The organism is Cohnella thailandensis (genome assembly GCF_014212135.1).
Taxonomy (GTDB): Bacteria; Bacillota; Bacilli; order Paenibacillales; family Paenibacillaceae; genus Cohnella; species Cohnella thailandensis.
In genome coordinates, this window is record NZ_JACJVQ010000013.1 from 283,847 (window position 1) to 341,517 (window position 57,671).

Sequence of the window (57,671 nt, forward strand, 5' to 3'; positions counted from 1 at the left end):
GTTCCCTTCGCCTCGGGCAAGGTTCAGCTGAAAGACGTGGCGCATGCCTTCACGAGCTGGACAGGCTGGGTCGCCCTCATCGGAGGAGCCGCCGCCACCTACATGAACGGCAAAGGGCTGGAGCTGCTGAAGGTGGACCCTCAGCTTATCGTCGGCCTCGTGATCGGCTCTATCATCGGCATCGTCATGCTTCGCGGAATTCCGGTCGGCCCCCTGATGGCCGCGGGAATTACCGCCTTTATCTTAAAGGTGCTGCAGCTGTTTACGGATAAGTGAATCTTGCCCGGCGTCCGTCAGGACATGGTGATGACGATCTTCCCCGCCTTCTGCTGCCACTCCACCTTCGCCCCGAGAGTTTCGCTGATGAAACGAAGCGGCAGATAGGAGGTTCCGCTCGCGCCGAACGGATCGTTCTGAAGCTTGACGGTCTCTCCGTTCAAGGTGGTCGTTCCGTCCTTTAAGTTAATCTTCATCGCGACGGCTGCGGTCTGACCGGTCGCTTCCCGTTCGAGAGTCGCGATCTTGCTCTCCGCTTCCCAGGAGATCCTCGCGCCAAGCTTCTCGAAGATCGAGCGCAGCGGAACGAAGGCTTGCCCGTTGCGCGTTATAACCCCGTTCGTAAGCGCGATCGATTCTCCGTTCAGGACGACCTCGATCGGCGTTTGCAATTGGACGGGAGTTCGAATCTCGACCTCTTTATCCTCGCCGATGCCAAGGCTCCCGTATTTATTGAGTCCCCATCCCCATAAAGTGCCGTCGGTCTTCTGCATAAGAAGATGCTTCGATGCCGGCTTCATGTTGACGACATCCGATGCAAGCAGCTTAAACTCGGCGTTGGCCGGCATATCTCTCAACTCGATGGAAGCTTCGTAGACTTTGCCCGATTGGGTTAGCGCGAACAAGGAACGCCCCGCCACATAAGCCTCCTTAACGTCCTGAACTCCCGTTAAGCGAATGGGCGCGGGCTGCGAGTTCATCGTAGTTCCGTCCGACCATCCCGTGATCGTCGCGCCCCAGAACCAAAGCCGGCGCTGTTCGTCTATCGCCACGTTGGAAGTGCCGTTTCTCCAAGCGAAAATCAAGCGTTCCGGTAGCCCCTTGACCGGAATGGAGGACGTGCTCGCCCAATCGCCTTTGACTTTGTCATACCCTGCGACATTATAACTGCTCGGCCACTCCCTTATGGTACCGTCCTTCAGGTAGACGCCATCGGCTTGGACGCGTTCGGCTCCGACGATCTCCTGCGCCTGCACGAAGGTCGAATACGTCGCATCGGTCCGCCACACGGTCCCGTCTTTTTTGAGAAAGACGAATATCGTCTTCTGGGCAAGAGAATCGCCGTATAGAGAGACCTCCTTGACGTTGTCGATTCCGGCCAGCTTCGTATAAGGGCCGGGAATATAATCGGGATAGGATTGGCTTCCTTTATACACGTCTCCCTTGGCGTCAATGACTATCGCATTATCGCCGTAAACGAAAGGAACGTCGACCGGATCCTGGATTCCCTCGATCTTGTAAAGATTCATTCCCGTCGATTGGGTCGCCTTCGACCAGTACCAGAGTGATCCGTCCGTCTTCTTCAGAAAATTGTCGCCGAACGTCGCCGTCACATCCGTCAAGCCTTGAAGCTGGGTAGGGACCGACGGCAAATTGGCCATGCCCCATATCCAGTACGTGCCGTCCGATTTGACCAAGGAAGAATGACCATACTCCGTTTCATAGGAGGAAATAAGAGGCTCCGTCTTCGCATCCGCTCCCGACGCCGCGCTCGGCGCGAGGCTTCCCAGCAGCATGCTGGACAATAAGGCATATCCGATAGATTTCTTCATGTCGATCTCCTTCGCCGTTTCGAATGGCTATTATGACATTGCGATCTGAATCTTGCCTTCCTTCTGCTGCCAATCGACCTTAGCTCCCAGAGACTCGCTGATGAATCGAAGCGGCAGATAGGAGCTTCCCGCCGAGCTGAACAACTCGTTCTGAAGCTTGACTTCCGATCCGTTTAAGGCGGTCGTTCCTGCTTTGAAATTCAGCCGTACCGTAACGGAAGGGTTCCGTTCGGTCGCCGGCCGTTCCAAGGTCGCAATCTTGTTCGTCCCATCCCACGAAATCTTCGCGCCAAGCTTCTCGAATATGGAGCGCAATGGGACGAAAGCTTGCGAGTTGCGCGTAATGACCCCATTCTTTAGAGGGATGGATTCCCCGTTCAGCTCGACCTCGATCGGAGCCTGCATCGGAAGCGGAATATCCGTCGTGAACTCCTTGTCGTCGCCCGTTCCGAAATTTCCGTATTTGTTGTGTCCCCATACCCAAAGCGTACCGTCGTTCTTCTGTAGGATCGAATGACTTAATCCGACGGCATTCGCGGCCAGCAGCGTAAACTTGGCGTCCTTCGGCATCGTCGTCCATTCGATCGAAGCCTCGTAAACCTTGCCCTCTTGCGTCAGGACGGATATCGAACGGTCCAAGGCATATGCGGTCTTCACATTCTTCGCATTCGTAAGAAGAACGGGAGCAGACTGCTCATGGCGGGCTGTACCATCGGAAAAGCCTGTGACCGTGGCTCCCCAGAACCACAGGCGCAGCTCGCTGTCGATTCCCAAATTCGCCTTGCCGTTCGACGATACGGACTTGAGGGCTGGCAAGCCTTCGACGCGCTTCGCGGTTTCCGTCTTCCAACTCTCTTGCGAATAGTCCGGATCGTATTCGACCGACCATTCGCGGACGGAGCCGTCCTTCAGCAAGACGACTTCTTGTTGGATATGGACCGCATCGCGAATCTCCGCGGAAGGTAAGATCGACGTCAGCGAGATATCGGAACGCCATACGCTTCCGTCCTTCTTCAAGAAGACGATGATCATTCCCGTTGGATATTTATAGTAATAGGTTAGTTCCGCCACGCCGCCGATTCCTTCCAATGGGGCATAATGATAACGGCTTGGGTCTTCTTCCAAGCGCGATCCTCTATAAACGCGGCCCTCTTCGTCCAAGATAAGAGCGTATTCGTTGGAGAACGCCAGAACGTCGATCGGTTTCGATATCTCTTCGACTTTATGGAGATCATAGCCCGTCGTCGTCTTCTTATTCTCTTCCCACCTCCACAAGGAACCGTCCGTCTTCCGGACATATTGGCCGTCGAACGATTTCTCCACATCCGTCAAGCCTTGAATCTGCGTCGGCACCGTCTGCTTCTGGAAACCGCCCCAGACCCAATACGTGCCGTCTGTCTTAATAAGAGAGTGCCCGTCATAGTCGGCGATGAATCCGTTCTTCGTCGCCGAATCAGCCCCTGACGCCGCGCTCGGCCATAGACTCCCAAGCAGCAAGCCGGATAAAATAGCGTACGTTAGCGTTTTTTTCAATGCGCCAATCTCCTCTTTTTCTATCGTTTTCAAAACCGGAGCGTACTCATGCCTTCCATCCATGAAGCTGAGTCGGCACCGACGGCATCCCGTATCCGCCCCCAGATCCAAAGTGCTCGTCATTTATGTATCCGAATAGTAGACGTACGTTCGCAAGGCAAGGTTTCGGGGCTTAGGAAAATTGAGGTTTTCTTTAACTTCGTGCCATGGCGGCTTAAATATGACTATCTTTAGACGATTCATGGGAATCCATGCCGCTCCAGAGGCAGCTTCCGAGTATCCTGAGCGAATGGGAGAAGAGACATAATCCTATAATTCTTAAATAGTCACAATCGGTGCTCCCGTCTAACCGACCCAAAAATCCACGCAAAAAAACAAACAAGCCCGGCTGCATAGCCAGGCTTGTCGAGATGCAACAATCTATTAGCGGCGATCCTGAGGTCCGCCGACGAAAGCCGCATCGGCCGTATCCAGGCCGTAAGCGGTGTGCAGCGCGCGCACGACGTCGTGAAGCGGCTCGGCCGCGATGACGCAGGAGCACTTGATCTCCGACGTGCTCACCATCTTGATGCTGACGTCCAGCTTCGAGATGACGTCGAACATCTTGGCGGCCACTCCAGGGTTGGACACCATGCCCGCTCCGACGATGGATACCTTCACGAGGCCTTCCTCGAAGGTAGCTTCGCGGTAAGAGACGACGCTGCGGATGTTCTCGATAACGCCGAGAGCCTTGGCGCGGTCCGTCAGCGATACCGTGAAGGAGAAGTCCGCCTTACCGTTCTGGACTCCGCTCTGCACGATAATATCGACGTCGATCCCCTCCGCCGCGAGCGCTCCGAATACGTTCGCCAGCACTCCCGGAACGTCTTCTACCCCTAGAATGCTGATGCGGGCGACGTTCTTGTCGAACGCGATTCCGCTGACGACGACTCCTTGTTCCATTGCTGCTTCCTCCCTTACGAGCGTACCTTCATTCTGAGTGAAACTCGACCGTACCACGAGATGAACCTTGTTATGCTTGGCGTATTCGACGGCGCGCGGATGAAGGACGGCCGCTCCGAGATGGGCAAGCTCCAGCATCTCGTCGTAAGAAATGACGTCGAGCTTGCGCGCGTTCTTCACGACGCGGGGGTCGGTGGAATAAACGCCGTCGACGTCCGTATAAATCTCGCACACGTCCGCGCGGATGGCGGCGGCAAGAGCGACCGCCGTCGTATCGGAGCCTCCGCGGCCCAGCGTCGTAATCTCTCCGTCTTCCGTCATGCCTTGGAAGCCGGCCACGATCGCGATATTGCCGTCGTCCAACGCCTTGAACAGCCGCGCGGGAGCGATATCGGAGATGCGAGCCTTGCCGTGCACCGCTTCGGTTACGATGCCGGCTTGCCAGCCGGTAAACGATTTGGCTTCATGACCTAGCTTGTGTATCGTCATGGCCAGAAGGGCGACGGAGATCTGCTCTCCGGTCGTCAGCAGCATATCCATCTCCCTGGCCGGCGGTTTGTCGTTGAGCTCCTGGGATTTATCGATCAAATCGTCCGTCGTGTCTCCCATCGCGGAGACGACAACGACGACGCGGTGGCCTTGCAGCTTCTTGTCGATGATTCTCTGAGCCACGCGCTGCATCCGTTCCGCCGTTCCGACGGAACTGCCGCCGAACTTCATTACGATTAAGGACAACGCAGTTTCACTCCTTGATCATGCATCTGGTTCAATCTTCGGGATTATATATCTGCATACAGCAGTATATTATAGCACAACTATTTGGGCCCAGAAATACAAAAAATCCTTGCCCCGCACATTTCTGTGCTTGGGGCAAGGACTTGGAGACGGCTCTTACGCGCGGGAGACGTATTTGCCTTCGCGGGTATCGATCGTCAGAACGTCGCCTTCGTTGATGAAGAGAGGCACTTGAACGTTCAGCCCCGTCTCCAGCTTGGCGTTCTTCGTCGCGCCGGTAGCGGTGTTGCCTTTGATGCCCGGCTCGGTCTCGACGACCTTCAGGTCGACGCTGTTCGGAATGTTGATCCCGATGATTTCGCCCTGGTAGCTCTGAATGTTAACGTTCATGTTCTCGAGAAGGAAGTTGATTTCCCATTCGAGCTGCTTCTTGTCCAGCGTGAACTGGTCGAAGGTTTCGTTATCCATGAAGGTATACTCGCTGCCGGAATTGTACAGGTATTGCACCTGGCGGTTCTCGACATGCGCGCGTACGACGTTCTCGCCGGCGCGGAACGTCTTCTCGATGGCGTTCCCGTTGCGGAGGTTCTTCAGCTTGGTGCGGACGAACGCCGCGCCCTTGCCCGGTTTAACGTGCTGGAAGTCAACAACGGAGCAGAGGTCTCCGTCCACTTCGATGGTAAGGCCTGTCTTTAAATCGTTAACGGAAATCACTTTAAAAATTCCCTCCTGTGGAAACGTGGTTCTCCGATACGGCAGCTAGTCCAGAACGATAAGCTCCTTCGGCGAACGAGTAAGTATTTTAATCCCGTCATCCGTCACGACGACATCGTCTTCGATCCGCACGCCCCCGAAGCCGGGGAGATAAATGCCGGGTTCGACCGTGATGATCATGCCGGGGGTTAAAATCGTGTCCGAATTTCGAGCCAGGCGAGGCGCTTCGTGCACCTCCATACCGATGCCATGTCCGGTACTGTGGCCGAAATATTCACCATAACCATACCTTGTAATGATATCTCTCGTCAAGGCGTCTCCTTCATGTCCCGTCATTCCGGGACGAAGATGCTTCAGCGCGTTCAGCTGGGACTCCAGCACGATATCGTAGATTTCCCGATGGCGGTCGGTCGGCCGGCCGACGACGACGGTGCGCGTGATGTCCGAGACATATCCTTTGTAGGAGGCTCCGAAATCGAGCGTAACGAAGTCTCCTCGCTCGATCAGCTTATCGCTCGCTTTGCCGTGCGGCAGGGAGGAGCGTTCGCCGGACGCGACGATCGTCTCGAAGGAGACTCCGGACGCGCCTTCTTTTCTCATGAAGAATTCAAGCTCCAGCGAGACCGATGCTTCCGTTACTCCCGGCTTGATGAAGCCGAGAATATGCTCGAACGCCCGGTCCGCGAGGTCCGCCGCTTCCTGGACGACGGCGATCTCTTGCTCGTCCTTCACGACGCGAAGCTTCTCGACGGCCCCTTGCGAGAGGACGAGCTCGATGGGATCCAGCTTCTCTTGAACGGACAGGAAAGTCGCGTAACTCATATCCTGTTCTTCGATTAGAAGCCTCTTAACTCCCCATTTGCTTAGCAACGCGGCGACGTCGCCGTAGATGCCGGGGCCGTGCTCGACGATCTCGAAGCCCTTCGCTTGCCGAGGCGCCTGTTCGCGGTAGCGGAAGTCGGTCAGCAGGACGGCTTGCTCCGCCGATATCAGAACGACGCCGGAGCTGCCGGTGAACCCCGTCAAATACCGGCGGTTGATCTCGTTCGTAATAAGGATGGCATCTCCGCCAAGCTCCTGAACCAAAGTCCTTAATTTGCTTACTCTCTCGTTAGGCACTTGTCATCATCCCTTTCTTATCGGTCCGTCTTGACGCCGAGGTGATCGCACAGCGCGAGCAGCCCCATCTCGTAGCCGTAAGAGCCGAAGCCCGAGATCTGGCCGACGCAGACCGCCGCCGTCATCGATACATGGCGGAACGGCTCCCGCTTATGAATGTTGGACAGGTGCACCTCGACGGTCGGAAGTCCGACGGAAGCGATTCCGTCGCGAAGCGCGATGCTCGTGTGAGTATACGCTCCGGGATTGATGACGATTCCATCCTGTTTGCCGAAGGCCGAATGGATCTTATCGAGCAGATCGCCTTCGTGGTTGGATTGGTAAAATTCCAATTCGACGCCCAGGCGTTCGGCCGCCGCAAGCAAATCCGCCTCGATCTGCTTCAACGTCTTCGAGCCGTAAATTCCGGGCTCCCGAATGCCCAGCATGTTCAAATTCGGTCCGTTCAACACCAAAATACGGGTCATGATTCGCGCTCCTCAATGATTCCGGTTGATCTGCGGGAGCCGCAAGCTTGCCGGCCGTCGCCGCAGCGTTAGACTAACACTCGGAAATTATTGTATCATAGCGCGATCCCGATCTACCAGACCGGCGAACTCTTCACCCCCGTCAGGAGGCCGGCTGCGCCTTTCTGCCGCCGTTCGCTTTGCCGGCAGGTTCTCGAGACGCTTCGTCATGAAATTCGAAAGCGATGCTGTACCCGATAAACAGCCCCCAGCATAAATAAATGCCAAGCTCGCACGCAATGCTGTTCCATCCGATGGTCCGAACCGGCTCCGTCATCCCGGTCAGCGGCCCGATCCAAAGAAACAGCAGCGCCCACCAGGCGCCTCCGAAGAGAATACCCGGCCATGGCCCCCGTAGATTTCCCAGAACGAGCAAGTAGACCAGCGCCGCGACCAGCGACATGCCGATAAACAAAGCCAAACCCGTTACGTGCCAGACTATGCTGTTCAGAGCCTCCCTTCGCACCCAAGGGTCCGCCAGGAACGCTTGCGGAACTCGAGTCAAATTAAGGCTTACGGCCAGCCAACGCATCAATCCCCAGATCACGCCCGCAAAGAAGCCTATCTGCAAGGCGTATAGAACGGCCCTTCCTATCGAAGGCCTATCCCGTTCCGCCGAAGGTTTATCCCGTTCTTCGTTCTTATCCGCCATGGCTTACCCTCCCATTCATGGACATCGCCTGACTAGTATGGGCCGCGGAACGTCGCCCTACTCGGCCGCCTTCCTTATTGGAACGCCGAGCAGCCGTTCCCTGTGGCATTGTAAGCCGGATTCCTGTAAAATAAACGTAGATCGGAAGCTTCGGCTTCCTTAGTTCTAGACAGAGAAGGTGATCGCTTGGCTCAGCAGCCGAACACAGCATACGGAGGACAGGCCGTCATTGAAGGAGTCATGTTCGCGGGGCGCCACGTCAATGTCACGGCCGTAAGACGCAAGAACCAAGAAATCGCTTTTTACGAGGTACCCAGGGGATCGACCCCGAATATCGTAAAATGGTTAAAAAAGATCCCGTTCATACGCGGACTGGTCGGCATCGTCGAGTCTTCAGCGAAGGGCTCCCAGCATCTCAACTTCTCGGCGGAGGCGTATGCGGAGGACGAATCGACTCCGGAAGAAGCGGCGAAGGCCAAGGAGAAGGAGAAATGGAGCCTCTCCATGATACTCGGCGTCGCGGTCGTCGGCGTTCTGTCCTTCGTTTTCGGCAAAGTCATTTTCGCGGCCGTTCCCGCTTTCCTTGAAAGCGAAATTTTCGGAAGAGCCTTCGACAATAAGTTCCTGCATAACATTCTGGAAGGCGTTATCAAGATCGCCCTGTTGCTTTTCTATCTCTGGATGATCTCCAAGACGCCGATCATCAAGCGCCTGTTCCAATACCATGGCGCGGAGCATAAGGTGATCAGCGCCTACGAAGCCGGCGACGAATTGACGGTCGAGAACGTTCAGCGCGCCAGCCGTCTGCATTATCGTTGCGGAAGCAGCTTCATCATCTTCACCGTCATCGTAGGCGTTATCCTGTATTCCTTCCCTATCTTCCATTGGGATTCCGTATGGGAGAGAATCTGGATCCGGATCGCCTTGCTGCCCGTCGTGATCGGCATTTCCTACGAGGTTCTGAAGTGGACGAACGCCGTTCGGGATATTCCGGTGCTTCGTTTCCTAGGCTACCCGGGCTTGTGGCTTCAGCTCTTGACGACCAAGGAACCGAACGACGAGCAAGTCGCCGTCTCGATCGCTTCCTTTAACCGAATGATGGAGCTGGATCGCGAATACAGCCATCAGCCCGCAGCCGCGACCGTCTCCGCTTGATTCCGGCGCATTCCTGTAGGCGCCCGCTATACACCTTGTAACCCAGAGGGGGACAACGCCATGCGCAGACGTTTCGGACCCGTGGCCATCCTTATGATCGCCTTGATCGCCGTCGGGATCGTCGGCCAAATTATTAGAGGCGCAACCACGCTGTTGATCCCTATCATCCTGGTTGCGATCGTGTTCTTGCTCTACAAGTTCCCGCCGACCCGTTGGGGAAGAAGCTCCTCTGCCGAGAAGTCCAAGTACCGGCAGGCGGCCATCAAGAGCCAGCGCCGCAACCTGGCCAAGGAACGCGAGGATAAGAACGCCAAGCGTCGAACCGCCAACTTTCGAGTGATCGAAGGAAGCAAGAAGCGCGACGAAGAACCGCCAAGGTATCATTGACGCGAATAACAGACCAACCCCCGACAAGCCGCGGCCTGTCGGGGGTTTCTTTTGCTAAGCATCATTGCTTCGGTTGGCCGATTGTATCCGTACGGACACCCCTTCTCCTCCCGAAGGCTTCGTCTCTATCAATCCGGTCCTGCGGTCGCAGTGCTTGAAGTACTTCTCCCCGGCTTCGAGACCCGACCGGTATAAGCTTTCGCTTTTTTCCGCGGTTAAGTTGAAGTCGGTCGTCCGAACCCCCAGGGTAGGAATCTTGATCGTGCGAATCCGGTTATTCTGTTCGATATAACGTTCGTCGTGGGCGCTGAGCATCGTTTCGAACATCGCTTGGAACATCGAGATCGGCCCGACGATCCGATGAGCCTTCATGTCGTTGCGGCCGACCATCTGGAAGCCGATGACCGGAACGGGCCCTCCCGGTTCTTCTTGGTCGCCTTCGAAGATCCATAACGGAAAATTGCTCAAAACTCCGCCGTCGACGATATAAGAAGAGCGGCCTGCCGCGATCTTGCGCCTGCGTTGCCCTTGCTTTGCCTTAGGCATCGGAATGAGCACCGGATCGAAAAAGTAAGGGATGCTTATGCTCATCCGGATCGCTTTGGCGACTTCCAAGCTCAGCGGATCGATTCCATACTCGGCGATATCGTCGGGAAGGACGAGCAGCCTGCCGTTCGTAATATCCGAGGCGGTAATCTTCAGCTTGCCGAGAGGCAAATCCGCGAACGTCTTCACTCCCCTAGCCGCGAGCAGCTCGCGAATCCACGCTTCCAGGGCGTCTCCCGAATACAGGCCTTTCTTCAGAAACAATCGAATCGCCGGACCGACGACCTTCACGTTGTAGAACGGGGACCTCCGCAGGAACCGGGAGAACGGAGCCGACTCGATTATGACCTTCATCTCCGACGCCGTATAGCCGGTCGCCAGCAGCGCGGCTACGATGCTGCCCGACGAGGTGCCCGCCACTTTATGGAATTGCACGTCGTTCCTCTCCGCCGCGCGCACGGCGCCGACCAGGGAGATGCCTTTGACGCCGCCGCCCTCGAACACGCCGTTCACCTTCATCGGACTCCCCCGTTCTCGTCTTGCGGGTTTCGGTGAATCCTCCGATGACAGCTTATGCGGCGCCGCTTGCGGGCAGTACATAAAGCAAGAAAGCTACCCGCGGATCCAATGGATCCTCCGGATAGCCTTCGCTTGGCTTAGTCCTTATCCAATTCAGCACGAACGCCTTGAAGTTCTTCGATCCTCTTGGGATCTTGGTTGAAGTACTCGACTAGCGTCTCGATGCAAGTAATCGAATCCCAGCTAAGGTGATGCTCGATGCCTTCCACGTCGCGGTAGATGTTCTCTTCCTGTACGCCGATCGTCTTCAGGAACATCTCCAGCAGATGATGCCGGTCAACGAGTCTTTTGCCGACTTTCTTGCCCTTAGTCGTTAATACGAGTCCGCGATACTTCTCATAGATGAGGTAATTGTCCTTGTCCAACTTCTGTATCATCTTGGTTACGGAAGAAGGATGCACCTCCAGCCCTTCGGCGATATCCGAAACGCGAGCATAGCCCTTCTCATCGATAAGGCGATAGATCCGTTCCAGATAATCTTCCATACTTGGGGTCGGCAATGCGGCTCCCCCTTTCCCGGCAGTCACTAACTCTTAGTATCATACACCAGCGCAAACTTCAGGAGCAAGTCTCCCCTCGCGAAAATCGTCCGAATTCCAAGCCCGCGCCTGCGCACAATAAAGACATTCCGAAGGAGGCTTCGCCGATGACAACCCCGATCGCAGAACGCCCTCGCCAGACGAGGGAAACGCCATTGTTCGTGCCCGAGCTCGTCTACTTCGAGCCTGCTTCCCTGGATTATCCGAAGGGCCGAAGAATCTTGGATTGGGTTCAAGAAAGAGGAATTCCTTACCGAACGACGACCTCCCACAATCGGATCACCGGCTTGCCCGGGGAGACCGAGCTGGAGCGATACAAGGCGGCCAAGCGAACGCTCGTGGTCGGCATCCGCAAGACGCTCAAGTTCGACACCTCCAAGCCTTCCGCCGAATACGCGCTTCCGCTGTCGACCGGCTGCATGGGGCATTGCCATTATTGCTACCTTCAAACGACGCTGGGTGCCAAGCCCTACGTCCGGGTTTACGTGAATACGGAAGACATCCTGGGCGCCGCCAAAACATACATCGAGGAGAGAGCGCCGGAGATTACCCGCTTCGAAGCGGCATGCACGTCCGATCCGGTCGGTCTGGAGCACTTGACCGGCTCTTTGGCGGATGCTATCACGTTCATGGCGAACGAGCCCCTCGGCAGGCTTCGGTTCGTGACCAAATATCACCATGTCGAACCCTTGCTGCATCTTAAGCACAACGGGAACACGCGCATCCGGTTCAGCGTCAATTCCGACTACGTCATCAAGAACTTCGAGCCCGCCACCTCTCGTTTCGCGGAGCGGATAGAGGCGGCCGGCAAAATCGCCAAGGTCGGCTACCCGCTCGGGTTCATCATCGCGCCGATCATCTGGTATGACGGCTGGGAGGACGGCTACGGCGAGCTGCTCGCGAAGCTGGGCGCCGCTCTTCCGAAGGAGGCGACGTCGGACCTCACGTTCGAGCTCATTCAGCATCGCTTCACGAAGACGGCGAAGAGCACGATCGAGAAGCGTTACCCGAAGACCAAGCTGGAGATGGACGAAGCGATCCGCAAGAAGAAATGGGGACGTTGGGGTCAACACAAATACGTCTACCCGGACGAGCAGGCAGACGCATTGAGAATGTTCTTGACCGAGAGAATCTTCGGGGAGTTCCCGATGGCCAAGATCGAATATTTCACATAAATAGGCCGAGCCGACGGTACCGTCAGAACTTCAGCCACTCCGGCGTGATGGAATTCAGCCAGATCGTGATGGAAGTCATCTTGTCCGTAAACAGGAGAATCCCCATCACGATCATGAGGGCTCCCCCGATCTTCATGAGACGATTGGAGTACTTCAGGATCCATCTCGTCGATCCGATGAAGAACGCCAGCACGAAGAACGGAACGCCGAAGCCCAGCGAATAGGCGGCCGTCATGCTTGCCCAAGTACCGGGTTCGCTGGCGGCGAGAGCGAGAATCGAAGACAGGATCGGTCCCACGCACGGGGACCAGCCCGCCGAGAAGCCGACGCCGAAGATGAACGAGCCTAAGTAGCCCGCGGGCCTCCAGCTCATGTTCATTTTCCGCTCCTTCATCAGAAGCTGCGGCTGGAAAACCCCGAGCAGGAACAGACCCATCAGGATGATCAGGAGCGCCGAAATCTGACGGATCGGGTCCTGGTATTCCCGAAACGTCGAAGCGAACGCGTTCGCCGTGTAGCTAAGCGTAAAGAAAACGAACGAGAAGCCCAGGATAAAGAAGAACGTGTGGGCCATCGTTTTCGTTCGCACGCTTCGGCTCGTATCGGTCTTCAGCTGGGTGACGGTCATTCCGGTTATGTAAGATAAATAGGACGGATATAAAGGCAGACAGCACGGGGAGATAAAGGAAGCCAGTCCCCCCGCGAATGCAATGCCGATATTGACTTCATTCAATGTGGGCCACGCTCCCGCTTTATACTCGGGCTCTCCTCGTCATGACCAAGGAGGCCAGCAAAATGGCGATCAACAGCAAAACGACGGTGCCTCCCGGAGCCAGGTTCCAGATGCCGGCCATCCATAAGCCGCATACCACCGCTACTTCGCCAATAAGGATGACAAGAATGATGGATTGGCGGAAGCTCTTGGACAGCACCAGGCTGCAGGCGGCCGGGATCATCAGCAGCGCGGACACGAGCAAAGCCCCGACGATCTTGATCGAGGCGCTGATGACAAGCGCGGTCATGATGCTGATCAGAATGTTGAAGTAACGAACCGGAAGCCCGCTGACCGAAGCGGCATCCTCGTCGAACGTCAGAAGGAACAATTCCTTCCTAAGGGCAATAACGACGGCGAGAACGATAACGGTAATAATCGCGATAATCAAGATGTCCGCATTGTTCAGCGTGTAGATGCTCCCGAACAAATAAGAGTTTACATCTAAGTTATACCCTTTGCCAACCGTAAACAAGAGGGAAGCGAGTCCGATGCCGCCCGACATGATGATCGCGATGGACAGCTCAGCGAAGGAACGATACCTCCTCCGAAGGACTTCGATCCCGAACGAGGCCAGAATCGCGAACGCCAGTCCTACAGCAACCGGATACACATTAATAAGAAAACCGAGAGCCACACCTGCGATGCTGACGTGGGCGAGCGTGTCGCCGATCATGGCCAATCTTCTTAGAACGAGGAAAAGCCCCAGCAACGGGGACGTAATGGCAATGAGGGCGCCGCCGATAAGCGCCCGTTGGAAAAACTCGGCCGATAAAAGTTCCAAGCGCCGTTTACCCTTCTTTCCGCAAGGAGTGCAGCAGATCCGTCTCCCCGCAATCCTCTAAATCGTGAGAATGCCGGACGTGGAACGACAGCTTGCCGCTCTTGGCTCTAGGGATCTCTCCCAGATAAGAGCGAACCATCTCCATGTCGTGCGACACCATCAGAAAAGTAATATTGTGTTTCTTGTGCATATGAAGCAGCAGATTAAAGAAGTTGTTCTGCGTCTCGGTATCGATTCCCGACATCGGTTCGTCGAGAATGAGCAGCTTCGGATTGTTGATCAGAGCTCTCGCCAGGAACACCCTCTGCTGCTGTCCGCCCGACAGCTCCCCGATCCTCTTTTCCGCCAGCTCGCGGATCTTGAGGGTATTCAGGGCATCCTCCGCCCGCAGATGGTCTTCCTTCGTTATTCTCTTCAGCAGCTTGCGCCGTCCGTAGAGACCGGAGAGCACCACTTCCCTGACCGTTGCCGGAAAAAGGGGATTGAAGTGGTTCCGCTGGGGGACGTAGCCGATGAGCTGCCAATCCTTGAACTTCGACATCGGGGTTCCGAACAGCTTGATCTCGCCGGAGGTCGGCTTGAGCAAGCCTACTATCATCCGCAGCAGAGTCGTTTTGCCGGCGCCGTTGGAACCGATCAGCCCGATAAAATCCCGCTCCCGCACGACGAAGCTTACCTTGTCCAGTACCTGCTGCGCTCCGTAGGAATAAGAGACATCCTCCAGCGAGACGATCTCCCGATGGCAGGAGGATGAAGCCAAGACGCCTGTCTCGATCGGCGCGTCCGTCGCGGTTGGGGCAGTGCTTATCATGGATATTGCTCCTTCCGTTGAGCCCGGTTCATGCTTCTCTATTGTAATGCCTTCACCAGGTTTTGCAAATTTCTCTCCATTAGAGAGATGTAGGTCTCCCCGTCCTTCTCCTGCTTGGAGGTCAAGCCTTCGATCGGATTCAGAACGTCGATGTCCGCTCCCGTCTCGCCCGAGATCGTCTTGGCCATCTGGTTGGATACGAGCTCCTCGAAGAAAATCGTCCGAACGCCGTTGTCCTTCACGAACTTCGCGACATCGAGCAGATCCTGAGCGCGGGGTTCCGCTTCCGGGGACAGCCCCATGATCGCGACTTGATTCAGTCCGTAATCTCTCGCCAAATAGCCGAACGCTTGATGGGTCACGACGATGTCTTTGTTAGGCACCGCCTGAAGCTGCTCCGTAAATTGTTCGTCGAGCGTCTTAAGGCGATTTTGAAGGTCTTCGTAGCGGGACTCGTAAGCCGCTTCGTTCGCCGGATCCGAATCGACGAAAGCCTTGAGTATGTTATCGGCCATGACGAGCGCGGATTTCGGGCTGACCCACGTGTGCGGATCGACATCGGAAGCGTGCTCGTGTCCTTCTTCTCCCTCATGCTCGTGTTCCTCTTCCTCCGGATTGCCGGAGATGAGCGCGATTCCCGAGCTCGCCTCCACGGTCTTCAAGCTGCCGTTGGAGCCGGCCCCGTGCAGAAAATCGTCGGCCCAGCCTTCCAGCCCCGCTCCGTTGTAGATAAACAGCTGCGCTTTGGAAGCCGTCTGCAGGTCCTTGCTCTTCGGCGTCCAATCGTGGGGTTCGACCCCCGCGGGGATCAGGTTCACCACGTTGGCGTCCTCCCCGCCGATCTCGCTTGCTAGGTAATAGAGAGGATAGAAGGTCGTCACGACGTTGACCTTGCCCTCCGCGAATGTGTTCTTGTCGTTGCCGCAAGCCGATAGAACCGTGGCTGCCAAGAAAATAACCGCCAGTAAAAGTCCGCTTCTCCGTTGCATTCCCGTTTCCCAACTTTCTCTTCCAGACTCTTAATCGTATAATTTACGCTTTAAGGAGTATACTTCGAGACGTTCGCCCCTGTCAACACAATGGCCCAAAACCAAGGATAATAACCTCCTTTTTACTCGCTAATGGAATTGACACCCATGTTTTTCCTAGTAGAATCTTGAAATAGAGGATCGAATACATGAAATGAGGGAAACGCTTTGCACAGCTGTCATCCGCTTCCGATTGAAGTCACGAATTACGGCGAAAAGCAGGTCATCACGCCAGTCCTATTAAGCAACGGCCATGAACGAATTCTCGTCGATTGCGGGTATCCCGGATTTATTCCGCAGCTTCGACAAGCCTTACTCAAAGAAGGTTTCGAGCTTGAATCCATTACGCATATTATCGCAACGCATCATGACATGGACCATATCGGATCGCTTGCGGCTTTGAAACGGATGCTTCCGGGGGCGACCCTAATCGCGCATGAAATCGAAGCTCCGTATCTCGACGGGAGCCGAAAATCGCAAAGATTGGAGCAAGCCGAATCTACGCTGCATTTGCTGCCGCAGGAGGCAATCACGGGCGCCAAACAGTTCATGGAATTGCTGGCGTCCATTGAACCGGCAAGCGTAGATCAAAAAGTCCGTCACGGCGACATCCTGCCGTGGTGCGGCGGAATCGAGATCATCCATACGCCGGGGCATATGGCCGGGCATATCTCTCTTTACCTGCGCGACAGCCAAACGTTGATCGCCGGCGACGCCGTCGTTGTCGAAGATGGCGAGCTGGACATCGCAAACCCCCAATATGCGTTGGATTTGGAGGAGGCCGTCGCATCCGTTCGGCGGCTGATGTCTTATGAGATCGAAACTTTGATCTGCTATCATGGCGGACGATTTCAAGGCGACATACGCGGCGCTTTGGATAAATTGGTTAAGCGATACTGAAGTCAAAATAGAAGAAACGCCCCGCAAGGTCGATTCCTTGCGGGGCGTTCTATTATTTCACGATTGCGCCGTTCGGCATGCCTTCCGGAACGGTCGCGAGCGTGAGCTGGTCGCCATGCGAGGCGGCCAGGATCATGCCGTGGGACCATTCGCCGCGCAGCTTGACGGGCTTCAGGTTCGCGACGCAGATCACCTTGCGGCCGACGAGCTCCTCCGGCTTGTAGAACTTCGCGATGCCGGAGACGACCTGTCTCGTCTCGAAGCCGAGGTCGAGCTGCAGCTTAAGCAGCTTATCCGCCTTCGGAACCGGCTCGCAGGCGACGACTTGGCCGACGCGAAGCTCGACCTTGGAGAAGTCGTCGATCCCGATCTCTTCCTTCCGATCGACCGCTTCCTCCGAAGGAGCGGCCGCCGCTTCGGCAGGCTTCGCCGCGGACTCGGCAGGTGCCGCCTTGCTTCCGCCCATCATGTCGACGATCCAGGCGATTTCTTCCGCCATGTCGAGTCTTGGGAAGATCGGCTCTCCCTTTGCGACCTTCGTGCCTTCCGGAATGCCGCGGAAGGCGCGGATGCTCTCCCATTCGGTTGCCGTTCCCTTGGAGAGGCCGAGCTGCTCCCAGATCTTGCTTGGCGTATGCGTCAAGAACGGCTGCAGCAGGATCGACGCGATGCGCAGCGAATCGGCGAGATGGCCCATGACCGACGCGAGCTGCTCCCGGTTCGCCTCGTCCTTCGCGAGCGCCCAAGGCTTCGTCTCGTCGATGTATTTGTTCGTGCGGCTGACCAGCTGCCAGATGGCGGTCAGGGCAACGGAGAACTCCATCGTCTCGAGCGCCGCTTCCGTCTTCTCGATGACGGACGAAGCGACGGCCTCCAGATCCGCGTCGAACTCGGTCGCTCCGGAGCTATACGCCGGAACGACGCCGTCGAAATACTTCTCGATCATCGCCACGGTACGGTTCAGCAGGTTGCCGAGGTCGTTCGCGAGATCGTAATTGATCCGCTCGACGAAGTTATCCGGCGTGAACGTGCCGTCGGCGCCGAACGGGACCTCGCGAAGCAGATAGTAGCGAAGCGCGTCCAGGCCGTAGCGGTCGATCAGCTTCACCGGATCGACGACGTTGCCCTTCGACTTGGACATCTTGCCGTCCTTCATCAGCAGCCAGCCGTGTGCGAATACCTTCTTCGGCAGAGGAAGATCGAGCGCCATCAGCATGATCGGCCAATAGATCGTGTGGAAGCGGACGATCTCCTTGCCGACCAGGTGTACGTCGGCCGGCCAGAACTTCTCGTACAGCGAGGCGTCTTCCGAATCGTAGCCGAGAGCCGTGATGTAGTTGGAGAGCGCGTCGATCCATACGTAGATGACATGCTTAGGGTCGCCCGGAACCGGAACGCCCCAGTCGAACGTCGTGCGCGACACCGCCAGATCCTCGAGACCCGGCTTGATGAAGTTGTTGATCATCTCGTTGCGGCGAGACTCGGGAAGAATGAACTCCGGATTCTCCTCGTAATAAGCGAGCAGCCGATCCGCGTACTTGCTCATGCGGAAGAAGTAGCTCTCCTCCTTGACCAACTCGACCGGATGGCCGCTGTCCGGGCTTTTGCCGCCGATGATCTCGCCCTTGTCGTTCTTGATCGGATCCGCCAGCTGCGTCTCGGTGTAATACGTCTCGTCCGGAATGCTGTACCAGCCTTCGTATTCGCCCTTATAAATGTCGCCGGTCGCCAGCAGCTTGTCGAAGATCTTCTGGACGACCTTCTTATGGCGCTCCTCCGTCGTGCGAATGAAGTCGTCGTTGGAGATCTCCAGCTTGCGCCACAGATCCTGAATGCCGACCACGATGTCGTCCACGAATTGCTGAGGAGTTTTGCCCGCCTCCTCCGCCTTGCGTTGGATTTTCTGCCCATGCTCGTCGGTGCCCGTGAGGTAACGGACCTCGAAGCCTCTAAGGCGCTTGTAGCGAGCCATCGCGTCGCCCGCGACCGTCGTGTAGGCATGACCGATGTGCAGCTTGTCGCTTGGGTAGTAGATCGGTGTCGTTAGGTAAAAAGTTTTCTTCTCCGCCATCTGTCCGTCCGCCCTTCTTCATTGTGAATTTGCTCGATAGAACGCAAAAAGCTCCCGCCCGTATGGGACGAGAGCATCGCTCACGTGGTACCACCCAATTTCCCTTCCGCCAGCTTGCCGCGAAAGGCTCCTTGAGACCGACTTCCGTCGGCCGATCCGTTATCGCCGGACGCGCGTCGTCCCTTACCCGGACCATGACGGCCCGCGGCTCGAGAGCGATTCCTCCAAGACCATGTTCCCAAGGCGCCTGTACCGGTTCGCAGCGAACACCGGCTCTCTGGGACAGACCGTCCTTCGTACTTATCTCTTCATCGGAGACTCTATTCGACTATTGGCACCATCTTACGGAAGTTCGCCGCCGCTGTCAAGCCCGACGCTTCGGCTTCTTGCGTTCGGGGACGGGATCGTAACCGCCGGGGTGAAAAGGATGGCACTTGCATATGCGCACGACCGCCAGTCCGCTCCCCTTCAGGACTCCGTGCACTTCGATGGCTTCCAGCGCGTAAGCGGAGCAAGTCGGCGCGAATCGGCACGTCGGCGGCTTGAGCGGAGAGATAAACGTGCGATAGAAGCGAATCGGCGCTTGAGCCACTCGGCGCAGCATTCTACTCATCTCCCTATGGCCTTCTCTACTCTATTCTGAACCTTGAAGAGTCGAGAGTCAAATCGGACGAATAAGGCGGACGGATATGGAGAAAACTCCCAAGAGCGATTCCAACCCGTAGGAAAAGGAGACTCTCATGCCCCGAACGCACCGCAAAAAATCCAAGTCCGCTTACTTGATCAATTTTTTCTTCGTCACCGTAGGAGCCGTCGTCATGGCGCTTGCGCTCGAGCTGTTTCTCGTTCCGAACGACATCATCGACGGTGGCATTACCGGGATCTCGATCATCTTGTCCGAGCTGACCGACTTGCCTTTAGGCATCTTCCTCTTCTTCATCAACCTTCCGTTCCTGTTCCTCGGCTATAAGCAGATCGGCAAATCCTTCACGTTCTATACTCTTTACGGCATTGCGGTCATGTCGGTCATGACCCAATTGCTGCATCACGTCCATCCGGCGACGAACGAGAAATTGCTCGCCGTCGGATTCGGGGGCGTGCTGCTGGGCGCCGGCGTCGGTCTCGTGCTTCGCTTCGGCGGCTCCCTGGACGGAACCGAGATCGTCGCCATCATCCTGTCGAAGAAGCTCCGCATGTCGGTCGGCCAGCTCATCATGATCATCAACCTGTTCATCTTCACCGCCGCCGGCTTCGTCTTCGGCTGGGACTCCGCGATGTACTCCGTGTTCGCCTACTACCTGGCGGCAAAGCTGATGGACATCGTCGTCGAAGGGATCGACGAATCGAAGTCGGTCACGATCATCTCGGTCGAGCATGCCGAGATCGCCGACGCGATCATGCAGCGGCTCGGCCGAAGCACTACGCTGCTCTATGCCAAGGTAGGGTACAGCCAGGAAGATACGCAGATGATCTACTGCATCGTCACCCGATTGGAAGTCGCCAAGCTTCGGGACATCGTCCAAGAGATCGATTCCAAGGCGCTAATCGCCATTCAAGCGGTGTCTGAGGTCATGGGCGGAGATCTTCAGAAGAAGAACGTCCATTAAAAAAGCGGCTAGCCGTATCTGCTGGGCAGATAGGCAAGCCGCTCTTGCTTTAACCTTGTTTCATCGGGATAAACAGGACGTTCATCGGCAGGTTGGAGCCCAGCGCCGTCATAAACGACAGCTCGACGAACTCTTCATAAGGTCCCGTTCGATAGAGAACGCATACGTCGCTTTGCTTCTGCAGCAAGCTCGAGTTGGAGACCATGACCGGGATGTCGTTGATCTTGAACACTCCCGACCACACTCCGCCGCGGGCATTCGCCGCAATCAGCGTATTCGGCTTCACCCGGACCGTCATCTTGTAGACGACGCCGAAGTTCCCCCAGTTGTTCTCGTAAACGCCGTTCAGCATATCGCGGCCGTCCAGGGAAGGATCGTTCACATGGTCGCCGAACAGCACGCGCTGCGGTTCATCGCCGAGAACCTCGTCAATATGGATGGTGCGATCCGCGCCATCGAACGTTCCGCGGATATGCTTGGCGTCGCGCGGCAGGTTGCCGAACGTCTTCAACGTCTCCAGAGGAGCCTTGTCGCCTTCCTTGACCGCGAACAGCGTGAACTCGACCGCCGAGCTCGCGTTCAGGTCGGCGTAAGCGGAGAAGACGTCATAAGGCTTCAGCGCCTGATTGCCGAGCTCCGGCATGATCAGCTTCGTCTCGCCCGGTTGGAGCGACGTCAAAGTCGTATTACCCGTCGCGTTCGAATCCAGGTACCGTTCCGAAGCCAGCTTCCCCGTCCACAGGCCGAAGTAGTTCGGCCCCGCCTGACCGGAAGCTCCCAAGCTGACGTTCGCCACTTCCGAGCTCTTGTTGGTCGCCGCCAGGTAAATCTTCAGCTTGTCGGTGCCGATGTTGAGGTGATAAACGAACAGGCGGAAATCTCCCGTTACCGTATCCCGGTAAAGCAGACCTTGCTTCGTCAGGTTCTCCGGGCTGTTGGAAGCGAGCAGCTTGCGGTCGGAGCTGGAGAACGTATAAGGGACCAGCGAATAATTCAGGATCGCTTGGCCGTCCGTGGTGTACATCTCGCCCGGCTCGATGAATTTCTGATTATATTCCTCTTGGGTGTACATGATCTCGTCCGAGATCGTAACCGAGAGAGAGTAATCGGAATACAACCCGTGCTTGTCGAGGACCCGCAGATTAATCATTTGTGGGCCCGACGTGAAGAACGCCGGATCGTTGTTGCTCCATACCCGTTCGACGATCGCATTCTCGTCATCCGTCGACAGGTCGGTATACGTGATCGGCTCGCCGATCTTGTAAACCGTCTTGTCGGTCGTAAACTCCGCGACCGGCGCTTGGTTCGGCGGAAGAACGTTGATCGTGACCGAATACGGCTCGCTCCATTCCCCGTTCGTATCCATGACCGTGCGCGTAATGGTATAGGAGCCCGGTTCGTTGAACGCCGGATCGTTCCCCGTCCATTCCTCTTGGACGATGAATTCCGGATTTTGCGACTTGCTCGTATACGTGACGTTCGTCTGCGTCGCGTAGATCTCCGTCTGATCGACGACGAATTCCGCCGTCGGCTTCTTGAAGGAGTTCCAAGCAAGAACGATTTGACCTTTGGAAGTCGTCAGAGTGGATCCTGTCGCAGTCGCCCAGGCGCGAACCGGAACCATCAGGCTGCCCTTCAGCACGTAGGCTTTACCCGCGAAGGTCGAGCTGACTCCGTTCAAGGTATACGTCGACGTGTTCATTTTCCAGCGCATCTCGAGATTGTTGCCGGTAACGATCGATTCCTTGGTCACGCTATTGAAGCTGATGCTGTAGCCGTAGCGGGCAACGAGCATGCTGAGCGGAGCGTAGGAAACCCCCTTGACCGCCGTCGTCGGCTGAACCGAAGGATACTCGACGCCGTTAAGCGCGACTTTGGCCTTGTCTAAGTACAGGCTGAGCGTGTTGTCGCCCGGCTTGGCCTCCGCGACGTTCGAGAAGGGAATAGAACTAAATACTAGGGATAATAGCAAGAGTGCGGCAAACCATTTTCTCATACGTGATCTCCTTTGCTTCGACAGAAATGCGATGGATGGGATCGACTGCAACTGGGCCAGACGTATAACACGATAGGAGTACGTCTTTTCGATACCTTTAATAAGACGCCCTCTATACCGATAAAGTTGCGGTGCAATTTTTAATCCGCCGGCTTAAGAGCCCGGCAAAAACGAACAGCCGCCTGGGCTCTGAACCCTGACGGCTGCTTAGGCTCCGCGCGAATCCGAAACGGCAAGCTTAATCGAACCAAGTAAGCACGACGAAGAGCATCAATCCGAAGGACAGGACCGAGCCTCCGAAGTAAAGGGTCCCCTGGCGCTTCTTGCTCTGGAAGAACTTTAGAACCCCCATGCTGAAGAGCGAGCCTACCAGCAGAATAAAGATGATCCCGATAACGAACAACCCCGCCGATACATCCGATACGTCTGTAATTTCACCCACGAGTCGAATCCTCCCTTTGAACGCCAAGAAAGTCCTATCCGGCCGATCCCGGGACAGGCTTCTTTTGCTCTTATTATAGCGGATTCACTCGGGAATGAACAATTCGACTTCTTGCCGGTCCCCCGGCCTTCTTTTGAAGCGAATAGTCAGTCGCCTGTTGTTCCAGCTCGCTCTCCCCGTTCTCGCATAGACAAGGCACGGAAACCGGACGATATGCTTGCGATTGCCGGGCAGGCCGACGATCTTCAGCCTCTCGGAGGTGGCGTGCAGCCTGAGATCCTCCGGATGTACCTGAGAAGAGAAGAGGATCGACACGTTCACGTACTTCTCCCCTCTCGCGGTTTCCGCTTTCACCACCGCTTTCTCTTCCGCTTTGGGAGCTTGGGGAGGCAGCTTCGCCTTCTGCAGAATCTTGTTCACGTATTCGTTCAGCCAAGCGCTGTCGTTCGCCTTGTCCCACTGTTCCACCAGCTTCCAGGGCAGCTCCCTGCCGAGGAATTTCTGGATCTCCTTAAAGTCGGGGAGCGGTCCGCTATCAAAGAAGGATGCCACTTTTCCTCTCCTCCGTCGCCTGTTTTCCAACATCATATGCCTATTTCCTACGTCGGGTGTACTCTCTCCGGATTAAGACCGTTAACGAACCTCTGGGCATTCGCCTTCATACACTGAAGCATGATCCTATGCCAAGGAGCTGATGCGCCCATGCCCTGCATCATCGGTGCCGTAAAAATCATTAGCGTAGGCTCCAGCGCCGTCGTCCAATTCGGGGATTCCATTCAGATCACTCCGTCCAGCACGAGCAAATCGTATGCCGGAGCCGGCTCGTTCGTCACCGGCGATCTGCCGCGGACGAACAACTTCATCAGCGCAACGAACACGAACGATCCGGATGTTCAGGATTCTTCCGAAAATACGGTAGGCAATGCCGGTGTCGTATGATCCAGTGGAACGTAAACCAGACCATCACGATAAACCAGCTTCGGGTCGATGCCGTCACCAACTCCTCGGTTCTTCAGATCGGAAGCGCGGGCAGCATCCAGTCTCTGTCTCAACTGTACAATAGCGGCGGCTTCACCGGGCCGGCGCCGCCATTGGCGCCGGCTGCGCCCGGGGCGGCAGCTCCGCCCGGGATGCCGTCGAACGTTCAACAAGAGGTTCAAGAGGAAAATCAATTGCTCTCTCTCGTGCCTCTTCCGAATCCCAGATAATTCGAGCATTCGCCGGAGGAGGGATAGACGATGAACTCCCCATGGTACGGAACGCCTCAACCCGCGGTCGATTGGCAGGCTTGGTTCCAGAAGTGTCAATATTTAGAACAGCAGCTTCAACAGGCGCTCCTCCGGATCGAAGCCATGCAGAAGGAAATCAACGATCTGAAGAGCCGCCCCCCTATTCATGTCGAATACAATTTCGACCAGCTCAAGGTCTCCAGGCTGGACGGGACGCTGAACATCGGCCTTACCCCGCAGGCGATGCAGGGGGTGGATTCGTTCGAGGTACCCGCGCCAGGCATGTGGAGCGCGCCCTCGCAGCCTGAAGACGAGGCGGCCCCGCGCATCCGGGAGCTTCAGCAAGAAGCGGCCGCGTACATGGAACGGGAGGCTCCCGCCGTTATCGCCAGGATGTCCGAGGAGATGAACGCCAACGTCGACGTCCAGCATAGCAGGATGATCATCGACGACGTCAAATCCCAATTGAACGAGAGAGTCCATTATTACGCAAGAAAGGCTCCTTATCCGGCGACGGGCACCGAGGAGGAGCGCAACAATTGGAGAACGGGGATTATGGAGAAAACGATGAAGGATGTCGGAACGGCGATCCGCCGTTACTTGGGCAACTTCGCCAATCCCCCTTCCCCGGGAGGAGGAGTCGACTAGTGACCCGTTCAATAGAGATGAACGTGAATAACGGTCCCGTCACGGTAGGCTGCATTCAAGTCCGAGGAGTCGCGAGCTCCTCGTCCATGCTTATCGGGGACACGGAATCTTACTCGCTGTATTCTTATTTCGATACGCCGGCGGAGTCCGTCATTATCGGTCCTTTCGTACCGCTTCCCGAGCTGGAAGAGGAGGAAGAATGAGCCTTGCTTGCCGATTGACAACCGCAGGCTATGTTTACCTTAACACCGTATCCTCGTCCAGCGTAACGCAGTTCGGAGACACTCGGGGTTCGACGAAACAGAAAAACCGAGTCATTGCCGTTCAGAGGGCGATTCCCGATTCCTACAAAGACGAAACCCGGTTTGCGTCTTACCCGCTATTCTTCAAGACCCTCTTGAACCCGGGCAGCGAGCCGCCGGTTCGGATGAACTCCGCGTCCGGCGGGGCTCCCATCCGGATCGGCAGCGTTTACGTGCTGGGGATTACCGCCTCCTCCGTCATGAGGTTCGGCTGCTCGGGCCCCGTCCAAGGGGAATCGCGCATCGTGAATATCCGGCAATTCAACGATCCGGAAAGGGTGCCGGAAGAGCTCTGGAACCAAAGGCGGGGCCGACCGGGATAAACGCTGAATTTAGCCCGTAGGTTAATGCAATAGGTATAAACGCACAGGAATGCATTCGCCTTCCGCATATGCTGACATTGTGATACGACATCACAATCACGGATTTCGGGAGGGTTGCACGATGGGTTATCCGGTTGCAGGCACGGGCTGCGGACCAGTCTACGGCGGCATGGGCGCCGCCGCCTTCGCTCTTGTACTCTTCATCCTGCTCGTTATCATCCTTCGCGCCGGCTGGGTCTAGGATAGAAGGAATCAGCCCCCGCATGTCGCCTTGCCGGATCGCCGGCAAGGCGGTTTTCTTGCTTGTCAGGCCGACCCGGAGGGTCCGGGAGTGATCTGCCCCAGCTTAAGCGACAACTGAAGCTGCAGCCGATCCTCCGGATCGTCGAGGGAAACGCCGAGGATGCTTTGAATCTTATCCAGACGATAGACCACCGTGTTGTAATGGGCGAACAGCTTCTCCGAGGTCAGCTTGATGTTCCCGTTGCAGCGGAAGAACATCTCCAGCGTCTCGACGAGCCGGCCCCCGCCCTTGCGGTCCGCTTGCTGCAGCGGGACGGAGAAGCGCCCCAGGAATTGCTCTCTCTCTTCGCTGTTCGGAATCAAATAGAGCAGCGAATAGACTCCCAGCCGGTCATAGGTCACCACTTCCCCCTGAAGCCCGCACACTTCCGCCACTTGCCGCGCGCGTTTCGCTTGGGACAAGCTGGCGGGAAGCTGTTCCGTGCGATCCGACACCCGCCCCGAGTAGAGCTTCAGATCGGGGTCGCCGAGCAGGGGGCGCAGCTCGGCAAGCAACCGCTGCAGCATGCCGGATGGCGATGCCTCGGCTTGCGGATCCAGCCTCATCGGCTCCGGCACGGGAAGGATCAGCGCGAGTTCGCCGCCGATAGGCGCCGCCAGAATCGCGTCGACGACGCGGAGCCGTTCGGAACGAAGCCTGCGGGCAAGCTCCCGCAGCCTATCCGCCGAAGGCTGTTGCTCCGTCAACCCGACGATAACGGCGCAGAGCGGCGTTTGCTCCGGAATCGCGCAGCCGCACACTTCGGCGCGAAGCTTCCAATCGCTCTCCGAAACGATCTTGCCTTGCAGCCAATCCTGGAGGAATTGATCCAGGTATTTGCCTTCCACCTCGCGCACCGCCTCGACGTTCGCGAGCTCCAGGCCCGCCAGCGAGGACAAGCGTTCGACGCTCAGCGCGTCGAGCGGCAAGATATCCCGATTCCGTTCGAGCAGGACGAGGCAGGCTTGCTTCGTTCTTCTGGCCGGGATCGGATGGACATAAGCGCGACAAGCGTTCTGAAGCTGCACGAAGCCGTTGCTTACTCCTCTTCCGACGTGACGATACGTAAGAGATTGCACGAGCGGCCACGCTTCGACCGGATCCGCGTTGCGAAGCCCTTCGGACAGCCATGGCTTCTCCTGCTCCCGGACAACCGCGACGGGGTTGCCGAGCATCGACTCCATGGCGTCCAGAAAAGCATATAGGCCGCTTCCGTCGAGAAGCAGTCGGGTCATGCTCTGTATGCGGTTCTGCAGATCCGCGAGAAGCGCCGTTTCCTGCGCCAGGACGCTCTCCATGACCGTTCGCACGACGTCGGAGAAGCTCGTCTCCGGAGGCAGCTCGATTAGCGGGACGCGCTGGCGGTCCGCCTCTTCCATAACCTCCTTCGGCACGTCGTCGACGAATCGCTTCGACCGGATCCCTAACGCCGCAACCCCTCTTTTGGCCAGCTCGGGAATGAGCTGCCGGAGCTTCTCGGGCTCTTCGCGGAACGGATATCCCGCCGTGACGAGCAGCTCGCCCGCGCGAACCCGGGACTCGGTATCGGGAACCTCCATGACGTTCACTCTCGTTATCGCGGCATGAATGCCTTTCTCCCCGGCCATCAGGCGCGCTTGCGAGAACAGCGGCAGACGAAGCAGGTCTTTGACCGTGAACGCGGCATCTTCGGGGCGGTTGTCGGGATTCGGTTCCTTGCGAGGTATTGCAGCCATATCCATTCCTCCTAGTCGTGCGCATTCGCATAAGCTCGCAGGTTCGGCTTCCTTGGCCTTCGCATCAGCTTTGCTTGCGTATTGGTGCTGTGAATATCCGGGTTACCGCTTAATTTGCGTTAGGTATCGTAACGACCGTCATTGAATTGCGAGACTTCGGCATACTTTGTGTTATATTTTATAACATATTTGGGCAAATGTCTTTAGAGACTTCCTCCAATAATATGAAAATTACACTGCACCCATTTAATAAAAGCCTGAATAAGACCGAATTTCATGTTATAATTAGTGACACTTGCGATTTATCCGACTTTTATAAACAACGCAAAAAAAAGAGCGACTCTTCCCCATCATCGCAAGATGACGCGAAGAATCGCTCTTTTCGTAAACCTTTAAGCATTTATGCCGTCCATCGATCAGGTCGGCAAAACTCCCTTTTTGAGGATCAAGTTCGCATACAGCGCCCCTTCCCCCGTCGCCACTATCGCATACGCTTGCTTGGCCCGTTCATAGAACGCGAACCGTTCGATCTCCTCGAAAGGCTCCGCCGGCGCTCCGCTCTCCTTCAGAATGTCTCCGTAAACCTTCCAAATCGGCGTCTCCGTTCGATCCCCGGGCATTACTTGCATAAGCGCGGCCGGCTTCTCCACGTAGGAATCCAGCGGCATAAGCTGCACGATCGCCTTTAGCAGCTCCGGCACGCCGTGCCCGTCGGCCCGAACGAGCCGACGCGCGTGGCTGGCGGACGGAAAATTGCCGTCGGCCAGCACGATCTCGTCTCCGTGCCCCATCTCCATAAGAATCTTAAGAAGCTCGGGCGAAATCAGATTCGGTATTCCTTTTAACATCGCTTTACCCTCCCACTACGGCTCGTTCATAGCCGAGATAACGCTCGTAAGCCTCCGGCCAGCCGGCCGTCTCGTCCGCCGGGTACGATTCGACGGGGAACGACACCCCGACGAGCCTGCGAGCTTCGTCCAAGTCCCGGCACTCGCCGGTCGCGATGAATTGCACGAGCAGATTGCCGATCACGCTCGCTTCGACCGGCCCCGCCCATACCGGCCTTCCGATCGCCCGGGCCGTGAACCGGCACAGAAGCTTGTTCTGGATGCCGCCGGCAACCATGTGCAAACCCTCGTATTCGCGCCCCGTCAACCGCTCCATCTGTTCCAAGGCTTGCCGATAACGCAGAGCCAAGCTCTCCAGAATGCAGCGGGCGAACTCGCCGGCTTCGCGAGGAACCGGTTGACCGGTCTCCTCGCAGAACGTCCGGATCCGCGCCAGCATGCTGCCCGGCCCGAAGAAGCGGGGATCGTCCGGATAGATCAGGCTGCGGAAAGGCTCGGCTTGCTCCGCCATCGCCGCCAGCTCCGCGAAGCCGAGCTCCTCCCCCCGCTCCTCCCACTCCCGCTTGCATTCTTGCAAAATCCACAAGCCCATGATGTTCTTAAGGAGCTGAACCGTATCGCCGACCCCGCCCTCGTTCGAGAACTCCAGCTTCCGAGCCTCCGGCGCGAGGATCGGCTCCGCAAGCTCCGTCCCAAGCAGAGACCAGGTTCCGCATACGAGATAGGCGAACGGCCCGCCATGCGCGGGCACGGCCGCGATGGCCGACTCCGTGTCATGGGTTCCGACCGCTACCGCCTGCATCGCCGGCACCCGCAGCTCTTCCGCGACCTCCGCCGTCAGCGGGCCGATAATCTCGCCCGGCCGAACGGGCCGCAGAAACATTCCCGACGGGATTCCGAGCAGCTCCATTAGCGGTTTGTTCCATTCCTTTCGGACGGGATCGTACAACGCCGTCGTCGTCGCCATCGTATACTCGCAGCTTCGGACGCCGGTAAGCATGTAGGCGAGCAAATCCGGAGTAAGCAGCAGCGTGCGGGCAATCTCGAGCTTCGGGGAAGCCGCTTTGGCCATCGCGTAAAGCTGGTAGATCGTGTTGAACGGCATGAACTGCAAGCCGCTCTCCCGAAACAGCCGTTCCTCGCCGACTCTCGCGTTCACTTCCTCGATGAGACCTTCCGTCTGGGGATCGCGATAGTGGTACGGATTGCCGATCAGCTCGCCGCTAGCGTCAAGAAGCCCGAAGTCCACTCCCCACGTATCGATGCCGAACGTCGTCGGAGCATAGCCTTGCTGCCACGCCGAGCGGATTCCCTTCTTCATCTCCCGCAGCAGCCGAAGGATGTCCCAGTGCAGGTGCGCCCCTACCTGAACCGCTTCATTGGGAAATCGATGCACCTCCGTCACGTCGAGCCGCTTGGAGCCGTCTTCCTTCTCCGACAACCGCCCCACGAACGCCCTGCCGCTACCCGCTCCCAAGTCGAAGGCCAGCGCCGTCCTCCCGTCGCCCATAGCCAAGTTCCCCCTTTCGAACGCGCGAGCTTAGCTCACTTCATCTTCTGAAGCAATTGAATGCGATACGCTTCGCTTTCGAGCGAGGCGATCTCTTCGGTTTCTTCGGCCGTCAGAACCTTCGGCTCCTTGATCGCTTTGGCGATCAGGAAGATCTTCGCGCTCTCCTCGACGACCTCCGTCCTGTAATAGGCTTCTCGCAGGTTGCGCCCCGTCGTGACGAGACCGTGATTGCCGAGAAGAATCGATGAAGAGTTCGCCTTCTCCACGACAGCATCCGCCAGCCGGTCCGTCGTCGGCAGCACGTAATCGACGTATACCGTCTTCCCGACAAGCGCGGCTTGGTCCGGGAACATGATCGGCAGCTCCTTCTCCACCAGGGTAAAAGCGATGCAATACGGCGGATGCGTATGCACCATGGCGCCGATGCCCGGGTTCTCGCGATAAGCGTACAGATGCATCAGCACCTCCGACGACGGGCGAAGCCCGATATCGGTCACTTCCCCCGTCCCGATGTCCACCTCGACCCATTGCTCCGGCTCGATCTCGTCCAGAGCGAAGCCGCTCGGGGACAAATACATCTTGCCTTCGTGCCGGGCGCTGATGTTGCCTCCCGGTCCGACGACCAGCTTGTTCGCGACGGTCTTCCTGGCATACTTGCACAATTCCTCGCGTATGGCTTGACTGCCCATCCTTTTCTCCCCGCTTTCCGGGACGGAGAACCGGCTTGCGCCGCTCCCCGCCGCCCCGATATCCGTAATCGTCAATTGTTATTTATACAGCGGTCCGAAATTCGAGCATGCGCGATAATCCGCGCCTTCCGATTCCGCCGTTCCGAACAAGCCCCACGCGCGAGGGCGGAACAGCTTGCTCTTCGGCACGTTATGCATGCTGACCGGAATGCGCAGCATCGACGCAAGCGTGATCAGATCCGCTCCGATATGGCCGTAGCTGATCGAACCGTGGTTCGCTCCCCAGTTGTCCATGACGTCGTACACGCTCGAGAACGCGCCGTCTCCCGTCAGCGTCGGAGCGAACCAAGTCGTCGGCCATGTCGGATCCGTCCGCTTGTCGAGCGTCTCGTGCACGTCCGCCGGCAGGTCGACGGAGTAGCCCTCCGCGATCTGAAGGACCGGGCCCACGCCCTTTACCATATTGAGGCGGGACATCGTCATCGGCATGCCGCCGCGCGTCAGGAAGTCCGAGGAGAAGCCGCCCCCGCGGAAATACTCGACCGAAGCCGGGCGCCAGGAGGTGGCGTCCAAGCACTTCTGCGCTTCTTCCGGCGTGATCTCCCAGAACGGCTTCATGACCGGCCGGCCGTCCTTCGTCTGTTCGCCCGTGCCGTCCAGCGTCGCCGCGCCGGAATTGATCAGATGCAGCATGCCGCCCGCGGCGGCTCCGCTCAGCTTATGTCCGGTGACGCGCTCGACGGCGTCCGGGCTCCAGTACGTGCGGACGTCCGCGAAGATCTGCGCCGTGTTCGTCAAGAGGTAGCCGAACAGCATGACGACGCCGTTCAGGCTGTCGTTCTCCGTCGCCACGATATATGGAGCGCGGATGCCGTTCCAGTCGAACGACGAATTGAGCATCGCCTCCATGAAGTCGCCGTTAGGCATATGGTCCGTCCATTGCCGCTGCCCCTGGAAGCCGGATACGATGGCGTTGTGGCCTTGCGCCTCTTCCGCGAAGCCGAGCTCGGCAAGGCGAGGATTGCCGACCATCAGGTCGCGGGCGATGATCGCCATCTTGACGACCGTCTCCCATTCGCCGTCCTTGCGTTCTCGCGAGGATTGGAGATGGGCCGGGTTATTGTCCGGACCTTCCTTGCAGTTCTCCTTCACCCAGGCAAGCGCTTTCTCGTATTCGACCGGATCGAAGATGCCTTCGTTCATGCGGCGGTTGTATTCGCTCATGTCGATGTATTCCGTTCTCATTCCCAAGTAGTCCTGGAAGAAGGAATCGCTTACAATCGAACCCGCGATGCCCATCGAGACGGAGCCCATGGACAAATAGGATTTGCCCTTCATCAGGGCGACCGCGAGACCGGCGCGCGCGAAGCCGAGCAGCTTGCCCTTCACGTCCTCCGGAATGTCGGTCGTCCCCGCGTCCTGCACGTCCTCGCCGTAGATGCCGAATGCCGGCAATCCCTTCTGAGCGTGAGCGGATAGCACCGCCGCCAGGTAAACCGCGCCCGGACGTTCCGTGCCGTTGAAGCCCCAGATCGCTTTCGGAACGCTCGGATCCATGTCCATCGTCTCGGTGCCGTAGCACCAGCACGGCGTTACGGTTATCGATACCCCTACGTTCTCGCGGGCGAACTTCGCGGCCGCCGCGGCGGATTCCGCCACGCCGCCGATCGTGCCGTCGGCGATCACGCACTCCACGGGAGAGCCGTCCGGATAGCGAAGATGGTCCTTAATCAGCTTGGCGACGCCGATCGCCATGTTCATCGTTTGCTCTTCCAGCGACTCGCGCACGCCTTTGCGCCGCCCGTCGATCGTCGGCCGGATGCCGATCTTGGGGAATTCGCCTTTCCATCGGAACGCTTGCTGTGTCATCCCTCGCACCTCCAAAAGGTTATAAAAAATGTTATCGATAACATCAAATTAGCAGGGATAATGCTTGCTGTCAATCCATAACTTCGTTAAGATAAAAACAAACAAAGACAAGTAAGGGGCTCTGCATGTGGTTACGATCTATGATATCGCCGCGCAAGCGGGCGTATCCGCGATGACCGTGTCCAGGGTTATCAATAACACTGGCAAAATCAGCGACAAAACGAGGGCGAAGGTTCGAAGGGTCATGGAGGAGCTGAATTACGTTCCCAACCATATGGCCCGCAGCCTCGTTCTTCAACAGAGCAAGCTGCTGTTCCTGCTGATCACGGATATAACGAATCCGTTCTATACGACGCTGGCCAGAGGCGCGGAGGATGCCGCCAAGAAGCAAGGCTATCGCCTGCTGTTCGGCAACTCCGACGAGAATGCCGAGAAGGAGAAGGACTACGTCGACACGATCCTGTCGACAAGGGCCGACGGCGTGCTCGTCGCTCCCGCCGGCGACGCGTCGCTGTCGCACCTGGAGAGCCTTCGCCGGCACAACGTCCCGTTCGTGCTGCTCGACCGCGAGGTACCCGGCATGGACAGCGACGTCGTGCTGGGAGACACGAAGGAAGGAGCGCGCAAGCTGGTCGACCACCTGACCTCGCTCGGGCATCGCCGGATCGCGTTGATCAACGGCCTGCCCGCGATTTCGAGCGCGCGCCTGCGGCTCGAAGGCTATCGGGAGGCGCTCAAGCTGAACGATCTCCATTACGATGAACAATACGTGCTGGAGTCCGCGTTCGAGCCGAAGAGCGATCTCTCGGATATCGAGAGCTGGCTCGATTCGATGGATCCGCCGCCGACCGCGATCGTCGCCGGCAACAACGTGCTCGCCGTCGAGGTGATCCGCACGCTGCACGGCCGCGGCATCCGCGTGCCCGACGACCTCTCGGTCGTCGGCTTCGACGATCTCGGTCCCTATTCGGAGATCGATCCGTTCCTGACCGTCATCTCGCAGCAAGCCTATCAATTCGGCTATCTCGGCATGCAGATGCTCATCGAGCGAATCGAGGAGCGGGATAGCTTGCCGCAGCCTTGGCGACGCATCGTCCTTCCGGCCGAGCTGATCGTGCGGAGATCGGCCGCTCAGCTTCCGTTCAGTTGAACTCCGGCTTCAAGGCAAGCTCGCGAAAGTCGATCCAGCCATACGGATTATAACGGTTCGTCCCCAGCAGCTTCGGATGGTAGAAGGCCGTCTGCTTCAAGTGGTAGAGATGGAGGAGAGAAGCGGAGGCTTCAAGAACCTCTTCCATCCGGCGAAGATGACCCATCCGAGCATCCGGGTCCTGTTCTCCGGACAAATCCCGGCCGAGCTTAGCCAAGATCGCCTTTGTGTCCGCGTCGAAGAATGGGGATAAGCCAATGCGAGAATCGAACAGCAAGCGAAGCAGATCCGCCTCGCGATTGGTCGTCGTAACCGCATTGAAGAGCAGCAAATCCGCCTCGGCGGCAAGACCGGCGAAGTCGTCCCACCTCTCGTCCGGCACGACCCGCACCTCCACCGGGATGCCCGAAGCCGCGCATTCCTTCCGGATCCAACCGGCCGTCCGTTCAAGCGAATGGTTAAGCACGGGGTGGGTCAGCAGCAGGAGAGGCTTTGTCCATTCCTCCGATGACGCTTCTTCCTCCGCGCAATCGCAGCCGAAGTTCCCGATACCTCTTGCGTCCTTCGACCATTCCGGAAAAAAGCTGCGGGACGCGCCGATCCGGCTCCCTCCCAGCTCCTCCACGCATTTGCCGGGATCGATCGCCCGAGCCAGCAACCGGCGCCGATCCGCTCGGCCGAGCTCCCTTCCCCCGCTCCCGTTCATGCAAAGTACCGTACTGCCCCCCTCGACGATTTCGCTTCCTTTGCGAACCGCCTGCCTTCTCCCATGAATCTGAAAAGGGTGCTCATACAAAATAGGCTGTCCCTCCAAGGAGTCGTCGCCGATCCGATCCGCGATAAGCTCCTTGAGAATCCATATCTCGACCGAATCGAGCTGCGCCCTCTCCCGGTAGTAGTCCTCGAACGCTTCCATGACGAGAACCTCCGAATCGTTGCGCGCCAGCTTAAACGGCCCAGTCCCGATCGGCGGCTTGGAGCCGCTCTCCCTCGAGCCGTCGGGTACGACGGACGCTTGCGGGGAAGCCAAGAGATGGAGCAGCACATGGCACGGAGTTCCCGTTCGGACGACGAGCACGTTCGGATCCGGCGCTTCCGCGCCGATAATCCCGGCCCATTCCGCCATCGGAGCCAGCCGTTGAATCGTATATCGGGCATCCGCCGAAGTGAATTCCCTCTTATCGTGAAATTTCACCCCTTTGCGCAGAATGAACCTCCATTCCGTCCCCTTCCTTTCCCAATGGATCGCCAATGCGGGAAGGAACGTTCTTCTTTCCCCCTCCCATCGAACCAGGTTATCGTACAGCTGCCCCGCCATATGAAGCTCCGTTCGCCTTGACGCGTGCAAGGGATCCAAATTCGGCAGCTCCCGATAAAACGGCAGCACCAGCGAATCCGAGCGTCCTCCCGCTTCGGAGCGGCTTCGGAGATCGGGCACCAGACGACGCCCCAGCAGCTCCGCCAGCTCCGTCCGCAGTCCCGAATCCGAGGGCAGGCTGCCCAGAAGCCCGATAGCCGAGCTAAACCCTCTTGCCCCTTCCTTCTCCTTCAACGCCGAAGACACGACCGCAGACAGCTCGGCCAGCAGGGTTATCTTCGAATAATGGCCTCTGCCTTTGCCCGGCTTCCATTCCACCCACCCTAGCCCGGCAAGCTGTTTGACGATGAGCCTCACGTTCCTCGCGGAGCAGCTAAGAACGTCCGACAGCTCCTCCAGAGTCACCTCTCGGTCGCGCTGAGGGAACCGATCCAACAATCGCACATAATGATAGGCCGCCTGCATGAAGCGATTCTCCCTCCGCCCCTTTTTTAATAAAAGAGGAAGTCTTCTTCCTAGAACCTACCCTTTTTGTCCTCTTTTAGCAACCTTAAACTAGTTCTATTGGAAAATGAAGATGACGAGAAAGGCGGAACGAAAGTGGACATTACATTGGGTACGTGGAATCCCGGAAAGGTCGAATGGATGTCGCGGGGCTTGGCCGGAACGGGCTTGCCGATACGCCGTTTGAAGGAAGGCCAGGTTCCGGAAGCGGAGGAGACCGGAAGCAGCTGCGAGGAGAATGCTTTGATCAAAGCTCTTGCGGTCGCCAAGCATGCGGACGGGCCAACCATCGTCGCGGCGGAGGATTCCGGCTTGTTTATCGAAGCTCTGGACGGATTTCCGGGAGTCCGAACGGCAAGGTTCGCCCCGGGGAGCGATGACGATCGCAGCCGCCTTCTGCTGGAACGGCTGAAGGGAGTTCCGATGGAGCGCAGGCATGCCGTCTTCGTCAGCGCGGTAGCCTTGAAGATGCCGGGAGGATTCGGCAAGGTCTTCCGCGGCGAGCTTCGCGGACGAATCGCCATGGAGCCCGTCGGCGATAAGAGCGAGGGGTACGACCGGATCTTTCTGCTGCCGACGGGAATATCTCTCGCTTCTCTTCCTCTCGAGGCCGGTGAAGTCAGGGATCACCGCCGCAAGGCGTTAGCGCTCGCCTCGGAAGGAATCCTCTCCTGGCTGGATGAACGACGAGGCCTCATATGATTTCGGATCGGGCGCTTGCGACGTCGGCGGCCATTTTCGTCACGTTGCTATGGGCTTCCTCCTACATTCTGAACCAATACGCGTTCTCCTCCGGCATCGGACCGTTTACGCTCGCCGGCCTTCGTTACGGGGTCGCGGCATTGGCCTCGGCCGGCGTCGCCGCGCTGCGGCCGCCTCCCTCCGGCGGCGTTCAGGACCGTAAGCTCTCCTGGAAGCTGGCCGCCGTTCTCGGGCTGACCGGCTTTCTGGCCGCGCAAGGCCTGCAATACGCCGGCCAATCGTACGTGTCCCCTACCCAAGCCAGCATGACGCTTGCCATCGGCAACACGTTGATGCTGCTCGCGGCGGACGCGATCTGGCTTCGAGAGCTGAAGAGCCGCCTTGCGCTCGTCGGCGTCTTCGCCGCCCTGGTCGGCATCGCCCTCTTCTATTATCCTTGGCGATTCGATTCCGACAGCCGGGCGGGCCTTCTCTTCCTCTTGTTCTCGTGCGTCGGCTATGCGGTTCACTTGACCTTAAGCCGCTACTTGCTGACCAGAACGCGTCTCCCCGCATCCGCCCTGGTGACGAAACCGATGATTCTGGGCGCCGCCGGAATGCTCGCGGTGGGACTGGCGCTGGAGCCACTCCCCTCTTTTTCGCTCCGTCTTTGCCTGCTCGTCCTGTGGCTGGGGGCGATAAACGGTTCGCTAGCGTTTACCCTTTGGGCATGGTCGCAGCGTCGCTTGCGCGCCTACGAGAGCAGCCTGATCAACAACCTGATGCTGCCCGAGGTTACGGCGATGGACATGGCCGCCTTCGGCAGAAGCCTGTCCTTCCTGCAAGCCATCTCTCTCGGACTCGCAACCGTCGCGATCGCGTTCGTTCAGCTTATTCCGGGGCTGAAGCGGCGCTCGCCGCGGGAGAGACCATAACGGAAGCCGCCGGCTAGCGGTTCTTCCCGCATATGCCATTCGGCTCTATCTCCCAGCCAATTGACCGGGTCCTCCGGAATATTGCCGTTGCCGTACGTCAAGCTGCGCCTTCACCCCTTTCCGGAATTGATTTCTTTGACTCAAGTAAAATAATTTCGGGACTTTCTCGGCGTTCGCCGTCTAGGAGATTGCGTCCATATTTTTGATCGTGTTTATTAAGATGAATCGATCGTAGGGGGGGATCGTTCCTGAGCAAATGGGAGAAGCGGCATAACACGAAGAGGCGACTGATGCTTCAAATCGACATATTGCTTGTAACGGAACTGAGAGCCGTTATTGCGCCTAAAATACGCGTTTTCAAATTCTAACGGAACTGAGAGCCGTTATTCCGAGAAATTACCCCTAAACTAGCCTATTGGATCAAAATAAGGCCCCCCATTTCCGTTAGATTATAAAATAGCCGTTTCGCCCCCTAATAACGTCCGTTAGTTCCGTTAAAACCGGTACGACGCAACAAATGGGGAACGCATATAAAAACAAAGGATCGACGGACCCCAGTCCGCCGACCCAACGTAACCAATATCCTCCTAAAACCCAACCGAATGCCCGGTCAGTCCTGAGCCGGAGTGCCGCAGCTCGGGCAGAACTTCGCGCCCGGAGCGAGCTCCGCGCCGCAGTTGCTGCAGAACGCCGTTGCCGTCTCGGCTTCCGGTTCCGTATCGAGGTCCGGCGCGCCGACGGTTTCTTCCGCGTCCACGACCTCGGACTCCGCCGGGATGTTGTCTACGGGCACCGCAGGGACCGGCACCGGATCGAACTTGTGTCCGCACGACGGGCAGAACTTCGTGTCGTAGGAGACCGTGTTGCCGCAGACGCATTCCTTCTCGTTGCGAAGCTCGCGGATTCGATCCTCCAGCGCTTCGATATCCTTGCGGATGCCGCTGATCGCTTCGCACTCCGGAATGATCTGGCTCTCCGCCTGGGACAGGTCCTTGGCCAAATATGCGTTATATACAGCCTCGCCGATATGCGCGAATCGCTTGTCGATATCCTTGCGCTTGCCGGAGATCTGGGTGTGCAGCTTCGTGATCTCGACCGTCTGCTGCGCCTTCTCCGTGGCGGTCGATACGCCCTTGCTGACCGTCTCCGTAAACTTCTTCAGAAAACTCATCTTCATCCGCCTCCAATTCGTTACTATTATCCCATACGCAGCCGGCCCCGTCACGGTTCCGGAAGTCTCCATTGTTCAGGGATTCAAGGTTCTCGCGGGATCCTCCCGCTTCCCCGTCCTGCCGGATGAGACATACCTCAAGCTTATGATCGACAGGTATACGATAAGAATAAGCAGAGCGAACAAGATTGTAAAGATAAAGCCTCGATAATTCAGCCCGTCCTTTACGCCTTCGATCAACCGGAACGGAGAGAACAGAACGTCCCAGCTGTTCAAGCGAATGACCCTTCCCAGGTATACTCCGAAGCCGCCGAGGACGGAGACGACGAGGATGAACAGCCAGCCCGCCGCCGCTCCCAGATAGCTTTTGACAAGCTCATGGAATTGGTACATCGATAAATACCCGAGCATCAAGCCGCACCAGGAGAAAAGGAAGTACGTGATCAGGTCGAACCACAAGATCAACGAGCGCGAATCCCAACCAAGAGAATGCTCGATAAAGACATGAATAAGGTCCGTGACCAGGTAGGGCGCGTTCGGATAGAACAGCATCCAAGCGATTCCGATCGCAACCAGCGAGGGAATCTTGACTTTCTCGCTCAGGACCTTATTGGAGCCGATCAAGACGGCCGTCATGGAAGCGATCAACGGCAGCCAGGCCAGAAACAAGTTCCAGAGCAGGAACCCATGGCGGAATACCTCCGTTTGGTAGCCGCGAACGACGAGAAGAGCAACGCAGAGAACCGTCGTTCCGCATAAGGCGAAGAAGGCGGGGACGAACGGCGTGGAATCCGACTGGGCATAAGATCGTTTCAAGCTCATCTATTGTACCTCCTATTGATCCGGCTAGAATGGAACGATTTGATTTTCGTTGGCCTAACCTTCGATTCGTTTATCTCTTATTAAGTTCTTCGTCAATCGGGCTCCACCTTCTTATGCACGCTGATAGAATGAGAAGAAGCTAGATAACGATCACGAGGAGGTAGAGCGAACTTGTCCCGATTCAAGCTATCCGTATTCACTGTTTCTACTCCGGAACTTACCCACGCGCAGACATGCGAAGCGGCCAAGGAGGCCGGCGTTGAAGGCATCGAGTGGAGATGCAAGGAGACGCCCGCAGCCGCCCTTAGCGAATCCCCTTCGTTCTGGGGCAACAACCGCTCGACCCTTGCGCCGTCCGCAACCGCGGAAGAGTTGACTTCCGTTCGGGAGTCGATCGCGAAGAACGGCCTTCGATCCATCGCGCTCGTGCCGTATCTGACTTGCGGTGACCTCGAAGGGACGGAAGCGCTGTTCCGGCTGGCGAAGTCCATCGGGGCATCCATGATCCGGGTCGGAGTTCCGGGCTATCAACCCGAGATCGGACACGGCAAGCTGTTCGAGAGCGCCGTCCGCTACCTGGACAAGGTCGAAGGCATGGCCGGCGAGTTCGGAATCAAAGCCTTGATCGAGATTCATCACGGCACGATTCTCCCGAGCGCGTCCGCGGCCTATCGGCTCGCCTCGCGGTACTCCCCGGAACGCATCGGCGTCCTGCTCGATCCTGGCAACATGATCTATGAAGGCATGGAGAACTTCCGGATGGGGATGGAGATTCTCGGCCCTTATCTTGCTCACGTGCACGTGAAGAACGCGGGCTGGGAGCCGAAGAGGCTGCTTCCGGACGGAAGCGAGCACCCCAACGCCGCCAAGGCGTTCGGCGCGCCCGGACCGGATGGCGACCCGCTCGCTCCGGTCGAATGGACGTGCGGCTGGCGCTCTATCGCCAGCGGAGCGGTCCCATGGAAGCAAATTCTGCGCGACCTGGACGCGGTCGGCTATGACGGCTGGCTCGGCGTCGAGGACTTCAGCAATACCTACTCCTCGCCCGAAATGCTGCGCACCTTCGTTAAGCAGATTCGGACCTGGGAGGACGAGCTCGGCCTTAAGAGCTCGTAACGCAAGAACCGGCCGGGCGCCAATCGCGCCGGCCGGTTCTTCGTTTCTCCCGAGGGTATTTCCGAGCTTAAGAGATGGCGCCTTTACGCTCCCAATCCAGCGAAGACGCCGTGGATACGAGCTGCTCCCGTTTGCGCAAGTACTTGCAAACCGAGCTGATATAGGTGGCGTGGGACCAAGTGAGCGGCGCGACGGACAGCGGGGTGCCGTCGAGCGGGTGCAGCTGCTCGGGAAGATTGCCTCCCTGCAGCGTTCCCCCGCACACCTTCTCCAGCGTCGCCCGGGGAGCTTCGAGATCCTCCAGCCTCTTCGCCGTCTCGATCTGGAAGTTAGCCACCCAGAGCGTGCAGATGATCCACGGATTGCCGGGAACGTGCTCCACGTCGTCGCTCTGCTGGAAGTAATAATCGTCCGTATACCTCGCGATGCCTCCGATGTCCGTCTGAATGGCGAGCCCCGAAGCGATGGCGTTCATCGTCTTGGCGACGCGCTCGTCATCGGCTGGAAGCACCCCGAATTCGAAGAGGCCGAACAAGCTGCTCTCCAGCGTCATATCCTTGACCCAGACGCCGTCCCGCTGCACCAGCCCTCGGGCGAAACGCCCCTTCTCCTCGTCCCACAGATGGGTGATCATCCCCATCTTCATCCGTTCCGCCACGTTCCGATAACGGTCGCTCCGTTCGTAGTCGCCGAACAAGTCCGCGAAGTACGCGGCGGCCATCAGCCCGCCGTAGACCGATGCCGTCGTATACGTCCAGATGCCGTAGCGCTCCTCCCACAGGTCGTAGCTCGGAAGCGGCAGCCCGAGCGACGGCTCGATGAAGTCGCACAGGAAGGACGCCGCCTTGCGCACCAGCGTCGGATACAGCGCCTGGGACAGCTCGATCTCCCCTTGCCGCTCGTAATCCTTCCACAAGGCGAACAAGACGAGAGCCGTCTCGTCCTCTTGGATCGGCAGCCGCGGACTGCCCTGAACCACGTACGGGTGCCAGCTCGAGCCGACCGTTCCGTCCGGATTGTACTTGTGATACAGATAGCCTTCCGGCGATAGGGCGCGGTTGCAGAAATCGAAGAACGGAGCGATCGTGCCGTGGTAGCCCGCCAGGCTCATCGCGTCGGCGATCAACGCGCCGTCCCGCGGCCACATGTAGCTGTAATGGTCGCGATTGTATTGGAGAATGTCGGTATCGTTCGCGGCCAGGATCGCCCCTCTCTCGTCGATCTGGGTCCGCACGATGAGGAGACTGTGCTTGAACAAGCGAACGACGGATGGCGGCAGATCCCCGAAGTCATCGCCCACCTTGGACAGCCAATTGTTCCAATAAATGACGATGCGGCTGAGCAGCTTCTCCGGATGGCTCTCCTGCACGTATTGGTCGAGACGCTTCACTTCCTCCAGGTCGCTGCCGACCGACATCCAATAATAGAAGGTGCTCTCGCTGCCTCCCGGCACGTCCGCCCGGAAGCTGATCGTGCTGTCCACCGAGCCTTGCGCGATGGCGTTGCCCATCAATTCCCCGTCCTCCGCGTCCCGCCACGTGCCTTCGGCCGATTGGAATCGTTTGATCCCCGTGGAGAATTGGAAGATTCCGCCGCCTTGGGAGCGGCCGTTGAACATGAAATAGGAAGAGCGCTTGTAGTGGAAAAGCGTCCGGTTCGCCGGATAATAGGCCGCCGTATCGCCAACCTCGTTGCCGTCGATCATCAGGTCGTGGTGGTAGAACACCCGGACTTCTTTGGCCTCCGCCGTCAGGTTGCGGACGACCACCCTCTTGATATAGATGCATTCCCGTTGGTGGATGCCGTCGTTGATGTGCAGCTCCAGCCCAAGTCCCTCGTGCCTTGCCGTCACGTTCGTCACGAGCGAATTGTCGATGTAGCCCAGCTCGATCTTCCAGCCCGCATCGTCGAGCCAGACGAACTTGCCGTTGCACCAAACCCCGAACCGGCATGTCTGGCCTCCGATATGATTAAGCTGGCCTACAAAGGGGAAATACAAATCCCTCATGTATCCGTTTCTGTCCAGATTGATCAACATTTTCCCGTTCCCGATAACCAGATGGCGTGCCATGTCGTAAGACCCCTTCCTTAGTTAGCAAGTTCGCGATAGAGTCGGTTGTATTCCTTGGCCGAACGTTCCCAGCCGTAATCCTTCTTCGCGCCGTTCGCGACGATCTTCTCCCACTCCTCGGGACGCCGGTAGAACGACAGCGCGCGCCGCACCGTATAGATCAAGTCGTGCGCCGAAGCCGGGCCGAAGCTGAAGCCGTTGCCCGTTCCGGCAAATTCATTATATGCCTCGATCGTATCCCGGAGCCCGCCGGTTTCCCGGACGATAGGGACGGTACGGTAGCGCAGGGAGATTAATTGGCTGAGCCCGCAAGGCTCGAACCGCGAAGGCATCAGGAACATGTCCGAGCCCGCGTAGATCCTTCTCGCGAAGCCTTCGTTGAAGCCGAACCAGACGTACAGACGGCCCGGATACCGGTCGATGGCCCGGCGGAACAGCTGCTCGAATTTGGGATCCCCCGACCCGAGAATGACGAGCGCCAGGTCTTCTTCCATCAAGGCGGGCAGCGCCTCCGCGATCAGATCGAAGCCTTTCTGGTCGACCATGCGGGACACGATTCCGATAAGCGGCCGATCCGCGTTCTCCTCGAAGCCGATCTCCCGCTGCAGGGCCAGCTTGTTTTGCCGCTTCTTCGCAAGAGAATGGCGATAGTGCGTCTTGACGTTCGGATCGGTCATCGGGTCGTAGCTCTCGGTATCGATCCCGTTCACGATGCCCCATAAATCCCACGACCTCATTCGCAGCACTCCGTCCAGCTTTTCCCCGTATTCCCAGGTCTGAATCTCGCGCGCGTACGTCGGGCTGACCGTCGTCAGCTTATCCGCGTATCGCAGGCCCGCTTTCATGCAGTTGCCGTCGCCGTAGAACTCGATTCCGTCCTCGGTGAACAAATCGTCGCCGGCCGATAGCACGTCCTTCAGCTTCTCGCGGGAGAACACGCCTTGGTATTGCAGGTTGTGAATCGTAAAAACCGTGCGAATGTGCCGAAGCGCCGGATAATGGGAATACCGGGTGCGAAGCAGCATCGGAATGAGACCCGTCTGCCAATCGTGGCAATGCAGGATGTCGGGAAGCTTGTCCTTCGCCGAACGCGCGAGCACCTCCAGGACGGCGAAGTTGAAGAAGGCGTAACGCTCGATCTCCTCTTCGCCGTATCCGTACAGATAATGCCGGTGGAAAAAGTACTCGTTGTCGATCAACAGGAACCTCACCCCGTCCAGGGTCACCTCGAACAAGCCGCAGTATTGAAGCCGCCAGCCGAGCGAGACGTTAAAATGCTCCAGGAACGTCGCTTGGTCCGCGATCTCCTTCGGGATCGCTCCGTACTTGGGCAGCAGCACCGTCACTTCCGCTCCCAGCTTGCCTAACGCCTTGGGAAGCGCTCCGACGACGTCCGCAAGGCCTCCCGATTTAACGAGAGGCACCGCTTCGGACGCCGCGAACCAGACTTTCATGGAATTCCCCCTTGAATTAAATAACGTTGCGTTTCAAGGCCAGAAACGGCATCTCCGACGTTCCTTTCAGCTGCTGCAGAGGGCGAATCTCCACTTCCTTGTCGAGAATGCAATTCTCCAGGGATCCGTTCTCCCCGATGACGCCGTTCTGCATCACGATGCTGTTGCGGACGACCGCGCCCCTGCGAACCTTCACCCCGCGGAACAGGATGCTGTTCTCGACCGTTCCTTCGATCTCGCAGCCGTTCGCCACCAGCGAATGGATGGCGTTCGAGCCGGAGCGGTAACGGCTCGGCGGCTCATCCTTGACCTTCGTATAGATCGGACCCGGACGGAAGAACAGCTCGTTCCAGACGTCCGGATTCAGCAGCTCCATGTTGTGGCGATAGTAGGCCGGAATCGTGTTGACGACCCCAAGGTAACCGTCGTGCAGATAGGCGTTCACCTTCAGCTCGGTCAGCCTCGGAAGAATCGCATGCCGGACGAGATGATCCTTCCCCTGCGCCAGCGAGGTCGCGACCAGGTCGATGAGAAGATCCTTGCGCATGACGTACATCTCCATCGAAACGAGGTCGCTGGTCAGCCGTCCGAAATGATCCTGCATCTCCACGACTCGGCCGCTTGCGTCTAGCTTCACCTTGCGGGTCAACCCCGTCTGCGCGTGCGGCCATTTTTTGCACACGACCGTGATATCCGCATCGCGCTCCCGGTGCTGCTCCAGAATCGCCGCGAAATCCACGTTGCAGGCCATGTGGCTGCGGGCGATGACGACGTATTCCAGCGAGCTGCGCGCGAAGTAGTCGCGATTGCGGTAGAACTGGTAGAGATCGCCCTTGCCGAAGTCGGTCATGTCCTCCATGGCGGGAGGCAGCACGAACAGCCCGCTCTGCTTGCGATGAAGATCCCAGTTGCCGCCCGAGCCCAGATGATCCATCAAGGAGCGGAATTTCGTATGGGCGAAGACGGCCACCCGGGGCACCCCGGAATTGACCATCGAAGAGAGAACGAAGTCGATCAGCCGGTAACGGCCGGCGAACGGAACCGTCGCCAGGCAGCGGTTCGCCGTCAAGGAGCCCATCTCCTCCGTCTCGTGAATCAGGTTGATGACGCCCATCATCGGGAGCTTCATATCGGATTCGCCTCCTCTAGCGGCTTCTCGGCATTCACGACGGCTCCGCTTCCGACCACGGCGATCTCTTCGGAATCGACGCTGCCCACCTGGCAGCCTTCGCCGACGACGGCCCCTTCCCCGACGATCGCGCGGATCACCTTCGCCCCCCGCCCGACGATCGCGTTCGGCATGATGACGGAGTCCTCGACCACGCTTCCTTCTCCGATTTTGACGCCGTGGAACAAGACGGACCGGTTCACCGAGCCTTCCACGACGCTTCCTTCGTTGATCATCGAGCTTAGAACGGTCGCTTCCGGGGACAAGTACTGCGCCGGTCGGTTCGGGTTCACCGAATAAATGCGCCAGTCCCGGTCGTACAGGTCCAGCGACGGCTCATCCTCCAGCAGATCCATGTTGGCCTCCCACAGGCTCTCGATCGTCCCGACGTCCTTCCAATACCCTTCGAATCGATAGGAATGCAGCCTCGATTGATCCGCGAGCAGCTTCGGAATGATGTCCTTGCCGAAATCGTGGGACGAATGCGAATCCGCCTCATCCTGAATAAGAGACTCTCTCAACACTTTCCACGAGAAAATATAGACGCCCATCGATGCTAGATTGCTCTTCGGCTGCTTCGGCTTCTCGGCGAATTCGACGACTCTGCCTTCCTCGTCGACGCTCAGGATGCCGAAGCGGCTCGCATCCGCCCAAGGGACCGTAATGACCGCGATCGTCGCGTCCGCGCAGGTTTTTTTGTGCTGCTCCAGCATGAGTCCGTAATCCATCTTGTAGATATGGTCGCCCGAAATGATCAAGACGTACTCCGGTTCGTATCTCTCTATGAAACCGATATTCTGATAAATGGCGTTCGCCGTTCCTTTATACCAGACGCCGCCCTTCTGGCGAACGTAAGGGGGAAGGACGTGCATGCCCCCCTCGCGGCGATCGAGCCCCCACGGACTTCCGATTCCGAGATAGCGATTCAAGACGAGCGGCTGGTACTGGGTCAGCACCCCCACGGTCTCGATGCCGGAATTGACGCAATTGCTAAGGGTAAAGTCGATAATGCGGTATTTGCCTCCGAAATGCACGGCCGGTTTGGCCAAATCTTTCGTGAGCACGCCCAGTCGACGTCCTTCCCCTCCGGCTAGAAGCATGGCGATGCATTCATTGCGGCTCATAGGCACAACTCCTCTCTGTTCGATGGCTCCTTGCCTGCTCACGGGCTGTTACTCTGCCGCGATTCGATCCGGCTCAAGCAATAGGAATGACAACGAAGGCAATGGAAGCTCTATGCTGAACGGCTGCCCGTGCGAAGCCTTGCGAGTTGCCCTGATCCTTCTAGGCATTCGGGTTCCCGATCCTCCGTAGCTGGCGACATCGCTGTTCATGATGATTCGGTAGGTAGTACCGGCAGGCACTCCGATCCGAAACGAAGGATGGGCTTGACGGGAAAAATTGCATACGACGATCAAATGATTTCTTGCGTCGAAGCCTCGGCGAATGAAGGCGAGCACGCTCTGTCCGGCATTGTCCGCGTCGATCCATTGGAAGCCCTCGTAGCCGTGATCCCTCTCCCACAAGGCTTTCTCTTCCAGATAGAGCGCGTTGAGATCGCGGGAATAGCGTTGCATGCCCGCGTGAAGGGGATAGTCCAACAGGAGCCAATCCAGCCCTTCCGCGTCTTTCCATTCGTCGTATTGGCCGAACTCGCCGCCCATGAAGAGCAGCTTCTTGCCGGGGTGCGTCATCCAGTATCCGTAGAAAAGTCGTAGGTTGGCGAATTTCTCTTCGTAGGTTCCGGGCATCTTGTTCAGCAGGGAGCGCTTGCCGTGAACCACTTCGTCGTGCGAGAGAGGAAGTACGTAGTTCTCTGAGAAGGCGTATAGCAGCGAGAAGGTAATCAGATGATGCTTGGCGGGCCGGTCGTTCGGATCGGTCTCCATGTAGCGGAGCATATCGTTCATCCAGCCCATGTTCCACTTGTAGTTGAAGCCTAGGCCGCCCAGATAGGTCGGCGAGGTGACGGCCGGCCAAGCGGACGAATCTTCTGCGATCATCAGAGTATCCGGATGATAGCGGAACACCGTCTCGTTCAGCTTGCGGAGAAAATCGAGGGCTTCCAAGTGCTCCGTGCCCCCATGGCGGTTCAGCGTGTGCATCTCCGGCGGCTTGTCGAAGTTCAGGTCGATCATGCTGGCCACCGCGTCTACCCGGAGGCCGTCGATGTGGAAGNNCGAGATCAGGAAGCTTTGGACCTCGGCTTTGGCGAAGTCGAAGGCGAGCGTTCCCCAGAGCGGCTTCTCCGCGACGCGGGGATCCGAGTGCTCGTAGAGCGGCCCGCCGTCGAATTGCCTTAGGCCGTGGTCGTCCTTGCAGAAGTGCCCGGGCACCCAATCGAGAATGACTCCGATTCCCCGCTGATGGCATCGGTCCACGAGCTCCTGGAGTCCTTCCGGCGGCCCGTATCGGCTTGTCGCCGAATAATAGCCGGTCGCTTGATAACCCCAAGAGGCGTCCAACGGATGTTCATTCAGAGGGAGAACCTCAATGTGGGTGTAGCCCATCTTGACTACATAATCGAGCAGCTCATCCGCTAGCTGCCGATAGGTGCGGAACACCTCGCGTTCTTCCATCTTCCAAGCGCCGAGGTGAACCTCGTACATAAGGATCGGGCGCGTGTAGGGAGGGTTCTTTCTCTTGTGCTCCATCCAGGCTTGATCCTTCCATACGTGCCGGTTCAAATCCGCGACGATGGAAGCCGTGTGGGGGCGAAGCTCGGAACGGTAGGCGAACGGGTCGGATTTCAGCTGCCTGCGGCCGCTTGAATCGATGATTTCGTACTTGTAAGCCGTCCCTTCGCCGATCCCGGAGACGAATCCGGCCCACACGCCGGTCGAACCGACCAGGTGCAGCCGATGTCCCTGCCCGTTCCAGCCATTGAAATCTCCGGCGACGCGCACCTCCCTGGCTTTGGGCGCCCAGACGACGAATCGCACTCCCGCAGCCCCGTCGTACTCATGCTTATGTGCTCCAAATGTACGATAGGCGTGAAACAAGTGACCATTGTTAAACAAATACAACAATTCCGGAGCGAGAAGCGGGGCACTTACGGCCATTGCTTAGAGGCACCTCCTTAGACGGGGATCAGCCAAACGGCAGTTGACAATCGGCTAACATTTTGTCATTTTTCCTTACAAATCACACGGATATTACATTCATTATAGAGGAATAGATCACGATTTTCATCCGTATTTTCATTAATTTTTTGAGATTTCTGTCATTTCGGCAAAAAAAGAGCTCCCTCGCGGAGCCCCTTACACGGAATGGCAAATTTCATGTTAATTCTCTGTTAACTTCGACATTTTCGGAGCTTTTTTTTGCTTACTTGAAAAACGCGATTTTGCGCATCAACTCTTGCGATTCCGACAAAAGCGCTTCCGAGGAAGCGGCTATCTCCTGCATGACCGCCGTCTGTTCCTGCGTCGCCGAATTCACCTCGAGCGCCCCCGTACGGATCGAATCGGCGATCCGCGAGACTTCGTTCGCTTCCCGGAGCGTCCCGCCGGCCTGCTCCGCTTGCTCCGACATCTTGAAGGCGATATGGTCGATGATCTCGCTGACGCGGCGCGCCTCCTTCGCGATTTGGCTCAAGGATGCCGCGGAGGCTTCCCCGTTCTTCGCCTCCCGGTCGGCGACGACGTATTGGCGGTTCATATGGTCCACGACGCCGCCCACCTCGGTTTGAATCTGCGCGATCAGCTCCCGGATGTGGCGCGCCGCGCTTCCGCTCTGCCCCGCCAGCGACTTCACCGCGTCGGCGACGACCCCGAAGCCTCTTCCCTCCTCGCCCGCGCGGGCCGCTTCGATGGCCGCGTTCAACGCGAGAAGCTGCGTTTGGTCCGCGAATTCGCTCACGACGGACGAGATCGTCCCGATCTCTACCGCGTAATCGTTAAGCCGGGCGGCGATTCCGAGCGCCTCCTGGTTCATATCCGAGAGATTCCGCATCCGAACGACCATCGTGCGGAACACCTCTTCGCTGTCGCGAATAGAGTCCATCATCCGGTCCGTCAGCGCCCTTGCGTCCTCCGCTTGCTCGTCCAATTGCTTGGATGCCCGAGACAGGTCCTGCACGGAACGCGTCATCCCTTCGGCGGAAGAAGACTGGCGGACGCTGCCGTCCGAGATCCGTTCCGCTTGATGCGAGATCTGCTCGATCTGGCGAGCGGCCTCGCCGATCGCCCCCTGAAGCTCCGCGACATGGCGGCTCGCCGTCTGCGAATGGTCCTTGATGCCGCCGATGATCGAAGCGAGCCTTGTCTGCATCTCTTCGAAAGAACGTCCGAGCCTGGACAGCTCGTCGTCCGAATCGCGGACCATGACCCGCTCCGCCAGCTTGCCTTCCGCCGCTTGCTGCGTGGCGGCGGTCAGAGCCAGGAGCGGCCGAAGCAGCCATTTGGCGAACAGGTAGCCGAACAAGGACGTCCAGAGGATGCCAAGCACCAATGTGATGACGATGAACCACTCGTTGGAGATCGCGTCGAATCGTTTTTCCAATACCAATAAACAGAAAGCGCTTGTCCCATAAGTGATCATGGAGACGAGCGTGATTCCAAGCACTAATTTCTTGACGATTCCGAATCTGATAGCCATGCCGCAGCCCCCGAGTCTCTTTTGTACGTTGGAATGGCAGAGCCCGATTTCCGATGCCGAAGTCCTATCGGTTCCTCCAACTATACCCATCATAACGATCCGCGGCAGGTTTAGGTGTGATATAGATCACAGGGCTCGTTATTTTGAAAAATGGGGGATCGGCGGGTGAAAGCTCTCGTGCGTGAGGTCCGAATTGACGCCGATGGCCGCTCGGCTCCCTTCCGCCGCCGCGACGATCAATTGGGCCGGCGCGACGATCGCCGCGTCTCCCGCCGCGAACACTCCCTCGACGCTCGTGCGGCAAGCTTCGTCCGTCTCGATCCCGCCCGCTTCCGTCAGCTTGCAGCCGAGTTCGAGGTGGAGGTTGGCCGCTTGCGCCCAATCGGCGATGACGATCCCTCCCGTTCTGGCGGTTTCGGTACCGTCGGCGAACCGAATGGCTTGAAGATCGCCCTTCTCGCCTTCCAGCGACAGGATGGCGGACTCCTGGTAAGGGATATCGTTGTCCCGGAGGAAGGATCGGAGATCGGGCGAAAGGCCGTGCCCGTTGGTGCAGACAAGCACGTCTCGGCTCCACTGGGACAGCGTTTGCGCCATATGCGCCGCCTTGTACGGATCGTCCGAGATAACGGCGAGAGGCCGGTCTCTCATCTCATATCCGTCGCAATAGGGACAGCTGAACAAGCTCTTTCCATAATAGGACGCAAGTTCGGGTATGCCCGGAAGCGTCTCCGCGAGCCCGGTCGCGAGGATGATCTTGCGCGCCGAGAAGCCGCGACCCGACTTGGCGGATAGGCAAAAGCGATCGCCGTCCTTCCGGACGGAAACGACGATATCATGGCGATACTCGAGGGTCGGGTATTTGCGAAGCTCCTCATGGGCAAGCTCCCGGAACTCCGCCGGAGTAACGCCGTCGCGGGTCAAGTAACCGTGCGAATGCTTCGTCACGCGGTTGCGCGGCTTCTCGCCGTCCAAGAGGATCGTCCGCCTTCTCGCGCGGCCCAGCACGAGCGCCGCGCTCAACCCGGCAGGTCCTCCTCCTACTATCGCGCATTCGAACTCGTCATTAGTGCTCATCGTCATGGGACGGCGCTTGCCTCCTTGATGGGAAAAGAATGGGATGGAATACCTGAACCTGCGGTACCGGAACCTTTACAGTATGGACGAGTTCCGGCCGGGGTAAGCAACTCCTAGGGTTGGCGCCCGAAGCTATATTTTGTAGATGATCTCCATAATTCCGACGGGTTGCATACGAAGCTGCCTAGTTGTTTAGGGTTTGATCGGCTTACGGACATGAAAGACGCTTAAAGGCGCAAAAAAACAGGCATTCGAACCTAACGGTCATACGAGACTCTTATTTCTAGTTTTCTAGCTTAAGAGGATGGATATACGGAAATAAGGGTTTCTCATGTCCGCTAGACGTCGGCGGCCGGTTCCTTTCTCGTTTCTCCGGATACCCTCACAAACCAAACTTAGACATTAAGGCGCTATCCTGAAACAGATGAAGCCGCGCATTCGCGCGGCTTCTGCCGTTACATTGCAAGATTCCGTTTTCCGATAATGCTATGCCGCCTTTGTCGTTCTAGCCATTCTAATCATTCTTGCCCTTACCCGGTATTTTGTCTTTCTTGCCGGTATCCTTCATCACCACTTCGTACTGGTATGGCACGCTGTTGTTGGTGCCTTCGGGAGCGGCGAACGTCGTCATCATGAGAATTCGTTCGTATTTCGAGCTGCGGAGCAGGTCCGCAAGCTCGACGCGATCCGATTCCGACATGTTGATCAGGTCCCGCAAGCGGATGACTTTGACTTGGTTGTCGTTCCCTTTTCCCTTCTGCTTGTCGTAGTTCTTCATAAAGCCGATGAACTGAACCTGATAATTCACGTACTGGCCGGTCGCCTGCTCCAAGCTTACGAATCCGGAGGCGTCGGTCATCGGATCGATCACGGTTCCGTTCAGCCGCAGATCGGACAAGTACCAGCCGGCTTCGTTATAGCCCCAGTCCGTCAAGTAGCGGAACCCGAGCAGAATCTTCTTGCCGGCATAGGCGGACAGGTCGAACGTCTCCGTCTTCCAGCCTCCGGAGCTGCCCGTGAAGCCCGGCAGATTCGCCGCGATCTTCGGATAGCCTTCCTCGACCAGATCGCCGCGGGTATTCTCGTTGGCCAGCGACGTCCATGTTTGCCCTCCGTCCGCGGACACTTGCACGACGCCGAAGTCCCACTGCTCCTCGATATCGTAGCGGGTGTCGAAGCTGAGCTCGGGCGCCGTCTGTCCGGTCAGATCCAGCTCCTTGATCAGGAAGTTGTCGGCCAAGTCGCCCTGATTGCCCCACAGAACGGTACCGCGTTCGGGGTCCTCCGCCGGCGTCCAGTTCGTCTTCAGGAAGTCGAGACCTTGGAAATACAGGTGATCGATTTTCGAATTCGGGGTGATGACCTTGAAGTCGGTCCCCCATGCGGGAGTGACGTTGTCCGCAAGAATAGAGGAAGCGAAGTCGGGAGTCACGTCGATCGAGTCGAATTTGTAGGTGGAGGAATCGCCTTTATACCCGCCGTCCAGAACGACGGCCGTCATATAATCGGCGTACAGCTGGGCGAAGGATTTGCTAATGCCCGCCTGCGCAAGCGTATCCTCCACGCCGGTAATGCCGGTGGCCGGATTATGGAACAGGGACCGGATAAACGATTCGCCGAAGTGGTCGTACAGATACAGCTGGAAAAGATAAGCGTTGCCGTAATCGGCAAGGATCTGCAGATCCGACTGGTCGCCCCATAAGGTAAGGGAGTTCCGCAGGTTGGCAAGGAAGTTGTTCACGTGGTCGACGGAGTGGCCGTACCCGACCATGTATTGGGCGAAGTCCGACAAGCCTTCGTTGATGAAGTTCTCTTCGCCCGAGTCGGCATCCCGGTGCAGAAGATGCTGGAACTCGTGAGCGAATACGCCTTCGTAGAGATACGGCTTCGCCGCCGTCGGCCCCGTCCGGTTCGCCCAGTCGTACGCGTCGATCGTCATGACGTTGCGATCCGCAAAATCGCTGATCGTCGGAGAGAAATAGCCGGCGATATAGCTCGGATAAGCAGCGGTATAATAGCTTTGGTCCTTGATGTTGTCGATCAGGATGACGACGCGCCCGCTGTCGTCCTTGTACAAGCCGCCATAGCCTTCTTCCCCATTGCGCTCCGCCGGAGGCGCGAAGTACTCGATTTCTTGCGGGTAGATGCGCGTCTCGAATTCGTTAAGCAAATATCGGACCTGTTCGTCCGTAATTTGAACGGATCCGTTCCGCGGGTCTCCGTCCGGGAAGCTCAGATCGTTCGCCACCCACACTTCCCCGTTCTGCCCGACGGCTCGCAGAGTGAAGTTCGTCAGGGAATACTGGCCCGTGACGTCGTTGTTCGTCAGCCACGGCTTGACGGTGCCGACATCCGCTTCCGTCAGGCCGGCCGCGCCCAAGGCAGAGCGGGCCGCCGAAGCTCCGACGCCCGACAGGTCGAGCCGTCCTTCGGCCGCGACGCTCTCGAGAGTATCGGCCCTCAGCTTCGCGCCGACGTCCAGCACGCCGAGATTCCCGCTCCTGTCCTCCGCGGATACGGCCGGCGCCGCAACCGGCGCCAGCAAGCCGCCGACCAAAACCAGCGACGAAACCAGACCGACAAATTCGCGTTTACCCAAATCCAACTCCTCCTCTGATCGATTGGACTCGCCCTTAAAGGGCTATGTCACCAATCATAGCAAGGTGGGAATGATTAGGAAGTGCCTTCGTGACCAGAAGTCATAATTCGGCGATTACTCGAGCCGCATATCCTTTGGCCTAATCTTTGTCGGATTCGGTCGCGAAAGGATATCGGAGCGATGCCATTCGGAGTTGAATTTTCTCTCAAACAATCAAAAGCCCGCGAAAGGCGGCTCGAGAAAATCGAGACTCGACCTTTGCGGGCTAGAGTAATGAGGACTTGAGCATTCGGCCTAGAGAATCACGCGCTTGAGTATTGCGCGCTTGATTATTTCGAGCTTGAGCATTGCGGCTTGTTAACGATGCGCCCAGGCGACTTGGCCGAAGCGCAGCTCGTTCTTCAACTGGCGCGTATTCGTGTCCTTGTCGATGACGACGGCTTCGATGTTGAACAGCTCCGCCAGGTCAAGCATCTGCTCGGTCTTGACGACGAGCGAATAGACGGTGTGGTGAGCGCCGCCGGCCAGGATCCAGGCTTCGGCTCCGGCGTGAAGCGAAGGCTCCGGCTTCCACAGCACGCGCGCGACCGGCAGCTTCGGCATCTCCTTCTCGACGGCGACGCCTTGAACCTCGTTCACGATAAGGCGGAAGCGATTGCCGAGGTCGACGACGGAGACGTTGATCGCGGAGCCCGCCTTGCCGTCGAACACGATGCGGGCCGGATCGGCTTTGCCGCCGATGCCGAGCGGGTGAACCTCGATCCGGGGCTTCGTCTCCGCGAGCGTCGGGCACACCTCGAGCATGTGGGCGCCAAGCACCATCTCGTTGCCCGGTTCGAAGTGATAGGTGTAGTCTTCCATGAAGGACGTCCGCACGCCTCCCGCCACGATCTTCAGCAGGCGAGTGAGGGCAGCCGTCTTCCAGTCGCCTTCGCCCGCGAAGCCGTAGCCTTGCTCCATGAGCCGTTGGACCGCGAGACCCGGAAGCTGCTCCAGTCCGTGCAGATCCTCGAACGTCGTCGTGAATGCCGTGAAGCCGCCCTCGTCGAGGAACCGTTTGATCGCGATCTCAAGGCGAGCCTGATAGGCGATCGCGTCGCGAACCGGACCTGCCGCGCGGCCGGCTTCCGCGATCTCGTATTTCTCCGCGTATTCGCCGAGAAGCTTCTCGACTTCCGCTTCGGACACCGCGTTCACGTACTGGACGAGGTCGCCGACGCCGTACGTATTGACGGACCAGCCGAACTTGATCTCCGCCTCCACCTTGTCGCCTTCGGTGACGGCGACTTGGCGCATGTTGTCGCCGAAGCGGCAGACCTTCAGGCCGCGGCTCTCGTTATAGGCGACGGCCGTACGCTCCCATTCGCCGATGCGGGCGCGAACGGAGGAATCGCCCCAGTAGCCGACGACAACCTTGCGGGAGATGCCGAGGCGGGCGCCGATGAAGCCGTATTCGCGGTCGCCGTGAGCGGCTTGGTTCGTATTCATGAAGTCCATGTCGATCGTATCCCATGGAATGTCGCGGTTGTATTGCGTATGCAGGTGCAGCAGCGGCTTGCGAAGCTCGGTCAGCCCCGTAATCCACATCTTGGCCGGGGAGAACGTATGCATCCACGTGATGACGCCGGCGCAGTTCTCGTCGGCGTTCGCCGCGTTCAGGATGGCGCGGATCTCGGCGGGAGTCGTGACGACCGGCTTGAAGACGATAGGGAACGGAATCGCGGCATCGCCGGACAGGCTGCTCGCGATCTCGCTTGAATGCGCATTCACTTCTTCGAGCGTCTCCGGGCCGTACAGATGCTGGCTGCCGGTAATGAACCAGAACTCGTATGGTTTCAATTGAATCATCGGGATGCCTCCTGATAAATGAGTTAACTTGTACGTACATAATTTCAATCTCAGTTTACTCTGAATAGGCCGAATGATCAAGGTTTTCCGTTGTATTATTCCGAGTTTATGGACGAAACTCCGCAAAAATCGCTCAACTTGTACTTACAACACGAACAACCAAAGTCTGCAACCCGTACACGCAACGCCTGCAACCCGTACAAGCAAAACCTGCAACCCGTACAAGCAAAACCTGCAACCCGTACAAGCAAAATCGCCTCCCTCCTCGCCGCAAGGGCGATTCGAAAGGCGATTCGTTGCATTCGTCAGAAACTCGGCAGGTTATCCAGATTGTTCTCCTTGATGCCGTCGGCATTGGAGCGAAGATGCTCGTCACCGTCGCGTCCCCGGAAGACGTTCACGTTGGCGATTTGGCCTTGCTTCGCCATGGCCTGCGCTTCTTTGTAGCCGACGACGGTGCCGGATGAAAGCTGCAGCTCCACGATGTCCCCGTCCCCGTTCTTGCGGACGGCGACGACTTGTTCCGGATTCGAATCCATTGGCAACACCTCCTGTCGCAAGCTAGTATGCGACCAGGGAGGAAAAATCATGCAAACAGCGGAGAAATCGCAAACGCCGCTTCGTATCCCCGATCGGCCGGGAGCGTAAATTCCTCATGGACGGGAGCTCCCCAGCTGTCGTCGCCGCCTACTCCCATCTGTCTGCCGACTCGAACGACCGTGTGCTCCGTCTTCGGCAGCAGATGATGGTGGGTGGCGTTCTCCAGCTCGAACGGACTGTACGGCAGAGCGCTCCATTCGAACGCCGGTTCGCCGACGAACGCGAGTCCAACCCCCGCTTCGTTCCTGACCTCGGCAAACCGGACGTCCGTCTTGTTGCCGTGCTCCTGAGGCCGGAGGTAAGGCACGACCTGCCCGGCGACCGTTCCTTCGAACAAGCCGAGCCGCGCGCCGGTATGGCGATCCCGGTAGCTCTCGTGCGGACCGCGTCCATACCATCGGATCCGGTCGAAGCCGGAGCGGAGCGCCATGCGGACGCCAACCTCCGGAATCTCCGGCAGGCCGGCTCCCGGCTGCAAGCTCAGCTCGATCCGAACGGAACCGGAGGCGTCTACCTTGTAGATCATGCCGCAGTACGAGGCAAAAGGCGTCGTCGGAAGCTCGAACTGGGCGGAGACCGCAAGTTCCCCGGCCGTCTCCTTCCAATCGAACGAGACGAGCTTGCGGTTCAGGCTGGCTTCCCGCCAAGTCGCGCATCTCTCCGGATGCTTGTTGCCTATGTCGTTATCGGTGATCGCCCGCCAGAAGTTCGGTTCGACGGGCTCCGTAAGCAGCTCGGTTCCGTCGACCGAATAAGAGGCCAAAGCTCCCGACAAGCGATCGAAACGGACGGCGAAGCGGTCGGATTCCGCCGCTAGGAAGCCCGGCTCCTCCCGAACGGTCAAGTTCGCATGGCTTGCCGGAGCAGCGGCGCGATCATGACCCGCCCGAACCGGCAGAACGAATTGCCCGAAGGCGATCTCGTGTCCCGCTTCCGCCCAAGCCGTCGGTTCCCTGAGATAAACGCCGATCGTCAGCGCATACTCGATTCCGGCTTGAGCCTGCGCCGGGTAGGCTTCGCGCAAGTCGATTTCCGCCGTCTCGCCCGGAGACGCGCTCAGCTCGAACGTCCCTTCGCGGATTGTCTCGCCATTCCCCGTCAGCGTCCAGCCGAAGCGGAACTCGTTCAGGTTCGTAAACAGGAACCGGTTGATGGCCTTGAAGCGTCCTTTCTCCAGGTCGACGGAGTCGAACCGGACGTTCTGGTAACAGGCTTTGGCTTCCAGCAGCTTCGGCGAGACGGAACGATCCGCGAAGATCAATCCGTTGCCGCAGAAGTTGCCGTCGTGAGGAGACTCTCCGAAGTCGCCGCCGTAGGCCATGTGCCAGCCGCCGTCCTCATCCCGTACGCGAATCGCTTGATCGACCCAATCCCAGATAAAGCCGCCTTGCAGGATCGGGTGCTTGTCGAACAGCTCCGCGTACAGGTGCAAGCCGCCGCACGAATTGCCCATCGCGTGGCTGTATTCGCACAGGATAAACGGCTTCTTGGAGCCGGCGCCGTTCTCGGCCGCGACCGCGTACGCTTCGACGTCCGCCGGCTTCGTATACATCTGGCTCTCGATGTCGGAAGCCGCCTCCGACTTGCGGCAATGGAACACGCCCTCGTAGTGAACGACCCGGGACGGATCGCGTTCCTTGAAATAGTCGTGCATATGAAGGAAGTTGTCTCCGCCCCAGGACTCGTTGCCTAGCGACCAGATGATAATGGACGGATGGTTTTTGTCCCTCTCCAGCATCGAGGCGCTGCGATCGAGCACGTTCGCCTTCCACTCCGGCTTGCTCGCCGGCACCGTGTCGCCTTCCTCGTTCTGGTCCTGACCGTACTTCCAGCTGCCGTGCGTCTCCAGGTTCGTCTCGTCGATGACGTAGATCCCGTATTCGTCGCACAGCTCGTACCACTTCGGATGGTTAGGATAATGCGACGTGCGCACGGCGTTGATGTTGTGGCGCTTCATGAGCAGGACGTCCCGCACCATGTCCTCGTAGCCGAGCGCCCTGCCCGAATCGCAGGAGAACTCGTGGCGATTGACGCCCTTGAAGACGATCCGCTCCCCGTTGATCTTCATCAAGCCGTCCTCGATGGCGAAGCGGCGGAAGCCGATCCGGCAGCTTACCCATTGCGCTACCTCGCCGCCCGGCTCCTTGAGTCCGAGCACAAGCGTGTACAAATTCGGATTCTCCGCGCTCCACTTCAGGGGCTCCGTCACCTCGACCGCTCCGTCAAGCAGGCAGATCCCCTTTTCCCCGAATCGCCCTTGCAGCTCCAGAGGCTCCTCCAGCACGGCCGCGCCGTCCCGATACAGCTGGGCGATAAC

Annotated in this window: 53 protein-coding genes (2 of these 53 running past the window's edge); 16 read left to right on the forward strand and 37 right to left on the reverse strand. The window is 58.0% G+C overall.

The window, feature by feature from the left end; translation table 11 throughout:
• On the forward strand, nt 1-276 hold the 3' portion of the coding sequence (locus tag H7B67_RS15575; RefSeq protein ID WP_185120758.1) for a DUF441 domain-containing protein. Its footprint begins 183 nt before the window's first position; 276 of the gene's 459 nt are visible here — the last part of the coding sequence; its start codon lies beyond the left edge, outside the window; it ends in the stop codon at nt 274-276.
• Between the two features lie 17 nt (nt 277-293).
• On the opposite strand, the gene H7B67_RS15580 is transcribed toward H7B67_RS15575, so the two are convergent.
• From H7B67_RS15580 to H7B67_RS15610, 7 genes are all read right to left on the reverse strand, one after another.
• On the reverse strand, nt 294-1,829 hold the full coding sequence (locus H7B67_RS15580) for a stalk domain-containing protein (protein WP_185120759.1): 1,536 nt from the start codon (nt 1,827-1,829) through the stop codon (nt 294-296).
• Nucleotides 1,830-1,859: 30 nt separating this feature from the next.
• Nucleotides 1,860-3,362, reverse strand: coding sequence for a stalk domain-containing protein (locus H7B67_RS15585; protein WP_185120760.1), 1,503 nt, complete (start codon nt 3,360-3,362; stop codon nt 1,860-1,862).
• A 423-nt stretch (nt 3,363-3,785) separates the two neighbouring features.
• Nucleotides 3,786-5,039 (reverse strand): aspartate kinase, encoded by a 1,254-nt coding sequence (locus H7B67_RS15590; protein ID WP_185120761.1) that lies wholly within the window; start codon nt 5,037-5,039, stop codon nt 3,786-3,788.
• A gap of 156 nt (nt 5,040-5,195) precedes the next feature.
• Nucleotides 5,196-5,753, reverse strand: coding sequence for an elongation factor P (efp, locus tag H7B67_RS15595; RefSeq protein WP_185120762.1), 558 nt, complete (start codon nt 5,751-5,753; stop codon nt 5,196-5,198).
• A 45-nt stretch (nt 5,754-5,798) separates the two neighbouring features.
• Nucleotides 5,799-6,872 carry a M24 family metallopeptidase gene (locus H7B67_RS15600; RefSeq protein WP_185120763.1) on the reverse strand — a complete coding sequence of 358 codons (1,074 nt, stop codon included), beginning with the start codon at nt 6,870-6,872 and terminating at the stop codon, nt 5,799-5,801.
• 17 nt (nt 6,873-6,889) lie between these two features.
• Nucleotides 6,890-7,339, reverse strand: a complete 450-nt coding sequence (aroQ, locus tag H7B67_RS15605; protein WP_185120764.1) for a type II 3-dehydroquinate dehydratase — start codon at nt 7,337-7,339, stop codon at nt 6,890-6,892.
• 142 nt (nt 7,340-7,481) lie between these two features.
• Complete coding sequence (locus H7B67_RS15610) at nt 7,482-8,030, reverse strand: YqhR family membrane protein (protein WP_185120765.1); 549 nt, start codon at nt 8,028-8,030, stop codon at nt 7,482-7,484.
• Between the two features lie 186 nt (nt 8,031-8,216).
• On the opposite strand from H7B67_RS15610, the gene H7B67_RS15615 reads away from it, so the two are divergent.
• Both H7B67_RS15615 and H7B67_RS15620 read left to right on the forward strand, forming a co-directional pair.
• Nucleotides 8,217-9,185, forward strand: a complete 969-nt coding sequence (locus tag H7B67_RS15615) for a DUF1385 domain-containing protein (RefSeq protein WP_245363643.1) — start codon at nt 8,217-8,219, stop codon at nt 9,183-9,185.
• A 60-nt stretch (nt 9,186-9,245) separates the two neighbouring features.
• Nucleotides 9,246-9,572, forward strand: a complete 327-nt coding sequence (locus H7B67_RS15620) for a hypothetical protein (RefSeq protein ID WP_185120766.1) — start codon at nt 9,246-9,248, stop codon at nt 9,570-9,572.
• Between the two features lie 54 nt (nt 9,573-9,626).
• Here H7B67_RS15620 and H7B67_RS15625 read toward each other — a convergent pair whose 3' ends face one another.
• Complete coding sequence (locus tag H7B67_RS15625; RefSeq protein WP_185120767.1) at nt 9,627-10,637, reverse strand: patatin-like phospholipase family protein; 1,011 nt, start codon at nt 10,635-10,637, stop codon at nt 9,627-9,629.
• A gap of 137 nt (nt 10,638-10,774) precedes the next feature.
• The gene (gene mntR / locus H7B67_RS15630; protein WP_185120768.1) at nt 10,775-11,197 is read right to left on the reverse strand and encodes a transcriptional regulator MntR; all 423 of its coding nucleotides are present in this window, start codon (nt 11,195-11,197) and stop codon (nt 10,775-10,777) included.
• A 146-nt stretch (nt 11,198-11,343) separates the two neighbouring features.
• Here mntR and splB point away from each other — a divergent pair, with 146 nt between their 5' ends.
• A complete protein-coding gene (splB, locus tag H7B67_RS15635) occupies nt 11,344-12,411 on the forward strand; it encodes a spore photoproduct lyase (protein ID WP_185120769.1) in 1,068 nt (355 codons plus the stop codon).
• A gap of 22 nt (nt 12,412-12,433) precedes the next feature.
• On the opposite strand, the gene H7B67_RS15640 is transcribed toward splB, so the two are convergent.
• The 4 genes from H7B67_RS15640 to H7B67_RS15655 are packed head-to-tail and all read right to left on the reverse strand — an operon-like array spanning nt 12,434 to nt 15,767.
• Nucleotides 12,434-13,144, reverse strand: a complete 711-nt coding sequence (locus tag H7B67_RS15640) for a cytochrome c biogenesis CcdA family protein (protein WP_185120770.1) — start codon at nt 13,142-13,144, stop codon at nt 12,434-12,436.
• 19 nt (nt 13,145-13,163) lie between these two features.
• Nucleotides 13,164-13,967 (reverse strand): metal ABC transporter permease, encoded by an 804-nt coding sequence (locus tag H7B67_RS15645; protein WP_185120771.1) that lies wholly within the window; start codon nt 13,965-13,967, stop codon nt 13,164-13,166.
• Nucleotides 13,968-13,974: 7 nt separating this feature from the next.
• A complete protein-coding gene (locus H7B67_RS15650; protein WP_185120772.1) occupies nt 13,975-14,778 on the reverse strand; it encodes a metal ABC transporter ATP-binding protein in 804 nt (267 codons plus the stop codon).
• 38 nt (nt 14,779-14,816) lie between these two features.
• Nucleotides 14,817-15,767, reverse strand: coding sequence for a metal ABC transporter solute-binding protein, Zn/Mn family (locus tag H7B67_RS15655; RefSeq protein ID WP_185120773.1), 951 nt, complete (start codon nt 15,765-15,767; stop codon nt 14,817-14,819).
• A gap of 207 nt (nt 15,768-15,974) precedes the next feature.
• Here H7B67_RS15655 and H7B67_RS15660 point away from each other — a divergent pair, with 207 nt between their 5' ends.
• Entirely contained in the window at nt 15,975-16,706 is a 732-nt protein-coding gene (locus tag H7B67_RS15660; RefSeq protein ID WP_185120774.1) for an MBL fold metallo-hydrolase, read from the forward strand.
• A gap of 52 nt (nt 16,707-16,758) precedes the next feature.
• Here the strand turns inward: H7B67_RS15660 and metG are convergent, their stop codons facing one another.
• Together metG and yidD are read right to left on the reverse strand one after the other, a co-directional pair.
• Nucleotides 16,759-18,777, reverse strand: coding sequence for a methionine--tRNA ligase (gene metG / locus H7B67_RS15665; protein WP_185120775.1), 2,019 nt, complete (start codon nt 18,775-18,777; stop codon nt 16,759-16,761).
• 364 nt (nt 18,778-19,141) lie between these two features.
• Entirely contained in the window at nt 19,142-19,381 is a 240-nt protein-coding gene (yidD, locus tag H7B67_RS15670) for a membrane protein insertion efficiency factor YidD (RefSeq protein WP_185120872.1), read from the reverse strand.
• Nucleotides 19,382-19,517: 136 nt separating this feature from the next.
• On the opposite strand from yidD, the gene H7B67_RS15675 reads away from it, so the two are divergent.
• Nucleotides 19,518-20,384 (forward strand): YitT family protein, encoded by an 867-nt coding sequence (locus H7B67_RS15675; protein WP_185120776.1) that lies wholly within the window; start codon nt 19,518-19,520, stop codon nt 20,382-20,384.
• Between the two features lie 49 nt (nt 20,385-20,433).
• On the opposite strand, the gene H7B67_RS15680 is transcribed toward H7B67_RS15675, so the two are convergent.
• The 3 genes from H7B67_RS15680 to H7B67_RS15690 all read right to left on the reverse strand — a co-directional run bounded on the left by H7B67_RS15680 (nt 20,434) and on the right by H7B67_RS15690 (nt 23,374).
• Complete coding sequence (locus tag H7B67_RS15680) at nt 20,434-22,380, reverse strand: stalk domain-containing protein (RefSeq protein ID WP_185120777.1); 1,947 nt, start codon at nt 22,378-22,380, stop codon at nt 20,434-20,436.
• Between the two features lie 238 nt (nt 22,381-22,618).
• Nucleotides 22,619-22,822: a hypothetical protein gene (locus H7B67_RS15685; RefSeq protein WP_185120778.1), complete on the reverse strand. Its 204-nt coding sequence runs from the start codon at nt 22,820-22,822 to the stop codon at nt 22,619-22,621.
• A gap of 84 nt (nt 22,823-22,906) precedes the next feature.
• Nucleotides 22,907-23,374 carry a hypothetical protein gene (locus H7B67_RS15690; protein WP_185120779.1) on the reverse strand — a complete coding sequence of 156 codons (468 nt, stop codon included), beginning with the start codon at nt 23,372-23,374 and terminating at the stop codon, nt 22,907-22,909.
• 150 nt (nt 23,375-23,524) lie between these two features.
• Here H7B67_RS15690 and H7B67_RS15695 point away from each other — a divergent pair, with 150 nt between their 5' ends.
• The 6 genes from H7B67_RS15695 (at nt 23,525) to H7B67_RS15720 (ending at nt 25,565) form a co-directional block, all read left to right on the forward strand.
• A complete protein-coding gene (locus H7B67_RS15695; protein WP_185120780.1) occupies nt 23,525-23,761 on the forward strand; it encodes a spore germination protein in 237 nt (78 codons plus the stop codon).
• Nucleotides 23,758-24,030, forward strand: a complete 273-nt coding sequence (locus H7B67_RS15700; RefSeq protein WP_221468778.1) for a spore germination protein GerPB — start codon at nt 23,758-23,760, stop codon at nt 24,028-24,030. Before H7B67_RS15695 ends, H7B67_RS15700 begins: the two co-directional genes overlap by 4 nt.
• Nucleotides 24,031-24,060: 30 nt before the next feature.
• The gene (gerPC, locus tag H7B67_RS15705; protein WP_185120781.1) at nt 24,061-24,699 is read left to right on the forward strand and encodes a spore germination protein GerPC; all 639 of its coding nucleotides are present in this window, start codon (nt 24,061-24,063) and stop codon (nt 24,697-24,699) included.
• A 17-nt stretch (nt 24,700-24,716) separates the two neighbouring features.
• Complete coding sequence (locus H7B67_RS15710; RefSeq protein ID WP_185120874.1) at nt 24,717-24,902, forward strand: spore gernimation protein GerPD; 186 nt, start codon at nt 24,717-24,719, stop codon at nt 24,900-24,902.
• Nucleotides 24,899-25,324, forward strand: a complete 426-nt coding sequence (locus tag H7B67_RS15715) for a spore germination protein GerPE (RefSeq protein WP_185120782.1) — start codon at nt 24,899-24,901, stop codon at nt 25,322-25,324. Before H7B67_RS15710 ends, H7B67_RS15715 begins: the two co-directional genes overlap by 4 nt.
• A 121-nt stretch (nt 25,325-25,445) precedes the next feature.
• On the forward strand, nt 25,446-25,565 hold the full coding sequence (locus tag H7B67_RS15720; RefSeq protein ID WP_185120783.1) for a sporulation protein YjcZ: 120 nt from the start codon (nt 25,446-25,448) through the stop codon (nt 25,563-25,565).
• A 65-nt stretch (nt 25,566-25,630) separates the two neighbouring features.
• Here H7B67_RS15720 and H7B67_RS15725 read toward each other — a convergent pair whose 3' ends face one another.
• From H7B67_RS15725 to H7B67_RS15745, 5 genes are all read right to left on the reverse strand, one after another.
• On the reverse strand, nt 25,631-27,322 hold the full coding sequence (locus tag H7B67_RS15725) for a PucR family transcriptional regulator (RefSeq protein ID WP_185120784.1): 1,692 nt from the start codon (nt 27,320-27,322) through the stop codon (nt 25,631-25,633).
• A 416-nt stretch (nt 27,323-27,738) separates the two neighbouring features.
• Complete coding sequence (gene fucU, locus H7B67_RS15730) at nt 27,739-28,170, reverse strand: L-fucose mutarotase (protein WP_185120785.1); 432 nt, start codon at nt 28,168-28,170, stop codon at nt 27,739-27,741.
• Nucleotides 28,171-28,174: 4 nt separating this feature from the next.
• Complete coding sequence (locus H7B67_RS15735; protein ID WP_185120786.1) at nt 28,175-29,680, reverse strand: rhamnulokinase; 1,506 nt, start codon at nt 29,678-29,680, stop codon at nt 28,175-28,177.
• 35 nt (nt 29,681-29,715) lie between these two features.
• Nucleotides 29,716-30,372 (reverse strand): class II aldolase/adducin family protein, encoded by a 657-nt coding sequence (locus H7B67_RS15740; RefSeq protein WP_185120787.1) that lies wholly within the window; start codon nt 30,370-30,372, stop codon nt 29,716-29,718.
• A 78-nt stretch (nt 30,373-30,450) separates the two neighbouring features.
• On the reverse strand, nt 30,451-32,241 hold the full coding sequence (locus H7B67_RS15745; protein WP_185120788.1) for an L-fucose isomerase: 1,791 nt from the start codon (nt 32,239-32,241) through the stop codon (nt 30,451-30,453).
• Between the two features lie 127 nt (nt 32,242-32,368).
• Here H7B67_RS15745 and H7B67_RS15750 point away from each other — a divergent pair, with 127 nt between their 5' ends.
• Complete coding sequence (locus H7B67_RS15750) at nt 32,369-33,391, forward strand: substrate-binding domain-containing protein (protein ID WP_185120789.1); 1,023 nt, start codon at nt 32,369-32,371, stop codon at nt 33,389-33,391.
• Here the strand turns inward: H7B67_RS15750 and H7B67_RS15755 are convergent.
• Complete coding sequence (locus tag H7B67_RS15755) at nt 33,384-35,174, reverse strand: ABC transporter substrate-binding protein (protein WP_185120790.1); 1,791 nt, start codon at nt 35,172-35,174, stop codon at nt 33,384-33,386. The two genes, H7B67_RS15750 and H7B67_RS15755, sit on opposite strands and share 8 nt — an antisense overlap.
• Nucleotides 35,175-35,309: 135 nt before the next feature.
• Between H7B67_RS15755 and H7B67_RS15760 the strand changes: the two genes are divergently transcribed.
• Both H7B67_RS15760 and H7B67_RS15765 read left to right on the forward strand, forming a co-directional pair.
• Nucleotides 35,310-35,915 carry a non-canonical purine NTP pyrophosphatase gene (locus H7B67_RS15760; RefSeq protein WP_185120791.1) on the forward strand — a complete coding sequence of 202 codons (606 nt, stop codon included), beginning with the start codon at nt 35,310-35,312 and terminating at the stop codon, nt 35,913-35,915.
• Nucleotides 35,912-36,829 carry a DMT family transporter gene (locus H7B67_RS15765; protein ID WP_185120792.1) on the forward strand — a complete coding sequence of 306 codons (918 nt, stop codon included), beginning with the start codon at nt 35,912-35,914 and terminating at the stop codon, nt 36,827-36,829. The genes H7B67_RS15760 and H7B67_RS15765 overlap by 4 nt, the downstream gene beginning before the upstream one ends.
• Nucleotides 36,830-37,439: 610 nt before the next feature.
• Here the strand turns inward: H7B67_RS15765 and H7B67_RS15770 are convergent.
• On the reverse strand, nt 37,440-38,000 hold the full coding sequence (locus H7B67_RS15770) for a zinc ribbon domain-containing protein (RefSeq protein WP_185120793.1): 561 nt from the start codon (nt 37,998-38,000) through the stop codon (nt 37,440-37,442).
• A 75-nt stretch (nt 38,001-38,075) separates the two neighbouring features.
• Entirely contained in the window at nt 38,076-38,822 is a 747-nt protein-coding gene (locus tag H7B67_RS15775; protein ID WP_185120794.1) for a DUF1361 domain-containing protein, read from the reverse strand.
• Nucleotides 38,823-38,993: 171 nt separating this feature from the next.
• On the opposite strand from H7B67_RS15775, the gene H7B67_RS15780 reads away from it, so the two are divergent.
• Entirely contained in the window at nt 38,994-39,938 is a 945-nt protein-coding gene (locus tag H7B67_RS15780; protein ID WP_185120795.1) for a sugar phosphate isomerase/epimerase family protein, read from the forward strand.
• 67 nt (nt 39,939-40,005) lie between these two features.
• Here the strand turns inward: H7B67_RS15780 and H7B67_RS15785 are convergent, their stop codons facing one another.
• The 11 genes from H7B67_RS15785 to lacZ form a co-directional block, all read right to left on the reverse strand.
• The gene (locus tag H7B67_RS15785) at nt 40,006-42,009 is read right to left on the reverse strand and encodes a glycoside hydrolase family 15 protein (RefSeq protein ID WP_185120796.1); all 2,004 of its coding nucleotides are present in this window, start codon (nt 42,007-42,009) and stop codon (nt 40,006-40,008) included.
• A 17-nt stretch (nt 42,010-42,026) separates the two neighbouring features.
• Complete coding sequence (gene glgA / locus H7B67_RS15790) at nt 42,027-43,463, reverse strand: glycogen synthase GlgA (protein ID WP_185120797.1); 1,437 nt, start codon at nt 43,461-43,463, stop codon at nt 42,027-42,029.
• Nucleotides 43,464-43,479: 16 nt separating this feature from the next.
• Nucleotides 43,480-44,592, reverse strand: coding sequence for a glucose-1-phosphate adenylyltransferase subunit GlgD (gene glgD / locus H7B67_RS15795; RefSeq protein ID WP_185120798.1), 1,113 nt, complete (start codon nt 44,590-44,592; stop codon nt 43,480-43,482).
• Complete coding sequence (locus H7B67_RS15800; protein ID WP_185120799.1) at nt 44,589-45,755, reverse strand: glucose-1-phosphate adenylyltransferase; 1,167 nt, start codon at nt 45,753-45,755, stop codon at nt 44,589-44,591. Before H7B67_RS15800 ends, glgD begins: the two co-directional genes overlap by 4 nt.
• A gap of 48 nt (nt 45,756-45,803) precedes the next feature.
• On the reverse strand, nt 45,804-47,693 hold the full coding sequence (glgB, locus tag H7B67_RS15805; protein ID WP_185120800.1) for a 1,4-alpha-glucan branching protein GlgB: 1,890 nt from the start codon (nt 47,691-47,693) through the stop codon (nt 45,804-45,806).
• A gap of 265 nt (nt 47,694-47,958) precedes the next feature.
• Entirely contained in the window at nt 47,959-49,230 is a 1,272-nt protein-coding gene (locus H7B67_RS15810; RefSeq protein ID WP_185120801.1) for a methyl-accepting chemotaxis protein, read from the reverse strand.
• Between the two features lie 138 nt (nt 49,231-49,368).
• A complete protein-coding gene (locus H7B67_RS15815) occupies nt 49,369-50,313 on the reverse strand; it encodes an NAD(P)/FAD-dependent oxidoreductase (RefSeq protein WP_245363645.1) in 945 nt (314 codons plus the stop codon).
• Nucleotides 50,314-50,821: 508 nt separating this feature from the next.
• A complete protein-coding gene (locus H7B67_RS15820; protein WP_185120802.1) occupies nt 50,822-52,906 on the reverse strand; it encodes a choice-of-anchor J domain-containing protein in 2,085 nt (694 codons plus the stop codon).
• Between the two features lie 357 nt (nt 52,907-53,263).
• Nucleotides 53,264-54,754 carry an L-arabinose isomerase gene (araA, locus tag H7B67_RS15825; RefSeq protein WP_185120803.1) on the reverse strand — a complete coding sequence of 497 codons (1,491 nt, stop codon included), beginning with the start codon at nt 54,752-54,754 and terminating at the stop codon, nt 53,264-53,266.
• Nucleotides 54,755-55,059: 305 nt separating this feature from the next.
• A complete protein-coding gene (locus tag H7B67_RS15830; protein ID WP_185120804.1) occupies nt 55,060-55,293 on the reverse strand; it encodes a DUF3892 domain-containing protein in 234 nt (77 codons plus the stop codon).
• A 47-nt stretch (nt 55,294-55,340) separates the two neighbouring features.
• On the reverse strand, nt 55,341-57,671 hold the 3' portion of the coding sequence (gene lacZ, locus H7B67_RS15835; RefSeq protein ID WP_185120805.1) for a beta-galactosidase, LacZ type. It continues 804 nt past the right edge of the window; only the last 2,331 of its 3,135 coding nucleotides appear in the window; its start codon lies off the right edge, out of view — the gene reads right to left on this strand; the stop codon is at nt 55,341-55,343.

What these genes read in the sequence shown, in the direction of transcription:
- H7B67_RS15735 (WP_185120786.1), bottom strand. Translation starts at nt 29,680, where the DNA reads ATGGGCGACGGGAGGACGGCGCTGGCCTTCGACTTGGGAGCGGGTAGC.
- H7B67_RS15650 (WP_185120772.1), bottom strand. Translation starts at nt 14,778, where the DNA reads ATGATAAGCACTGCCCCAACCGCGACGGACGCGCCGATCGAGACAGGC.
- H7B67_RS15830 (WP_185120804.1), bottom strand. Translation starts at nt 55,293, where the DNA reads ATGGATTCGAATCCGGAACAAGTCGTCGCCGTCCGCAAGAACGGGGAC.
- glgA (WP_185120797.1), bottom strand. Translation starts at nt 43,463, where the DNA reads ATGAAAGTCTGGTTCGCGGCGTCCGAAGCGGTGCCTCTCGTTAAATCG.
- splB (WP_185120769.1), top strand. Translation starts at nt 11,344, where the DNA reads ATGACAACCCCGATCGCAGAACGCCCTCGCCAGACGAGGGAAACGCCA.
- H7B67_RS15740 (WP_185120787.1), bottom strand. Translation starts at nt 30,372, where the DNA reads ATGGGCAGTCAAGCCATACGCGAGGAATTGTGCAAGTATGCCAGGAAG.
- H7B67_RS15715 (WP_185120782.1), top strand. Translation starts at nt 24,899, where the DNA reads ATGAGCCTTGCTTGCCGATTGACAACCGCAGGCTATGTTTACCTTAAC.
- aroQ (WP_185120764.1), bottom strand. Translation starts at nt 7,339, where the DNA reads ATGACCCGTATTTTGGTGTTGAACGGACCGAATTTGAACATGCTGGGC.
- yidD (WP_185120872.1), bottom strand. Translation starts at nt 19,381, where the DNA reads ATGCTGCGCCGAGTGGCTCAAGCGCCGATTCGCTTCTATCGCACGTTT.
- H7B67_RS15675 (WP_185120776.1), top strand. Translation starts at nt 19,518, where the DNA reads ATGCCCCGAACGCACCGCAAAAAATCCAAGTCCGCTTACTTGATCAAT.
- metG (WP_185120775.1), bottom strand. Translation starts at nt 18,777, where the DNA reads ATGGCGGAGAAGAAAACTTTTTACCTAACGACACCGATCTACTACCCA.
- H7B67_RS15580 (WP_185120759.1), bottom strand. Translation starts at nt 1,829, where the DNA reads ATGAAGAAATCTATCGGATATGCCTTATTGTCCAGCATGCTGCTGGGA.
- H7B67_RS15800 (WP_185120799.1), bottom strand. Translation starts at nt 45,755, where the DNA reads ATGAGCCGCAATGAATGCATCGCCATGCTTCTAGCCGGAGGGGAAGGA.
- H7B67_RS15655 (WP_185120773.1), bottom strand. Translation starts at nt 15,767, where the DNA reads ATGCAACGGAGAAGCGGACTTTTACTGGCGGTTATTTTCTTGGCAGCC.
- H7B67_RS15710 (WP_185120874.1), top strand. Translation starts at nt 24,717, where the DNA reads ATGAACGTGAATAACGGTCCCGTCACGGTAGGCTGCATTCAAGTCCGA.
- H7B67_RS15620 (WP_185120766.1), top strand. Translation starts at nt 9,246, where the DNA reads ATGCGCAGACGTTTCGGACCCGTGGCCATCCTTATGATCGCCTTGATC.
- H7B67_RS15700 (WP_221468778.1), top strand. Translation starts at nt 23,758, where the DNA reads ATGATCCAGTGGAACGTAAACCAGACCATCACGATAAACCAGCTTCGG.
- H7B67_RS15610 (WP_185120765.1), bottom strand. Translation starts at nt 8,030, where the DNA reads ATGGCGGATAAGAACGAAGAACGGGATAAACCTTCGGCGGAACGGGAT.
- H7B67_RS15755 (WP_185120790.1), bottom strand. Translation starts at nt 35,174, where the DNA reads ATGCAGGCGGCCTATCATTATGTGCGATTGTTGGATCGGTTCCCTCAG.
- H7B67_RS15810 (WP_185120801.1), bottom strand. Translation starts at nt 49,230, where the DNA reads ATGGCTATCAGATTCGGAATCGTCAAGAAATTAGTGCTTGGAATCACG.
- gerPC (WP_185120781.1), top strand. Translation starts at nt 24,061, where the DNA reads ATGAACTCCCCATGGTACGGAACGCCTCAACCCGCGGTCGATTGGCAG.
- araA (WP_185120803.1), bottom strand. Translation starts at nt 54,754, where the DNA reads ATGATTCAATTGAAACCATACGAGTTCTGGTTCATTACCGGCAGCCAG.
- H7B67_RS15775 (WP_185120794.1), bottom strand. Translation starts at nt 38,822, where the DNA reads ATGAGCTTGAAACGATCTTATGCCCAGTCGGATTCCACGCCGTTCGTC.
- H7B67_RS15680 (WP_185120777.1), bottom strand. Translation starts at nt 22,380, where the DNA reads ATGAGAAAATGGTTTGCCGCACTCTTGCTATTATCCCTAGTATTTAGT.
- glgD (WP_185120798.1), bottom strand. Translation starts at nt 44,592, where the DNA reads ATGAAGCTCCCGATGATGGGCGTCATCAACCTGATTCACGAGACGGAG.
- H7B67_RS15785 (WP_185120796.1), bottom strand. Translation starts at nt 42,009, where the DNA reads ATGGCACGCCATCTGGTTATCGGGAACGGGAAAATGTTGATCAATCTG.
- H7B67_RS15695 (WP_185120780.1), top strand. Translation starts at nt 23,525, where the DNA reads ATGCCCTGCATCATCGGTGCCGTAAAAATCATTAGCGTAGGCTCCAGC.
- fucU (WP_185120785.1), bottom strand. Translation starts at nt 28,170, where the DNA reads ATGTTAAAAGGAATACCGAATCTGATTTCGCCCGAGCTTCTTAAGATT.
- H7B67_RS15725 (WP_185120784.1), bottom strand. Translation starts at nt 27,322, where the DNA reads ATGGCTGCAATACCTCGCAAGGAACCGAATCCCGACAACCGCCCCGAA.
- H7B67_RS15770 (WP_185120793.1), bottom strand. Translation starts at nt 38,000, where the DNA reads ATGAGTTTTCTGAAGAAGTTTACGGAGACGGTCAGCAAGGGCGTATCG.
- H7B67_RS15765 (WP_185120792.1), top strand. Translation starts at nt 35,912, where the DNA reads ATGATTTCGGATCGGGCGCTTGCGACGTCGGCGGCCATTTTCGTCACG.
- H7B67_RS15745 (WP_185120788.1), bottom strand. Translation starts at nt 32,241, where the DNA reads ATGACACAGCAAGCGTTCCGATGGAAAGGCGAATTCCCCAAGATCGGC.
- H7B67_RS15720 (WP_185120783.1), top strand. Translation starts at nt 25,446, where the DNA reads ATGGGTTATCCGGTTGCAGGCACGGGCTGCGGACCAGTCTACGGCGGC.
- H7B67_RS15625 (WP_185120767.1), bottom strand. Translation starts at nt 10,637, where the DNA reads ATGAAGGTGAACGGCGTGTTCGAGGGCGGCGGCGTCAAAGGCATCTCC.
- H7B67_RS15815 (WP_245363645.1), bottom strand. Translation starts at nt 50,313, where the DNA reads ATGACGATGAGCACTAATGACGAGTTCGAATGCGCGATAGTAGGAGGA.